Consider the following 57,671-nt stretch of genomic DNA (forward strand, 5'->3'; position numbering starts at 1 on the left):
TATATCATAAAAACATGAATGATGTCAAATATTATTTTACGGCATTGTTAATGAGGGGAGGCTGCATGAGATGCTCATACAGCCAACCTTCTATCTTACTTGATAACTTCTAGACCACCCATATAAGGTACAAGCACTTTCGGCACGATGACAGAGCCGTCTTCTTGCTGATTATTTTCTAAAATCGCTGCAACTGTTCGCCCAATCGCGAGACCTGAACCATTTAAAGTATGCACAAATTCTGGTTTTGCATTCGCTTCACGACGGAAACGGATGCCTGCACGTCTTGCCTGGAAATCTTCAAAGTTAGAGCAAGAAGAAATTTCCCGGTACATGCTTTGGCTAGGAATCCAAACTTCAATGTCATACTTTTTCGCTGCAGTAAAGCCTAGGTCACCTGTACACATGCTCATCACACGATATGGCAATTCAAGTTCCTGCAAAATCTTTTCCGCATGACCTGTTAACGTTTCTAGAGTTTCATAAGAATCTTCAGGCTTAACGAAGTGTACTAACTCTACTTTGTTAAACTGATGCTGACGAATCAAGCCTCTTGTGTCACGTCCTGCAGAACCCGCTTCAGAACGGAAGTTAGCGCTGTACGCAACGTACTTTTTCGGTAAATCAAGTAAAATTTCATCACGGTGATAGTTCGTGACAGGCACCTCTGCCGTCGGGATTAAGAAGTAGTCCCATTCCTCTAACTTAAAGGCATCCTCTTCAAACTTCGGAAGTTGCCCAGTTCCAGTCATGCTCGCACGATTTACAATCTGTGGAGGGAGCACTTCTGTATAACCATGTTGATCCGCATGGTAATCCATCATGAAGTTGATTAGTGCACGTTCAAGTCTTGCTCCAAGCCCTGTATAGAAGACAAATCGGCTTCCTGTCACCTTAGCTGCACGTTCAAAATCTACAATAGATAAGTTTGTTGCAATATCCCAATGGGCTTGAATTTCAAATCCAAACTTAGGAAGTTCACCCCATTCACGGGCAACAACGTTATCGTCTTCGTCTTCCCCGATCGGCACACTTTCATGTGGGATATTCGGAATGGAATACATGACCTGTTCCAGTCTTTCTTCCACTTCTTTCAACTCTTTATCCAGCTTGCCGATTTCTTCTCCAACCTGACGCATCTCTTTGATTGCCGGTTCAGCATCCTGCTTTTCTTTCTTCAACTTTGCGATTTCTTGTGTCGCAGCATTTCTTTTAGCTTTTAACTGCTCGGTTTCAGCGATTAATTTACGACGCTTTTCATCCAATTCACCAAACGTATCAAGTTCGGATAAATCTTCACCCCGGTGCTGCAATTTTGCTTTTACTTCTTCGTAATTATTACGTAAAAACTTCATGTCTAACATAATATTTTTCCTCCTTTTATTTTAAATAACAAAAAACTCCCGTCCCAAAAATAGGGACGAGAGTTTAAATTCCCGCGTTGCCACCCTTGTTGAAGAGGAAATCCTCTTCCGGCTCAGCTGCTTTAACGGTGCAGGGACCCGGGTTTATTTACTCTAGAATATATCTATTTCCATAAACCAGTTCAAGGATGGATTCACAAGCATTCTACATCGATTTGCACCAACCATCGACTCTCTAAGTGAAGAATAACTTGCTACTACTTCCTGTCAGTACTATTAGTTATTAATATTTTCTATCATCATAGCCGATTTATTTTAAAAATGCAAGTGTACATTGTCTACAAGCCGATCAATTAAAATAATCCTTTAATCCAATCGACAGCTGTCGTGAAGACATTACCGAAAAAGTCACCGATTGCTCCAAGAGTGAGCATGAACCAGTTAGCTTTTTCAACGGCTTCGTCACTGACTAGGTCAACAGATACTGCTTCTTGTTCAAAAATATAACCGTGATCGGTTGCTTCGCCTTGATAGACGAGTGTAGCAGTTCCAACCTTTTCACCTTTTTCAATCGGTGCGACGAGTTCGCCTTCTTCATTCAACTTCTCTTCATCAATATGATATTCTAAGCTGTACAGTTCTGCTTCATCTGCTTTAATTGGCATAGAAACTGGATCACTAATAGAAACACTCACTTCTTTTTCCTTACCTTTAGCGACTGGCAGGGTAGATTCATCCTCTAATTGATAGCCAGCTGCGAATAATTCCTCACTCTGGAAGTTATTATATCCATAATCAAGAAGTTTTGCCGTTTCACGGAAACGTTCCTCTTTCGAGTTGGTTTTCATTACAACGGTGATAAGACGCTTGCCATCTCTCTCTGCTGTACCTGTGAAAGTGTATCCAGCAAGATCAGTATTTCCTGTTTTTAATCCATCCATTCCTTCATAATGGAATTGTTGTAAGAAGGTTGCTTCATGAGGGAGCATCCAGTTCAAGTTTTCAATCGTATAACCTTCGAAATCCACTTCCGTCTGGCTTGAAATATCTAATGCATGCGGAAAATCATTTACCAAATGATAAGCTAATTGAGCTGCAGATCTTGCGGATAATAAGTTACTCGCATTTGGATCAGTTCCTTCAGGGACATCATCACCTAAACTAGAGTTATCAAGACCAGTACTATTTACAAATAAATATTCGGAGAGGCCCAATTCCTCAGCCTTATCATTCATCATTTTTACAAATTCAGTTTCAGAACCTGCAATCAACTCTGCAAGTGCAATGGTTGTTGCATTATCAGAGAATACGGCCATTGCATTATATAAATCTTTTACAGTATAATCTTTATTTTGTGTTAAACCTACTCCAGAAAAATAAATGTTCGCGGAGATTTTATATGCATAATCACTTATTTGAGTTGTCGTATCCCAACTAATTTGTCCATTTTCAATTGCTTCCAGGACAAGATATTCGGTCATCATTTTAGTCATACTTGCTGGAGGAAGGGCAACATCTGCGTTTTTCGCATAGAGGACTTTTCCGGTACCTGCATCAACTAAGATGGCAGACTCTGCATTTAAATCAAGGGTGCTTTCTGCATTTGCGGTTAGCGGTTGTATCGTAAACGTCGTGAACAACAATACAAGAGCGAGTATCATTGATACACTTTTTCTAGTAACTTGAATCAACTTTCTTACCTCCAACATAATTAAAGATTTTAATATGTAACACCTAGTTATTCTATCATATTTCGACTTAAAAAAATAGATGGACATTAAACAATACGAAGCTCCTTACCTGATTCATAGGGTTGAAATCTAGCTATGTTATTTCTCACAAAAAGAAACGCCTATCTTCATAGTTGAATAATAGGCGTTCTTATTATGTCTTAAAAGATTATTGTATCGAGTAGTTCGGAGCTTCTTTCGTAATTTGCACATCATGTGGATGGCTCTCACGAAGGCCAGCATTAGTGATTCGTACAAACTGACCATTGAGACGCAAATCTTCAATTGTCGCTGAACCACAATAACCCATACCAGCACGTAAACCACCAACTAATTGATGGAACGTATCCGTTAATGCCCCTTTATAAGGGACTCGTCCTTCTATTCCTTCTGGTACGAGCTTCTTCGTATCCTCTGTCTCAGATTGGAAGTAACGATCTTTCGATCCTGCTTTCATCGCACCAAGTGAACCCATACCACGATAAACTTTATATTTTCTACCTTGATATATCTCTGTTTCACCTGGGCTTTCAGTTGTACCTGCAAATAACGTTCCGAGCATGACCGCGTGAGCACCCGCTGCAATAGCTTTTACAATATCACCAGAATATTTGATTCCTCCGTCGGCAATGACAGGAACTCCATATTCTGCTGCAGCTTTAGCACAATCGTAAACAGCGGTAATTTGTGGAACACCGACACCTGCGACAACACGTGTTGTACAAATCGAGCCAGGGCCGATTCCGACTTTAACAACAGATGCACCTGCTTCGATTAAAGCAACGGTTGCTTCTGCTGTTGCCACGTTTCCTGCGATGATATCTAAGTCAGGGAAAGCGGCTCTTACTTTTTTCAGTTGGTTAAGTACACCAGCTGAATGACCATGGGCCGTATCGATAACAACTGCATCCACACCGGCTTCCACCAATTTTTCAATACGATTCAGAGAATCCCCAGTCACACCAACTGCAGCTGCAACGAGCAATCTTCCTTGGGAATCTTTTGCAGAGTTAGGGAACTCAATTACTTTCTCAATATCTTTTATGGTAATTAAACCTTTTAGAATATTATTGTCATCAACGAGTGGAAGCTTTTCAATTTTATGCTGTTGTAGTAATTTCTCAGCTTCTTCTAACGTCGTACCGACTGGAGCAGTAACAAGGTTCTCGCTCGTCATCACTTCAGAAATTTGGATGGAATAATCTTGAATGAAGCGAAGATCACGGTTTGTCAAAATACCTACAAGTTTTTGTTCTTCAATATCATTCACAATCGGTACTCCGGAGATACGGAATTTACCCATAAGATGTTCAGCATCATAAACTTGGTGTTCAGGTGTTAAGAAAAATGGGTTGGTAATGACGCCACTTTCTGAACGTTTTACACGGTCCACCATTTCTGCTTGCTCTTCAATCGTCATATTCTTATGGATTACCCCTAAACCACCTTGACGGGCCATCGCAATCGCCATCTCAGCTTCTGTTACGGTATCCATCCCAGCACTAATAAAAGGGGATTTTAATTTCAATTTTTCCGATAGTTGAGTATCGAGCTTCACATCCCTAGGCAGTACATTTGATTCTGCAGGTACTAATAATACGTCATCAAACGTTAAGCCTTCTTTGCCAAATTTATCTTCACGCATGTTCTAGCCTCCTAATTATTTATAAATCTTTATCCCGTTGATTAGCTATAAGTTATAAGTTATTTTTATTTACTTTACGCTAAATATCGCGGTTTTTCAACCACTTCGAACTTAATGGGAATAGTAAATAGATTCACAATTTTTACGAACAGTCAGGAAATGACTTTCCCTTTTATCTATTGCTTAAAAAGAAAAATCATTTCCCATTTATTTGCTATCCATCTTAAATAATCAGGTTCAAATAGTTACTGCTACCACTGGTTATTTTTATATTTTCGATAATAATTGAACTGGCGCAGCAACATATAAAATTTACGCTTCAGACTCTTATCTTTTTTATAGAAGAGGGGATTACCCCATTTCTTAGCCTTGATGAGTCGCTTAACATCTTTCTTAACGGTCTCATCCTCCACAAAGTTATTCAACACAATACGTGGCACAACGGTGAACAGAAATTCTTCATTCAGATAAGTCACTGGTTTATCTTTCCCAAAAATGACATCATCTACAATGTATTTCGCCATATTATGTCCAAGGGCTGTCACATAATAACTGGAGCGTCCTTGTCGGATGTTCACTTCAAATATCTTAAACTTCCCGTCCCGCTCATCGTATTTCATATCAAAATTGGCAAAACCAACATAACCAAGCTCTTCTAAAAATCGCTGCAGCTTCTTCATCATATCCTCATTGTATCTGGTAAGGACAGACGTGTAATTGCCAATTGCGGTAGCCGTATGCTCCTGAAGGACAACTTGTCCAAATGTCACTAGCTGAGTCTTACTTTCCGAATTCAAATAAAGGACAGAATCCCACATATACGTGTCCTCGCCCGGAATATAATCTTGGATAATCAATTCATCGCGGTAGCCACTTGCCTTAATCATGGAAATGACTTTATCTCGTTCCTCATCCGAGTTCACCCGGTACACTTTTTCCTGACCGGTAAAGGGATGTTTGTAATATTCAATTCCATTACTTGGTTTTATGATGATCGGATAAATCATTTCCTCTTGGAAAGGAGCTTCATCCTTACAGTCATAAAAATGGGTCGTTGGAGTGTCGATTCCATACTGTTCACAAAGCTTATAGAAGTTTGCTTTCTTTTGAAGCTTATTCATAAGCTCTTCGGAAATATAGTTGAAATGATAATATTCTTTCAGTGCTGCTTCATTTTCTATAATTAAACGCACATATGCATCATTTGTACCGACAAGAACTAATTTTTTATTACGGCTGCTTAATTCCTTAGCCAACTCCCCCAATATAGGAACGAATCTTCCTTCATCGGTTAAATCTGGATGAATATCAATTCGTTCCGGGATTGTACTAAAACTAGTGAATCCCATTTCTTGCTTCCCAACTAGGATGGGGTGAATATGATAAGCTTCATGGAAGGATATTGCCATATTGTAGGCATTAATATCTGTTCCGATGATTATTGGTATAAAAGGTTGATTACTCATATTGCCTCCTGTTTCTACTTACAATTGATTTTAATCTAACATTACTTCTTCGATATGTAGCCCGGGGTTCATCTGCAAGCTGATTATCTCTTCTGTATCATGCAGTTTCACAATCGGCCTTGTTAAATGACTCTTGTCGATAAAAACAATTTCCCCTTTTTTATTATTCGTTAAGGAGACTGTTTTTCCGACCGCCCGTGCTGTTAAGCTCTCAATAAATTTTCGGACGATGAGCGGATCCAGCTTCGTGAACCGTTCATGTGCAATTTCATCAATGACTTTAAATATTGGCTGTTGTGCTTTATATAAACGTTCACTCGTCATTGCATGATAAGTGTCACTTACTGCAAGAATCCGAGCATATGTATTGATTTTATCCTTCATTAGTCCAAGTGGATAGCCGCTCCCGTCTATCCGTTCATGGTGTTGAAGGATTGCTATTTTTGCCGCTTTTGACAGACCTGTTATATTTTCCACCATCCGATAAGAGTACGTGGAATGGTTACGAATTTCTTGGTGCTGGCTTTCGGTGAGCGGGTCACCTTTTGAAATAATTTCAGAATCCACTCTCGTCATTCCTGCATCGCATAAATAACCAGCAAGTCCAAGTTGAATCCATTCTCCTTTACGATACCCCAATTCCTTGCCTAAAAACGCGGAAATAAGACTGATAGCGACACTATGATGGTAATTATAATCTTTTGCCGTTCCAAATTGATGCAACGTAAATATTTCCATATCGAGCTCTTCTATTCGTTCAAGTAATGGAATGATTGATCTTCTGATTTTGGACATATCGATAGGAATGCCGTTATTCCATTCTGTATAGAACCGTTTGTATTCTTCCACCGCTTGTAAATAATGAGTAGAGAAGGGAGGGAGCTCCTCCTGCTCTGAGTAAATCTCAGATTCCTTAATTTGTGGCTGTATTTTCTCTATAACTTCAACTTCTTTCGGCATATACGTTTTTCCATCCTCAAGCTTGGAAGAAACTTCAACTGAATCAATTAAAAATTTATGTAAAACGGTAATATGGTTATCCGTCAAAACAGTTTTTGCCGGCATGATCGGACGACCTGATTTTCCTAGGACATTCTGCATTAGTATACAACCTTCAATTAATTGTGACGGATGTACGCGCATGCCTTCACCTCCAACATAGAAATGGGAAAAGTGACTCAAGTCAAACGAGTTACGTTAAACATGAGTCACTTGAAAGCTTGATTATTCCTCTATATTTTCATCTGTTTCTTGGACGTCAAGTTCCTCTGCTTCTACTTCTTCGTCCAACTCTTTATCCTCTTCCACTTTGGCAACAGTTGCTACCGACTCTTCATCCTGTAGACGGATGAGTCGAACACCCATTGCACTTCTTCCAGTTTGAGAAATTTCTGCTACTGGGATACGAATCAATACACCAGCAATCGTGATCAACATCAAATCTTCTTCTCCAGAAACAGCTTTAACAGTAACAACTTCTCCTGTTTTATCCGTCACTCGACAAGTAAGTACACCTTTACCGCCTCGATTGATTCTACGGTATTCAGATTCTGGTGTTTGTTTACCATAGCCTTTCTCCGTAACATGAAGAATATTTGAACCTGGTTCAATAATTTCCATCGATACTACTTCATCGTCATCACGTAAGGAAATACCTTTCACACCTGCAGCAGTTCTTCCCATCGGACGAATTTGCTCTTCCTCAAAGCGGATGAGGGATCCTTGTTTTGTAGCTATCATCATATCTTTCGTTCCATCAGTTAAACGAACAGAAATAAGCTCGTCATCATCCCGTAAATGAACGGCAATGAGACCACCTTTACGTATGTTGGCAAACAGGGACAAGGAAGTACGCTTAGCAATTCCGTATTTCGTCGTGAAGAATAAGTAAGCATCTTCGTCGAATTCTTTCACCGCAATAAGGGCATTGATCCATTCATCATTTTCCACTTGCAGTAGATTGATGATCGGAATTCCTTTTGCCGTTCTGCTGAATTCTGGAATTTCATAGCCTTTAAGCTTATATACCTTACCTTTATTCGTAAAGAATAACAGTGTATCATGGGTCGAACAGGAACCTAAATGTTCAACGAAGTCATCTTCATTCGTACCCATCCCCTGAATACCCCGGCCACCGCGACGTTGTGTACGGTAAGTTGAAGCTGGCAAACGTTTAATATAGCCTTGGTGGGTGAGGGTGATTACAATATTCTCCTCTGGGATTAAATCTTCATCCTCGAAGAAGCCAATCCCACCTGCAACAATTTCCGTACGACGGTCGTTGCTGAAGCGCTCTTTAATTTCCGTCAACTCTTCACGGATAATCTCCAATACCTTTTCTTCATCCGCTAAGATAGCTTTTAATTCAGCAATCAGAGCCATCAATTCACTATATTCATTTTCAATTTTCTCCCGCTCCAAACCGGTCAAACGCTGGAGTCGCATATCGAGAATTGCTTGGGCTTGTTTTTCCGATAACTTAAATCGTGTCATTAATCCTTCACGAGCAATTTCCGTTGTTTTGGAATTACGGATCAAGCTGATCACTTCATCCAAGTTATCCAGTGCAATCCGCAAGCCTTCTAGAATATGGGCACGGGCTTCTGCTTTTTTCAATTCAAAAGCAGTACGTCGTTTGATTACAACTACTTGGTGATCAAGATAGTGTTCGAGACATTGTTTAATATTTAAAATCTTTGGCTGTCCATCTACAAGGGCTAGCGTATTTACACCAAAGTTCGTTTGGAGGGCTGTAAATTTATATAAATTATTTAAAATCACATTCGCATTTGCATCTCGACGGACTTCCATCACGATACGCATACCTTCACGACCGGATTCATCCCTTAAGTCGGTAATACCTTCAATTCTTTTATCACGGACAAGTTCAGCAATTTTTTCTACAAGTCTTGCTTTATTCACTTGATACGGCAACTCTTTAACAAGGATTGTCGATTTACCGTTGGCATGTTCTTCAATTTCCACTTTTGCCCGCATCGTAATGGAGCCTCTTCCAGTTTCATAGGCTTTCCGGATTCCACTCCGGCCAATGATAATTCCGGCAGTAGGGAAGTCTGGACCTGGAAGATATTCCATAATTTCCTCAATTGTAATATCTGGGTCTTTTGACAAAGCAAGTACCGCGTCAATCGTTTCCCCAAGATTATGAGGAGGAATATTCGTCGCCATTCCGACCGCAATTCCTGACGTTCCGTTTACAAGCAGGTTTGGAAAACGGGCAGGGAAGACTTCTGGCTCCCGTTCAGAACCATCATAGTTATCACGGAAATCAACCGTATCTTTATTCAGATCACGGACGAGCTCCATTGAAATTTTTGAAAGCCTTGCCTCTGTATAACGCATTGCTGCCGCTTGGTCTCCATCGACAGATCCGAAGTTTCCATGACCGTCTACAAGCATATGGCGGTAGCTGAAATCTTGCGCCATCCGTACCATCGTTTCGTAAACTGCAGTGTCACCGTGTGGGTGATACTTACCGATTACTTCCCCAACAATACGGGCAGACTTTTTATATGCTTTATCCGGATGCATTCCTAAATCATTCATCGCATGGATAATTCTGCGGTGTACCGGCTTCATGCCATCACGAACATCCGGTAAAGCCCTTGATACGATAACACTCATTGAATAATCAAGGAAAGATGTTCGCATTTCATTACTAATATTCACTTCTTGAACATTTTTACGTTCTTCGGCCATTCTGTTACCTCCTAGTCGGGAAAAAACAAAACTCCCTATACAGACGAAATGAAAAGAGGGGAATGACCCCGCTCCTCATTTACAAATAAATTAAAATTTGTTTTTCAAAACATACAATCTCATATTCAACGATATTTAGAACTAAATATCTAAGTTTTGTACGTATCTTGCATTTTCTTCAATATAGTTACGACGTGGTTCAACTTTATCTCCCATCAGCATATCAAATACTTGATCCGCTTCGATGGCATCAGTTAACTGGACTTGAAGCAATGTCCGGGTTTCCGGGTCCATCGTCGTATCCCAAAGTTGTTCCGCATCCATTTCACCAAGCCCTTTATAACGCTGAATCGCTGGCTTTGGTGTGTCCGACATATTAGAAAGAGCCTGTTGCAATTCCTCATCACTATACACATATTGCAACGATTTACCTTGTTTGATTTGGTAAAGCGGCGGTTGTGCGATATAAATATAACCATTGTCAATAAGCGGTCGCATGTAACGGAAGAAGAACGTGAGCAATAATGTACGAATATGGGCACCATCAACATCCGCATCTGTCATAATGATGATTTTATGGTAGCGCGCATTTTCTATATTAAAATCTTCACCGATTCCAGTACCAATCGCTGTAATCATCGAACGGATTTCAGCATTGGAGAGAATGCGGTCAAGCCTTGCCTTTTCAACGTTTAATATTTTACCTCGAAGCGGCAAAATTGCTTGGAAATGTCTGTCCCTTCCAGCTTTTGCAGAACCACCGGCAGAGTTACCTTCAACGATGTATAGCTCACTGATAGCAGCATCTTTAGAAGAACAATCCGCAAGCTTACCAGGAAGGTTGGAGATTTCCAACGCACCTTTTCTTCTCGTCAGTTCTCTTGCTTTTTTCGCTGCAACACGAGCACGGGATGCCATCATCCCTTTATCTACAATCGTTCTTCCGATACTTGGATTTTCCAGTAGAAATTTTTGAAAAGCTTCACTGAATATTTGATCCGTAACGGTACGGACCTCACTGTTTCCTAATTTGGTTTTCGTTTGACCCTCAAATTGCGGGTCTGGGTGTTTTACAGAAACGATTGCTGTCATACCTTCACGGACGTCATCACCCGTTAAATTATCATCATTATCTTTTAAAATATTGCTTTTACGTGCATATTCATTAACGACACGAGTCAATGCTGTACGAAAACCGACTTCATGAGTACCGCCTTCGTACGTATGGATATTGTTCGCGAAGGAATATAAATTCGAAGCAAATCCATCATTGTATTGAATCGATACTTCGACTTCAATACCTTGATTGCTTCCTTGGGCATAAAACGGCTCATGAAGCACTTCTTTATTTTGGTTAATATATTCTACGTAGGATTTAATCCCACCTTCGTAATAATAACTGATAGGTTCTCGGTCATCTCGTTTATCTTCCAACGTAATCGTCAAGCCTTTATTTAAAAATGCCAGCTCTCTAATACGCTGTTCCAATATGTCAAAATCATATACGGTAGTTTCAGTGAAAATTTCTGGATCTGGTTTGAAGTGAATTTCTGTTCCTTGGCGGTCTGTTTCACCGATCACTTGAAGTTCATCCACTACTTTTCCACGTTCAAATGCGATGTAGTGGATTTTTTCATCGAGATGCACTTTTACATCAAGTTGAGATGATAAGGCGTTAACGACCGATGCCCCAACCCCATGTAGTCCACCTGAAACTTTATATCCGCCACCACCGAATTTTCCACCGGCATGGAGGACTGTCATGATGACTTCTACCGCAGGACGACCTGTTTTCTTTTGAATACCAACAGGAATTCCCCGCCCATTATCTCTTACGGTGATACTATTGTCTTCTTCAATGATGACTTGGATATGGTCACAGTATCCAGCTAAGGCTTCGTCAATACTGTTATCGACAATTTCCCAGACAAGATGGTGAAGACCTTTTCCACTCGTTGAACCGATGTACATTCCTGGACGTTTCCGTACAGCCTCCAAGCCCTCAAGAACCTGTATTTGTTCCGCATCATAGGATTGGTTGTTTGTTACTTTTTCTTCCATATTTCTTTCACACTCATTTCTTTTATTAAAGAATCATTCTCGATAAACAAATTAGCTTTCTCTTCCATCTGTATGTCCATTCTTGTCCTGTTGCATGAAAACTACATTCACTTGAGAAACTAATTAAAGAGTATTAATATAGTCGATCAGCATACATATTTATAAAAACAATTTATATTAAACATCATAAAGATGGGAATCATATTCCGAGTAGTCGTCGATATGTTTGATTACTGATTTGATGCTCGTGCGTTTTTTCAGTGTTGCGATGGATAGGGTGCTGAAATAGGTTTCTTCTGTTGTAACGACCATGGATTTTACATATCTCCGCGGACCTTTGATATTTTCTTCTTCTTTTTCTTGGTTCACCATCTCTTGTAAAAGTCCTGAAGATGATATTAATTCATAATCGATCATAGCAACAATGGTGGAGGTTTGAATGACATTTCCATTACCAATATCAATAAACATGTAAAGACTCAACCCCCTTTGGTTTTCTCTGTGGTGACCGTTCCCTTTGTGACTCGAAAAATTTCAGCTTTGTTCAGTGTTTCATGATGTATGCCATCTACACTGGTCGTCGAAACAAAGGTCTGGACTTTTCCTTGAATCGTATTCAATAAGTGGGATTGGCGAAAATCATCCAGCTCACTTAACACGTCATCCAATAGCAATATCGGGTATTCTCCAATCTCACTTTGAATCAATTCAATTTCTGCAAGTTTCAAAGATAAAGCAGTTGTACGCTGCTGACCTTGCGAACCATAAGTTTGCACATTGATTCCATTCACGTAAAAAATCAAATCATCACGGTGGGGGCCAGCTAAACTTGTACCACGATCGATTTCCTTGTCTTGGATGCTTGCGAATTTTTCCTGAAAGCGCAGCATGATTTGTTCCGTTGTGTCCTGCTCATCCACATCAATACTCGCATCATACTTTATTTCAAGCTCTTCCAATTCTTGGCTGATTTGGTGGTGGATGGGGGCTGCCCATTTCCGTAATAATTTTAAAAAATGGAATCGTTTATGAAGAATAATGACAGCATGTTGGATCAATTGTTCGGTAAGGATTTCCAGCATGGTGACATCTGTAATTTCCCTGCGTTGTAATTGTTTCAAAAGAGAATTTCGTTGCTTTAATATTTTTTGATATTGTGCTAAATGATAAATATAGGTTGCTTGAATTTGACCAAGCTCCATATCGATAAATCGTCTACGTGTTTGGGGAGGACCTTTTACTAAAGTTAAATCCTCGGGGGCAAACATAACCACATTAAGTGCACCAATAAAATCACTTAGTCTGCGTTGTTCTAAATGATTTAATTTTGCCTTTTTCCCTTTGGATGAGATGGTCATTTCAAGTGGAACGGTTTGATTTCGTTTTTTTACTCTACCTTCTATTTTAGCATACTCTCGGTCCCATTGAATAAGTTCTTTCTCTTTTGGAGTACGATGGGATTTTGTGAAAGCTAAACAATAAATTGCTTCCATGAGGTTTGTTTTACCTTGAGCATTTTCGCCGATAATGACGTTCACCTTATCGTCAAACGTGATGTTGAGCTCGTCATAGTTTCTAAAGTTGGTCAGGATTAACTGTTCAATATGCATGCAGTTAATCCTCGGAACCAACGATATAGGCATTACCTTCTAATTCAACGGTATCTCCGGGGTAAAGTTTGCGCCCGCGGCGATGCTCAAGCTCCCCGTTAACAACAGCACCTTGCTCTTGTAGATATGCTTTTACCATTCCACCCGATTCCAGTACATTCAGAACCTTGATAAATTGACCTAATGTAATATATTCCGTCGATATTTTTACTTCTTCTTGCATGTCATCACCAGTTTTCTTAATGAAAATATTTTATTATTTTGTCTCATGACTGCTTAATAACAGTATTTACCGATAAAAACTCTATAAACCTATTTTACTAAAGTTTTTGCAATTATGAAAGGTAAGACCCTAAAAGTATCGAAAAACTTCTCTCAGGGGCTTATTTTTGTTTATTTCAGCATTCGAGATTCCATTTCCCCTTTGACCAAAAAAATAATGAGAAAGAAAAAACAAGTTTTGATGTTCTTTTTGGATGTAATCCACAGCGGAAAACTTAATTTTCATATAATCAATACAGAAAAACTCTTATCCACATGTGGACAAGAGTTTTCTTGCGTGTATCCAGGAAATTAAATTAATAAGTTCTTACAGGCAGGATTAATTGCAATATGGAATCATCTTCTTTTGGAACAAGTACGAATGGACGCATTGCTCCAGTAAAATCAATCGTAATTTCATCATACTCTATGGATTTTAATGCATCCATCATGTATTTCGAGCTGAAAGAGATTTTCAAATCTTCACCTTCAACGGATTCCACAACAATTTCTTCATGGACATTTCCAACTTCTGGTGAATTACTTGTAATTTCAACAACTGAATTTCCTTCTGTCGTTAATTTGACCACGTTATTTCTTTCTTCTCTAGCAAGTAATGAAGCACGATCGATTGTATTTAATAATTCTTTTGTATTTACAGTGATACTAGTTTTCTTTTCTTCCGGAATCAAACGAGATGTTTCCGGATAATTACCATCAAGTAAGCGTGAGAGGAAGCTTAAATGTTTGGTACGGAATAAGATTTGGTTATTCGTTACACTGATTTCAACTGTTTCTTCTGCATCATCTAAGATTTTACTCAATTCATTCAAACTTTTACCTGGGACAACAACATTATGAAACTCTACTTCAGTTGCTTCGATCGTTGTTTTGCGCATTGCCAATCTATGGCTGTCCGTTGCTGTAAAGTTAAGGACATTATTTTCCAAATGCATATTCACTCCGGTTAAAATTGGACGTGTTTCCATAGTCGATACAGCAAAGACAGTTTGTTTAATCATATTTTTAATTAATGGTATCGGCATTTCGAAACTTTGATCCGCTTCAATTCGTGGAAGGTGAGGGTACTCTTCTGCACTTTGGCCCACAAGTGTGAATTCAGCTTTTCCTGAACTGATTTGAACTTGATGATTGTCATCAACTATAAATTCCACGGTATCTTGCGGAAGTTTACGTACAATATCTGGAAAATATTTTGCTTGAAGAACGATGCTTCCAGGCTCAATATTTTCTACGTTCACATTTCCATTTTCTTCACTAGGAATAAATGATTCGATAGAAATATCAGAGTCACTTCCTGTTAATTTTATTCCATGTATACTTGCTTCAATTTTCATTCCAGAAAGAATAGGGATGACTGCTCGTGATGAGATAGCTTTCATTACATTTTGTACAGCTGCCATCAATAAATCTCGTTTGATTGTGAATTTCATAAAATATCCTCCTAATGGAAGTTCTATATATATTATTTATTATAAAAAGATAGTAATAATAGTAATAGTGCTTGTTGATATGTGGATAAGTTCCTTGATATCTTTTTCAGTATGGTTTTACACATGTTAACAATATGTTTATATGTGTAATTTGTTATGAACAGTTTACACAAGGAAAATATCACATCGATTTGATTGTTTCGATCAATTCATCAATTTCTTGACTAAATGTTGTATCATCTGCAATCATTTTTGATATTTTTTCATGAGCATGTATAACAGTTGTATGATCCCTTCCTCCAAATTCATCACCAATCTTTGGAAGAGACAAATCTGTAAGCTCCCTTGATAAGTACATTGCTATTTGTCTAGGGAAGGCAATTGATTTGGTCCGCTTTTTCGCGGCAAAATCCTGCATGCGAATATTATATTTCCGAGAAACTACTTCTTGAATTCCTTCCACTGTAATTTCCTTTGGCTTATTGCTAGGAATGATATCTTTCAAAGCCTCGGCAGCCAGGGCTGCATCAATATCTTGGTTTACTAAGGAAGAATAGGCAACAACACGAATCAACGCGCCCTCGAGTTCCCTAATATTTGTATTGATTTGATTGGCGATATAGAGCATGACTTCATTCGGAATTTCGAGACCTTCCGCTTTTGCTTTTTTATTTAATATCGCAATTCTTGTTTCAAGATCTGGCGGGGTGATATCGGTTATTAGGCCCCATTCAAATCTGGATCGCAATCTGTCTTCTAATGTCGGAATTTCCTTTGGAGGGCGATCACTAGAGATAATAATCTGTTTACTTTCCTCATGTAATGCATTAAAAGTATGGAAAAATTCTTCCTGCGTAGATTCTTTTCCGGCGATGAATTGAATATCATCTATTAATAGAACATCTATATTTCGATATTTATTGCGGAAAGCATTCGATTTATTATCCATGATTGCATTAATGAATTCGTTTGTGAATTTCTCTGAAGTTACATAAGCGACTTTGGCATCTGGGTTATGTTCTCTGACATAATGGCCGATTGCATGCATTAAATGTGTTTTCCCTAAACCAACTCCCCCGTAAATAAATAAGGGATTATACGCTTTGGCAGGCGCTTCTGCTACAGCAAGGGAAGCTGCATGAGCAAAACGGTTTCCAGCTCCGATAACAAATGTATCAAATGTATATTTTTCATTTAACATTGATTTTGGGAAGTCATTGTAAGTTCCTTGAGGTTGTATTTCCTTTGTAACTTCTTTTGTTTCCTCCAGCTCTTTGGAAGAATCAGGAATGATGAATTTCGTTTCTAGTTTTGAGCCAGTTACTTCTTCAACTACTTCATTGATGACTTTTGTATATTGGTTTTCCAACCAGTCTCTCGCAAATTCATTAGGTGCAGAAATGATTAATGTATTTTTACTTAAATCTACAGCCTTTGTATTTTTTAACCATGTATCATAACTAGGTTTACTCACTTTTTCTTCAATCTTTTCTAAAGCAGCTTGCCAAAGCTCATCAATATTTTCCAAACGGGAAGTCACTCCTTTCTAATGGGATGATTATTACACATAGTGTTGTATTGTAGGGTTATTTGTTTTCCACGCTTTATGTTTAATGAAAGACAGAAAAAAGCCTCCCTCGATCAGTCGAATGGAAAAGGCGTTTAAAGTAAATTCCATAATAGGCTGTGGATGAAATGTATGGAGTCTTTCAAGTTTAACATGATTTATAAACTCTATCCACAAATCTGTGGAAATTTTAATAAAGAAGCTGTGAATTGATATCCACAAAACTATCCACAGGCTGTGAGTAATTTTTAAACTGAATTAGTTTTCCACAAGCGAAACACTATAATAATAACAAAGATAAGCTTATGATGCAACGTGTTTATTTTAGTTATCCACATTACTATCCGTTTGTTTACAAAAAAATATTCACACCCGTTTATGATGTGAGTAAGTTGTCGATAGATGTCGAATAAGTGACAACGGTAAAAAGTGCTACTGTGAATAAGTATATGATAACTTGCTTTCAGGATTTTCTGTTATAGAACAGAGTTAAGGTGAGTTTGGATGATTGGTTATAAAATTTTCATTTCTAATAAAGTGGAGACTAAAAAACTGGGTTGACAGGAGGGTGGAGTTTTACGTATAATTATTGAGACTGTCTACTGGATAAGTTAAAAAATGATATTATATATTAGATCCCATAGGGAGGTGCAATAAATGAAAAGAACATTTCAACCAAGTAACCGTAAGCGTAAAAAAGTACATGGCTTCCGTGCACGTATGGCTACTAAAAACGGTCGTAAAGTATTAGCTCGTCGTCGTCAAAAAGGAAGAAAAGTACTATCAGCATAAGCCACTGAACAATCAGTGGTTTTTTTTCTATTCTAAATACGAAAAGCTGAAGCACGTATAGGGATGACTAAACTGGACTGCGGTGAAAGAAGATAAAGGAAACACGGTGAGTAACGAACCGATGTTGATTTACCGATTGGAGGAGCAGGAAGTTTTTAGTGTTCCTGGTCAATTGAGCTAGATAATACGAAAAGCTGAAGCGTTCGGTTAGGGACAATCAAACTGGATGTTGGTCCAGGGGGATAATGTTCCAACAAGAAAGATCCCATAGACGATAAGCAGTAAAGGTGAAAGTAATGAAAAAAGCTAATCGAATTAAAAAGAACGAAGAATTTCAATACATATTCAAGCACGGAAAATCGTTTGCAAACCGGCAGCTTGTTATTTACTATGCGGAAAAACCGGGACAAGAACATTTTCGGATTGGATTATCTGTTGGCAAAAAAATAGGTAATGCCGTAAAAAGGAATCAAATTAAACGGTATTTGCGCCAAGCTTTTCATGAGATGCAATCTGACATCAGACCGGACATTGATATAATTATTATTGCTAGACAACCGACAAAAAGTATGGGCTTTCATGAAATGAAAAAGAGCTTAAGCCATTTACTATATAAACAGCAATTGCTTGTTAAAAAATAAAACAAGTTAAATATAGAATCTTATCTGCAATTAGGATAAAATAGCTAATAGAGTTTCAAGGTTGACGCTAAGGAGGAAAAATTTTGCGTAAAAAATATGTACTGCTATTTGCGCTAATCGGTTTAGCTCTACTACTCGCTGGTTGTACGGAAATTAACGAACCGATTACCGCAGAGAGTGAAGGAATTTGGAATACAATCTTTGTTTACCCGCTTTCTTGGGTAATTACAAAAATAGCCGTGTTTTTAAATAATAGTTATGGTCTTTCAATTATCATTGTAACGGTACTTATTCGCCTTGCAATTTTACCATTAAGTGTTAAACAAATTAAAAGCTCAAGAGCGATGCAGGAAATTCAACCAAAGCTTCAAGAGCTTCAAAAGAAATATAGTTCCAAAGATGCGAATACACAACAAAAACTGCAACAGGAAACAATGGAACTTTTCCAACGTAATGGAGTTAACCCATTAGCAGGTTGTCTACCGATTTTTGTCCAAATGCCAATTTTAATTGCAATGTATCACGCGATCATGCGTACGACAGAAATTAGTAATTATCAATTCTTATGGTTCGAGCTTGGTTCGCCGGATTACATCTTACCGTTTTTAGTTGGTGGTTTTACATTCTTACAACAAAAACTGATGATGTCATTCCAAAATACATCAACACAGAACCCGCAACTTGCAATGCAGATGAATTTAATGCTTTACATGATGCCGATCATGATCGGTGTTATGACGTTCTTCTTCCCAGCAGCTCTAGGGCTATACTGGGCAACTGGTAATATCTTTATGATTTTCCAAACGTTATTGATCAATAAACCGATGATGACGAAAACCAATACTGGGGGAGACAAAAAGTGAGAGAAATAACTGCTAGCGGTTCGACAGTTGAAGAAGCTGTACAATCAGCTTTACAGCAGTTAAACACGACTGAGGACCGGGTTGATATCGAGATAATTGATGAAGGTAAAAAAGGAATTCTCGGCTTAATCGGAGCTAAACGTGCAATTGTGAGAGTGAAGAAAAAGAAGGATCCGGTTAAAGAAACGGAGAAATTCCTCCGTTCAGTTGTAAATCAAATGAATGTCGAAGTTGATATTAAAACAACCGTTGAAGAAAACCATGTGACATATGAAATGGATGGAGAGAATATTGCCATCCTCATCGGAAAACGTGGCCAAACACTCAATGCCTTACAGTATTTAGCTCATCTAGCAATAAACAAACAAAAAGGAACGTACTATACGGTGACTCTTGATGCAGAAGGTTACAGAGAACGCCGCAGAGAAACACTCGAATCTCTCGCGCATAAAATGGCAGATAAAGCTAAACGTATCAACAAAAAGGTAGCACTTGAACCTATGCCAGCTTATGAAAGAAAAATAATCCATAGTGCGTTGCAAGATGTAAGTGGCGTATCAACTTATTCTGATGGACAAGAGCCCCATCGTCATATTGTTATCAAACCTTAATAAAAAAATCACTCCTTTCTTTTTAAGGAGTGATTTTTTTATGTTTAATTAGGATTAAATATTTTGTTCAAAAGTAATGTATCTTTTAAAATCATACTATCCACATGTGGATAATCTAGTTAAAATGCAATAGAGAAAAAGCGTGTGGATAACTTTATTTTTACGGTAAAATATGTTATTCTTTTTTGTTAGTGACGTTTTAATTATAACATATGAAGAAGATATAAAAGTTGGAGGTGTAGCAATGACAACAGATACAATTACTGCGATCTCAACACCGATTGGTGAAGGTGCAATTGCAATTGTTCGTTTGAGCGGACCTGACGCAATCAGCATCACTAATGAACTATTTACAGGAAAAAACCTTCACGATGTACCATCACATACGATAAACTACGGAAAAATCATCGATCCCGAAACAAACGACATTGCAGATGAAGTAATGGTTTCTGTTATGCGGGCACCGAAGACATTTACTCGTGAAGATATCATTGAAATAAATTGTCATGGTGGCATGGTAGCAGTAAAAAGAGTGTTGGATATTATCTTGTCAAAAGGAGCACGTCTGGCAGAGCCTGGAGAATTTACAAAACGTGCTTTTCTTAATGGGAGAATAGATCTATCGCAAGCTGAAGCGGTAATGGACCTTATCCGAGCCAAAACAGATAAAGCAATGTCAGTTGCAGTGAAGCAAATGGATGGTCGATTATCTAAACTCATTACTGAATTGCGTCAAGAACTTTTGGAAACAGTAGCACATGTAGAAGTAAATATAGATTATCCGGAATATGATGACGTAGAAGAAATGAGTCATGAGATGATGCGGACAAAAACTAGAGAGGTTCACCAACGTATCGTTGAATTACTTGAAGTTGCCAAACAGGGGAAAATACTCCGTGAAGGAATCGCAACTGCAATCATCGGACGTCCAAACGTTGGTAAGTCTTCGTTGATGAATACCTTAGTGCAGGAGAATAAAGCGATTGTCACTGATATTCCAGGTACAACCCGGGATATTATCGAGGAATACGTCAATGTGCGTGGTGTGCCGCTTCGATTAGTTGATACTGCAGGAATCAGGGAAACGGAAGACCTTGTTGAGAAAATTGGTGTGGAGCGTTCACGTCAAGTCCTTAAGGAATCGGATTTAATCCTTTTTGTTTTAAATTATAATGAAGAGTTGACGGAAGAGGATAAAAAGCTCTTCGAAACGATTGAAGGTTTGGATTATATAGTCATCGTCAATAAGACGGATTTAGAACAAAAAATAAATCTTGAAGAAATAAATGAGCTTGCAGCAGGCCGTCCTGTCATTACAACATCCCTAGTGGAAGAAGAAGGGGTGGATGAATTGGAAAAAGCCATTGCAGCTACGTTTTTTGAAGGAGAAATCGATACAGGGGATTTGACTTATGTTTCAAACATTCGTCATATTCAACTGCTTAAGAAAGCGAAGCAGGCCCTTGAAGATGCAATGAATGGAATTGAACTCGGTATGCCGCTTGATATCGTGCAGATAGATGTTACGAGAACGTGGGAATTTCTAGGAGAGATAATAGGGGATACAGCGAGCGACAGCCTCATTGATCAACTGTTTTCTCAATTCTGTTTAGGAAAATAATCGTGTGTATAGCTCTAGTAAATGATTCAATTGTCAATATAGGGATTGGTTATCTCCAGTTCCTATATTGAGCATAGAAAGGGTGAAAATGATGAACTTTAACGCAGGAAACTATGATTTAATCGTTGTTGGTGCTGGGCATGCGGGAATAGAAGCGGCGGTGGCTGCTGCCAAAATGGGTGTTAAAACGCTTATGTTAACACTAAACATCGATATGTTAGCTTTTATGCCTTGTAATCCTTCTGTCGGCGGACCTGCAAAGGGTATTGTAGTCCGTGAAGTCGACGCACTTGGAGGCGTTATGGGCAAGATTATAGATAAATCAGCGATTCAAATGCGTATGTTAAATACAAGAAAAGGACCTGCTGTACAAGCATTGCGTGCACAGGCCGATAAAACTGTTTATATGAAAGAAGCAAAAAGGGTTGTAGAGAACCAAGAAAATCTTACCCTTCGTCAAGGGATGGTCAATTCCTTGATTATTGAAGATGGAGTATGTAAAGGGGTAGTCACTGAAACGAATGCGGAGTATCATGCAAAAGCAGTGATCATTACAACTGGTACATTTATGCGCGGGAAAATTTTAATGGGTCACCTAGAATACGAAAGTGGTCCAAATAACCAGCGTGTTTCTGTTGAACTGTCGAAGAACTTAGAGGAAATCGGTTTTGAACTGAAACGTTTTAAAACTGGTACACCTCCTCGAGTAAATAGCCATACAATTGATTACTCGAAAACAGAAATTCAACCAGGGGATGAAAATCCACGTTATTTCTCTTATGAAACGACAGAAGAACTCGTTGAACAGCTTCCATGCTGGTTGACGTATACGAATGATAGAACACACGGTATCATTAATAATAATTTAACATTATCTTCAATGTATTCAGGTGCGAAGCGAGGAACCGGTGCTCGTTATTGTCCATCGATTGAAGATAAAATTGTTCGATTTGATGATAAACCACGTCACCAAATCTTCTTAGAGCCAGAAGGAAGAGATACGGAAGAGGTATATGTTCAAGGTTTATCTACATCTTTACCGGAAAATATCCAATATGAAATGATTAAAACGATACCAGGCTTGGAAAATGCTGAAATCATGCGTCCAGGTTATGCGATTGAGTACGATGTAGTCACTCCAACACAACTTTGGCCGACTTTAGAGACGAAGAAAATCTCAGGTCTTTACACTGCTGGACAAATCAATGGAACTTCGGGTTATGAAGAGGCAGCAGCTCAAGGAATTATGGCAGGAATTAATGCTGCAGCGAAAATACTGGGCAAGGAACCGATTATTTTGGATCGCTCACAAGGCTATATCGGTGTTCTTATTGATGACCTCGTGACAAAGGGGACCAATGAGCCATACCGTTTATTAACTTCCCGTGCGGAGTATCGTCTACTTCTCCGTCATGATAATGCAGACATGAGATTGACAGAAGTCGGCTATAAAGCAGGCCTCATTTCTGAAGAGCGGTATACGAAATTGGTGGAAAAAATCCGTCTCGTAGAAGAAGAGAAAAAACGTCTTGAAAAAATTATCATCAAACCTGATCAAGTAAACCACTTATTGGAGGAAATTAATTCGACTCCATTAAAAGAAGCGATTAAAGCTTATGATTTATTAAAACGACCGGAAATCGATTATGATTTCATTGATCAAGTGATTGAAACAAATGAAGCGCTAGATAAAGAGGCCCGTGAACAAGTTTATATCCAAGTTAAATATCAAGGTTACATTAAAAAAGCGAATGAACAAGTAGAGCGAATGATTAAAATGGAAGATAAGAAAGTCCCTGAGGATATTGATTATGATCAAATCAATGGTTTAGCTTCTGAGGCAAAAGAAAAGTTGAAGAAGATTCGTCCGTTATCCGTTGGGCAGGCATCCAGAATCTCAGGAGTAAATCCAGCAGATATCTCTATCCTGCTTGTTTATATTGAACAAGGCAATATTGCAAGAGTTGCTAACTAAATGATTTGAACATGTGTTAAAGGAGCCTATTTATATGAATCCAGAACAGTTTCGACTCGCTCTAAAGGAAAAGGGGTTCGAGTTGACGGATGTACAAATGAACCAATTTGACACTTATTATAAGACTTTGGTGGAATGGAATGAAAAAGTGAATCTTACTGCAATCACAGAAGAGAACGAAGTATACTTAAAACATTTCTATGATTCCATCACACCAGCTTTTCACCAAGATCTTACAGGTGAACTAATGGTTTGTGATGTAGGTGCAGGAGCAGGTTTTCCAAGTATTCCTTTAAAAATTGTATTTCCAAACTTGAAAGTTACCATCGTAGACTCCTTACAAAAGCGGATTGTATTCTTGAATCACCTTGCAACAGCTTTAGGTTTGGATGGCGTATCCTTTTATCATGATAGAGCAGAAACCTTTGGAAAAAACGCCAACTTCCGAGAATCATTTGATATCGTTACAGCACGTGCTGTAGCAAGAATGTCAGTCTTAAGTGAGTTATGTCTGCCTTTAGTAAAGAAAGACGGTATGTTTATAGCTCTGAAAGGTGCTCAAGCAGCAGAGGAGTTAGAGAAAGCTAAAGACGCCATTGAATTATTCGGTGGTGAGATAACAGGGGAAGAAACTTTTACACTTCCACAAGAAGATAGTGAACGTACAATCTATTGGATTAGAAAACGCAGAAAGACACCTAAAAAATATCCACGAAAACCAGGTGTCCCGAACAAAAATCCTATTGAATAATGTTATAGCCCGCTATTATCGATGTAGCGGGCAATTTTTTTTGTTGCGGTCTATAAGAGTTTTAAAAGTAATGAGGAACAAGGATTTTATAAATTGCTTGTTTGTCTTTTTAGAAATATAATAAGGATAAATTATTTTTCATTGCACGACCTGAAATATCTGGGTAATTAGCTACTTTTATTATGTAAATATGGTAGAATATTATAAGATAGAGAGAGAATAGAGACTCATAGAGAGAGAAAACTTAAAATGTTCCACGTGAAACATTTTTTATTATGAAGCTAGAAATGCGTAAAAGTTACTAAGGTGGTGTCAACTAGTGGTGAGTCCTTTTAATCGGTTTTTTGGAATAGGGGATAAGTCGAATTCAGAGGCTGAGGAGCCAGAATACCATCCAAATGAAGTTGTTGAAATAGAAGTAAGTAAAATTGAGCCGAATCGATTTCAACCAAGAACCATATTCGATGATGAGAAAATCGAAGAGTTAGCGCAAACCATTCATACCCATGGGATGATTCAGCCTATTATCGTTCGTAAACTGGAAGACGATCGTTACGAGTTGATAGCAGGTGAACGGAGATGGCGCGCTGTAACATCATTGGAGTGGGAACATGTTCCAGCTATTATTCGAGAGATGAACGATAAAGAAACTGCTTCTGTCGCTTTGATAGAAAATCTTCAAAGAGAAGAATTGACCGTCATTGAAGAAGCGAAAGCATATGCCCGCTTACTTGAATTACATTCCTTGACTCAAGAGGCATTAGCGCAACGTTTAGGTAAAAACCAATCAACGATTGCCAATAAATTGAGGTTGTTAAAGCTACCAGAGCCTGTGCAAGAGGCTTTGCTACAAAAGATTATTACGGAACGACATGCAAGAGCACTAATTAAGTTAAAAGATGAAATGAAGCAACTGGAGATTCTTCAACTTATTATAGATCAAGATCTGAACGTTAAACAAACTGAAGAAAAAATTGCTTCACTCGATGCGAAAAATGAAACTCCAAAGAAAAAAAGAGCACAGTTAAAAGGAATCAATAAGGATATTCGTATTGCAATGAACACTATCCGTCAATCTCTATCCATGGTTTCTGATACTGGTGTCAAGGTAGAATCTGACGAAAAAGAGCTCGATGATTACTATCAAATCACTATTAAAATACCAAAAAATAATAAATAAATACGTTCTTATCATTATGTTTATCATTTTATTATGCCCATCTTTGCTATAAGAGATGGGTATTTTTCACAATGGTTTTTTAATGGATACGTTTGGATGTAGTTAGTATTCAATTATTTTTGTTATTACTAGTAAGTTCGAATCAATTTAATATAGATTACAAATTTCATAGTCTATCACATGAAATTAATGATAAAATAAAAAGTATAATTGTTAGGTAGGTGTCAACATGGGAAAAGTAATGTCCATCGCAAATCAAAAAGGTGGCGTCGGAAAAACTACATCTTCAGTTAATTTAAGCGCGGGACTAGCTTCATTAGGGAATAAGGTCCTTCTTATCGATACAGATCCTCAAGGTAACGCAACAAGTGGTTTAGGTATAAATAAAGCGGATGTAACTTATTGTATTTATAATATGCTTGTTGAAGAGGTAGAAGCAGAAGATGTTGTAGTTTCCACTGATACAGTCAACTTAGATATAATACCTGCAACCATTCAATTAGCTGGTGCGGAAATTGAACTTGTGCAAATAATGTCCAGAGAAATGCGGCTGCGCAAGGCATTAGAAAATCTTCAGGATGAGTATGATTATATTATCATCGATTGTCCACCATCATTAGGTCTTCTTACACTTAACGCTTTAACCGCCTCAGATTCCGTCATTATTCCAGTGCAATGTGAGTATTACGCTTTAGAAGGTCTAAGTCAGCTTTTAAACACTATTCGACTTGTTCAAAAGCACCTGAATAAGCAACTCATGATTGAAGGAGTATTATTGACGATGCTTGATGCAAGAACGAATCTAGGGATTGAGGTAGTGGAAGAAGTGAAGAAGTACTTCCAAGATAAAGTTTATAAATCAATTATTCCACGTAATATTAGGTTAAGTGAAGCACCAAGTCATGGACAACCTATTATTAATTACGATCCAAAGTCTAAGGGAGCAGAAGTGTATCTTGAATTAGCAAAGGAAGTGATGCAGAGTGGCGAAAGGGTTGGGTAGAGGTCTCGAAGTTTACTTTCCTGATATGGGTGAACAAGAGGAACAAGCTATTGAAGAAATTTCTATTGATGAGCTTAGACCAAATCCATATCAACCAAGAAAGACATTTCATGCGGATGCTATTGAAGAATTAAAAGATAGTATATTAGAATACGGTATTATACAGCCGTTAGTTGCACGGAAAAGTATCAAAGGCTATGAAATTGTAGTGGGGGAGAGAAGATTCCGCGCTGCAAAAGAAGCTGGATTAAGAAGCGTCCCCGTTGTCGTACAAGAACTTTCTGATGAACGGATGATGGAGCTGGCTTTACTGGAGAATCTGCAACGTGAAGACCTCACTCCAATTGAAGAGGCTCAAGCATATCGTAATTTAATGGACGAATTAAAGATTACTCAAGAGGAATTGTCTAAGCGATTAGGTAAAAGCAGGTCACATATCGCTAATACTGTTCGCTTACTTTCTTTACCTGATCAAGTGGTAGCTTATATAAACAACGGTGAACTCACCATGGGGCATGGGAAAGCACTTATTGGGTTGAAGGATAAAGAAAATATAATTCCACTCGTGAACAAAATTAGAAAAGAAAAGTTAAACGTAAGACAGGTAGAAAGTCTTGTAATGCAATTAAATGATAAAAAACCTAAGCAAAAGGAACAAACGAAAAAAGATATCTTTATTCAAGAACGAGAAGCGATACTTCGAGATCGACTAGGGACTGCAGTTTCAATTAAACGTGGTAAGAAAAAGGGGAAAATTGAAATTGAGTTTTATAATGATGATGACCTGCAACGTCTCATTGAATTTCTTGATAAATAATAGGAAGGACTAACATTGAAATGTTAGTCCTTCCTTGTACATTTACTAAATGTTCCACGTGAAACATTTCAAAAAAGTTCCATGTGGAACAATATAACAATTACATATAACGAAGAAGTTGCTGAAGGAGAAGGCTATGGTATTATTCGGAACAATTGTTAATGCTCTATTAATCTTATTAGGAAGTCTGATTGGTTTATTTTTCACGAAGATACCAGAACGTTATAAGGAAACAGTTATGCACGGAATAGGATTAGCAGTTGTGTTGATTGGATTACAAATGGCTTTCTCAACAAACAATATGGTGCTAGTTCTTGTTTCTTTAATGTTCGGTGCAATAGTAGGGGAGTTTTTGCGTATTGAAGATTTCCTAAATGATTTAGGGAACTGGCTCGGTAGCAAGTTTACAAATACAGACGATTCGACAAGTGTATCCCAAGGATTCATTACGGCGACAATGATATTTTGTATTGGTGCAATGGCTATCATTGGTTCATTGGATAGTGGGATCAGAGGAGACCATGAAGTTCTGATTACGAAGGGAATAATTGATGGTTTTACAGCACTTGTTTTAACGACAACGTTAGGGTTTGGTGTGATGCTTTCTGTTGTACCCCTAGTCTTATATCAAGGACTCATCACTTTGTTTGCAACTCAAATTGAAAATTGGATACCAGAATCTATATTAAATGGACTAATTCTTGAAATTACTGCGGTAGGTGGCTTACTCATTGTAGCGATAGGAATGAATCTATTAAAAATCAAAACTATCAGGATTGCTAATTTAATGCCCGCTTTGCTATTAGTAGTTTTATTTTATTATATAAGTGATTTAATACTATAAAGTAAAATCTAAATCCAAACCCTTAAAGGTTTGGATTTTTTTATTATTTGAATAGGCGATGTGTGAACTCCTAGATAGTCTTTTTCTTGTGCGGATAGTCTCTCAGTATAGCAGGGCGGATAAAACTTGGACTTAGTTGCTGATCCAGTAAATCAAGCGACTCTGAGATCTTTTCTGCCATATCCATCACAATAGATAATCTTGTGCTCTGCAATACAGCGTGATCCATAAAACCGCTTGTATTGACGACTCCAGTGATATGAATATCACCAACCTCCGGAAGCGACTTTTTTAACGCTGCTCCAGGTTTAACTGGACCAACTCCAGCGATTAAATGGCCAATGGATGTATTCCTTCCTAAACAAGCATCAACAGCAATGACAAATGGCTGCCTGTATTTTTTGCTTATCTCATCCATATAGTCTGTTAAATTTGTAGCATGGACTGGGTTATGGAGGGTGCCATAAATGTTCAGGTGCCTTGGTTTCTTTGTTGTTAGTAGTGTACCGACTAATGGGCCGAGGGCATCGCCGGTAGAACGGTCCGTTCCGATACATACTACAACATATTCTCGAGGAAGCCTTGGAAACCAAGATATAATATGCTCACTAAGATTATTAACAGCTTGTTCATCCTGATACTGTACCCGAAAAGTTGTTAAATCTTGCTCAGAAAAATTATTATGATTCATAGCTTATCCTCCAAAAACATATTGGTATAGTATATGGCATTTTTCTGAAAACTATACATGCCAAGTGGAGGAATCGAGATGTTTCGAGCGGGTATGAAAAACATGTTTCTCATCACTGGTGCGGTGATGGGGGCAGGCTATGCTTCTGGAAGAGAAATATGGCAATTCTTTGGTGCTGGAAGTGGACTAGCTATTGTATTGTTTACCATCTTATTCACGATCTGCACCACAACCATATTAAAAATTAGTTATCGGCTCAGTAGTACAAATTATTTACCAATCTTGCATCAGCTGACAGGTAAGCGAATAGCTGCTATCTATGATTATATGATCCTCATCTATCTGTTTTGTGTGACAGTGGTGATGATTGCCGGTAGTGGAGCAACGTTCGAGACAATTGGGATGCCTTTTTGGTGGGGAATCATTTTTATTTTTATTGGGCTCATTATTATCTTTAGTAAGGGAATTGGTGAATTATTAAATGTAAACCAAGTATTGATGCCTATGTTGATTATTGCACTTTTTTTTATTCTCGTTTTATTTATTAAGGATGATTCTGTATCACTCGTAATGGATTGGGACAACCATACTAATTGGATGGCGGCATTTCCATTTACCGCACTGAATATTCTTCCATTAATCGCTGTATTAGGTGCTGTTGGTAATCGAATTAAATCAAATGGCGAGATATATATTACCTCAATCTCAAGTGGCTTGATCCTTGGTATCATCACTTTACTATATAATTCAAGCTTATTACATATTGGAGCTGAGGCAGAGTTACCGCCGATCCCTCTATTTGCAATTATAAATAATTATAATGCTGTAGTTATGGTTATTATGATGGTTATGCTATGGATAGCGATTTATACGACTGCTGCAGCGACATTGTTAGGGATGGTAACGAGAATTAATAAGAAATACGAGATGCCCTTAATAAAGATAGTTATCATTTCGTTATTCATTATGGTTCCATTTAGTGGAATAGGTTTTAGTCAATTAGTTGCTTTTCTATATCCTCTGTATGGCATATTAAATTTATATATATTAGTTAAGTTAATCATTTATCCAATTTATAATAAAACGTAAATATATTAAGAATATTTGATGTATTACTCTGTGAATGATGCTTAAATAGATTGTCTTTTAACATAAATCGCAGGTATAATAATGATAGAACTTATTTTTTATTCTTATATTAATTTTAATAAGGAGGATCGTAATGGTTGATAAAGAATTCGCTTTACATGATGTAGTAGAAATGAAGAAACCTCACCCTTGTGGAGAAAACCGCTGGAAGATCATTCGGATGGGCATGGATATAAGAATCAAATGCCAAGGGTGTGACCATAGTGTCATGATCCCCCGCCGAGAGTTTACGAAGAAGTTGAAAAAGGTACTGGAAAAGGCAGAATAACTTGGGACAAGTGATAAAGTTACTTGTCCCTAAATTTTTGTTTAAAAATTCTCTGATTTGATAAACTAACCGTATAAATAGTATGATAATAGTAGAGTGTAGCCAAGGAATATAATAATAAACTCAAAAACATCAAAAATAGGTCCATTTACAATACCTATTTTATTTTTTTATGCCTTTGTCTTTTTACAATCATATATACTATAATTGGAATAACGAACGCGTTCAGATGAATGTAATCCTTAAGGAGTGGAACAATAATGGCTTTAACAGCAGGAATCGTAGGACTTCCCAACGTCGGAAAGTCTACTCTTTTTAATGCAATTACCCAAGCAGGAGTTGAAGCTGCGAACTATCCTTTCGCAACCATCGACCCAAACGTTGGAGTTGTGGAAGTACCTGATACACGCTTAAATAAATTGACAGAACTAGTAAAACCAAAGAAGACAGTACCAACAGCATTTGAATTCACTGATATTGCAGGTATCGTGAAAGGTGCGAGTAAAGGAGAAGGGTTAGGAAACCAATTTCTTTCCCATATCCGTCAGGTGGATGCCATCTGTCAAGTGGTACGTTGTTTTGAGGACGAAAACATTACCCACGTCTCTGGGAAGGTCGATCCAATTGATGATATCGAAGTCATTAATCTGGAACTGATCCTCGCTGACCTGGAAACGGTTGAAAAGCGTTTTACCCGTGTACAAAAACTTGCCAAGCAAAAGGATAAGGATTCACTTCAAGAATTTGAGGTATTATCCAAAATCAAAGATGCATTGGAAAGTGATAAACCAGCTCGTGCTGTCGAGTTTAATGAAGAACAAGAGAAAATTGTAAAAGGATTGCATTTGCTTACTAGTAAGCCGATGCTATATGTTGCCAATGTAAGCGAAGACGAAATTGCTGATCCTGATTCCAATGAAAATGTCCTTAAAGTAAAAGAATATGCTGCTGCGGAAAATGCAGAAGTAATCGTTGTTTGTGCAAAAATAGAAGAGGAAATCTCGGAGCTTGAACCAGACGAAAAAGAAGAGTTCCTAGAAGATTTAGGTATCACAGAGTCAGGTTTGGACAAGCTCATTAAAGCGTCCTATAACTTACTAGGTTTAGCAACATATTTTACTGCCGGTGAACAGGAAGTGCGTGCATGGACGTTCCGCCAAGGGATTAAAGCACCACAGGCAGCAGGAATTATTCATACAGACTTTGAACGTGGATTTATCCGTGCAGAAACGGTATCTTATGATGATTTACTGGAAGCAGGATCCATGGCTGCTGCAAGGGATAAAGGAAAGGTTCGTTTGGAAGGGAAAGAATATATCGTCCAAGACGGTGATGTCATCCATTTCCGCTTTAATGTTTAAACGTAAAAAAAGGATCTCGAAGACTTGTTAAATGTAGAAAAGTTTGCTATAATGTCTTATCGTGAGTAATTACATTTTATGAAATTGCTCCTTGCTTCTAGTTCTTAACTGGAAGCCGCTAAGACCAAAAGGAGGTGTAACGGATGAGAAAATACGAAATCATGTATATCATCCGCCCAGACATGGAGGAAGAAGCGCAAAAGAGCTTAATTGAGCGTTTCAACAAAATTCTTACTGATAATGGTGCGGAAATCGCTAAAGTTGATGAAAAAGGCAAGAAACGTCTTGCTTATGAAATCAATGACTACCGTGATGGATACTATGTTGTTCTTAACTTCACAAGCGGCGAAGAAGCTGTTAACGAGTTCGATCGTCAAGCGAAGTTCTCTGATGACATTATTCGTCACATGGCAATTCGAGATGAACAATAATAAGGAGTGGTTCTGATGTTAAATCGTGTCGTATTAGTTGGCAGGTTAACAAGGGATCCTGATTTACGTTATACACCAAACGGAGTAGCAGTGGCTAATTTCAATATCGCGGTGAACCGTCCTTTTTCAAATCAACAAGGTGAACGTGAGGCTGATTTTATCAATGGTGTTGTATGGCGCCGCCAAGCGGAAAACCTTGCAAACTTTATGAAAAAGGGTAGCCTCATCGGTGTGGATGGCCGTTTGCAAACACGTAGTTATGAAGGTCAGGATGGTAAGACCGTCTATGTAACAGAAGTTGTTGCTGATAGTATTCAATTCCTGGAAACAAAAGGTTCTTCCGGAGGAGGATCCGGTTCATCAGGATACCAACAAAACCAGAACCAATATCAAAATCCTAATCAAAATCAAAACCAATTTGGTGGACAAGGACAGTTCCAACAAAGTCCAAATCAGAACCAAGGCCAATATCAAAATCAAGGATCTCAATCGGAAGATCCATTCCGAAATAATGGAGAACCAATTGATATCTCGGATGATGATTTGCCATTCTAACTTTTAATCATTTAGTTCATACAAATGAACATCGAATATAATACATTTCAGAAAAGGAGGTAATTGTTATGGCAGCTCGTCGTGGACGTGGTGGTAGACGCCGTAAAGTATGTTACTTCACAGCTAACGGCATTACCCATATCGACTATAAAGATGTTGATCTTCTAAGACGTTTCATTTCTGAGCGTGGAAAAATTCTTCCTCGTCGTGTAACTGGAACTTCTGCAAAATATCAACGTAAACTTACAATTGCAATCAAACGTGCTCGTCAAATGGCACTTCTACCATTTGTTGCTGAGTAAGAAGAAAACTCTCTCCAGAGCTGGAGGGAGTTTTTTCATGTTGTAGTAAAGATATAGAAAGAATATAATGTTGTGTTGAACTATTCGTTTTTACAGTGATACAATCATCTAACATAATGGAAAGAAGTTTAAAAAACAATATTGATGACAAAAATGCCCGTACAGGAAACTGTACGGGTACTTAATTAAATCATTTTCTTTTCACTTTGATTAAGGAAATCTCCATGTCCTATCCTTATCAAGATTCCTGTTTTTTTACTTTTCGCTTTGGATACTTCAATATCATGGATACTAGAAGAATTAGAGAATAAATGATTGCTAGAAATAGATAGCGATCACTAATCGGAAAATAAGATGAAAGCAACATATAAATAAGGAAAGGTACCGTTGTAGTAAATGCAATCAGCTTCCAAACAATTTGGTAGCGTAACTTCCTTTCCATCAGTTTAGCAAATCCAATTCCGATATAAGCTAGAATGGAAATAAATATGAACACGGCTATCGTGAGTGGCAGATAGTAAAACATAAAGAAATAAATAAGTTTTAGGATAAAGGGCAATCCTCCTGCCAGTCCCTCGGATATTCGTAATTGGATTATTAGTTGTGGTAGTGTGACGATAAATAATAAAATAAATAAGTAAACAACGACAATATCCATACCTATCCGATTCAATTTGAACATGGCAGTTTTATTCGGTAGTTTTAAACTATTTATGAATGCTTCTATGAAGATCATTTATTTCATCCTTCATCATTTAATATTCTATTTCATTATAGATGAAATATGGAAGAAATGCTTTATTTGAAGATAATAACCATCAAAATTCGACTTAATTATTGATAGGAAGCTTGATTACACATTTTTCTGAATCATAAACCCTTGAAAATATTACCCGGGAAATATAATTATCGCAAATATCGACAAATTCGAGAGTACGAAAGGTTTATTTTTGATTAACAAGTGGAATATTAATTATTAGCTCCTTTTGTATGTTATTGATGTCATACGAAAGGAGCAATTTTTTGCTGTTCATTCCATTGAAAAACTATGGAATAACAACGTTATTCGCGGTAAGTTCATACGTTTCATGTTATGATAATAGGACAACAGAATTCGAAATAAATTGAGGTGCAACGAATGAATCAATCTAAAACGCTAAAAGAAGGGGCGATATTTACTGCAATCTACTTGGTGCTCATACTGGTTACATTTTTTCTACCAATATTAGCTCCGATTGCAAGCTTTCTACTCCCCATTCCATTTGTCATCTATACATCCAGGCAAGGAATGAAGCCAGGCGTATTCATGATAGTTGTGACAGCTATCTTATCAACAATTTTATTCACCCTTATCTCACTGCCATTTACACTGCTGATGGGAATCGGTGGTTTACTAATAGGTCATGCTATTTTCAGAAAACGTTCAGCTTATGAAACTTTAGGCTATGGTATATTAGGGTTCGTTGGAGGGCTATTAATTTCGATTGCATGTACACAGCTTATATTTGATGTGAATTTCCAACAAGAGTTTGAGGCAATTGCAACGGAACAAATGCAAACTTATACATCCTTTATGGAGGGAATGGGTTTAGAGTCTGACGAAGATGGAGGACTGGAAACAATCCTGAGAGAACAAATCCAGCTCTTTCTTAATTTAATACCGGCATTCATTGCCATTTCAGCTGTGATTTTGGCTTTCCTCGTGCAATGGATCAGTTATAAGATTTTAAATAGAAAGGGAAAAAATAACTATCGTTTTCCGCCATTCCGTAACTTGAAATTACCAGCATCGATCATATGGCTATATTTAATCGTGATCATCGTCTCCTTTATAAACCTTGATCCTAATGGAACGATGTTTATTGCAATACAAAATGCACTCATCATTTTGGAAATGCTCCTAGTTATTCAAGGGTTTTCCTTTATCTTTTACTTTACCCATTACAAGAAATGGTCAAAAGCAGTACCAATCATTAGTATTGTGTTGACAATCGTGTTTCCAATATTTCTCCTTTATTTCGTAAGGATCTTAGGTATAATTGATATAGGATTAAATTTACGCGAGCGGCTGCAAAAAAATAAATAGCCTTATTTGTAAGCAAAATTGGAGTGAACGTTATGCCGGAACTGCAAAGGAAGCGATTATTAGAGAGTCATCTATGGACCATCTACATATTAGCTGCTATTTTGCTTGCCATCTTATTTTATTACGAATGGAGAATAGGGATTGCAGGGAGCTTCATTTACCTTATTTCCTTGTTTTATAGTATTCGTTATGAAATTAGACGACGGGAAAAAATACAAAATGAAATAAAAATGATTTCGACTCGTGTCAAGATGGTAGGGAAAGAAGCTTTAAGTGAGCTTCCTTTTGGAATTGTCCTCTACGATGAAGATTATAAAATCGAGTGGGCAAATTCTTATATGCGCCAATTTGATACGGATGAAACGGAACTCATCGGTTCTCACCTCAACATTTTGTCAGAGGAATTGGTCACTGATATTAAAGAAAATAAACAAGATACTGGCCTTGAGTTAGAGGATTATTATTTCAGGACGTTGATTAATAGGGATGAACGGTTAATCTATTTCATTAATGAAACAGATTATGCTCGGTTAAAGACGAACTATGAAAATGACCAGACCGTATTATTCATGATCTTCCTTGATAACTATGAAGATATCACGCTCCCGATGGATGATACTTCAAAAAGTCAGCTTAACTCTGAAGTAACAGCAATAATTAATGACTGGGCCAAGAGGAATGGGCTTTATGTGAAGCGTACTTCCCAAGAACGTTTCTTGGCAATTGGTACGAGGGAGATTTTAAGACAGATAGAAAAAGTGAAATTCGATATTCTTGATGAAGTACGAGAGATTACTGGGGACCAAAGCACGAATGTCACGTTAAGTATTGGTGTTGGTCATGGGAACGTACCACTGCCGAAGCTTGGTGAGTTGGCGCAGTCGAGTCTTGACCTTGCGCTTGGACGAGGCGGTGACCAAGTGGCTATCCGTGATGAATCAGGAAAGGTGCGTTTTTATGGCGGAAAAACCAATCCTATGGAAAAGCGGACCCGGGTAAGAGCACGAGTGATTTCCCATGCAATGGTTGACCTTGTGAAAGCAAGTGACAATGTCATTATTATGGGGCATAAAGCACCGGATATGGATTCTGTTGGTTCAGCCATCGGAATATTAAATATCGCGAAGACAAATGGTGTGGAAGGATATATAGTTTTTGACCCGAATGATGTGGATACAGGGGTATACCGCTTAATCGAAGCAATCCGGGCAGATGAAGAGCTGTGGGAACGTTTTATAGAACCAAGTGTTGCGGAGGATATCATTACGAATCAAAGTCTAGTCGTAATTGTGGACACCCATCGCCCGGCCATGGTTGTACAGCCTGAATTGCTTGAGATGACGGATTACAAAGTGGTCATTGACCACCATCGTCGTGGTGAAGAGTTTATTGATAATCCAACACTTGTATATATGGAGCCCTATGCCTCATCTACTGCAGAACTAGTGACGGAGCTTTTGGAATACCAGCCAAAATCAACCAAATTAAAAATGCTTGAGGCAACAGCCTTATTATCTGGTATTATAGTAGATACGAAAAGTTTTACACTTAGAACGGGTTCTAGAACATTTGATGCAGCATCATACTTGCGGGCTAAGGGCGCGGATACCGTATTAGTCCAGCAATTCTTGAAAGAAGATCTCAATCTCTATTTAACACGTAGTAGATTAATTGAGCGGACAGAAATATATCGGGACTCTATAGCAATTGTTGCAGCCGAACCTGGTGTAGCCTATGGATCTGTACTTATCGCTCAGACCGCAGATACATTACTCGCCATGACTGGAGTTACAGCTTCCTTTGTGATTTCGGAGCGGGACGATGGAAGGGTCGGTGTAAGTGCGCGCTCTCTAGGCAAGATTAATGTCCAAGTCATTATGGAACGGATGAATGGCGGTGGGCATCTAACTAATGCTGCTACTCAAATTGCAGATACGACAGTAGAAGAAGTTGAATTGCTGCTGAAAAATATTATAGATGAATATTTTGAAGGGAGAGAAACGGAATGAAGGTAATTTTTCTGAAAGATGTTAAAGGAAAAGGAAAACAAGGTGAAGTGAAAGATGTTTCAGAGGGGTACGCAAGAAACTATCTCTTGAAAAATAAATTGGCAATTGAAGCAACACCGGGGAACTTAAAAGCATTGGAAGCTAAGAAACGTAAAAATGCACAGCAAGAACAAGAAGAAAAAGAAGAAGCAATTGCATTAAAAGATAAATTAGCTGATCTTACCGTAGAAATGAAAGCTAAATCTGGAGAAGGTGGCCGTTTATTTGGATCCATTACAAGCAAGCAAATAGCCGATAAACTAGCTAAGGATCACGGATACAAAATCGATAAAAGAAAAATCGAACTCGCCGATCCAATCCGCTCTCTAGGCTATACTACCGTACCAATCAAACTACATCCGGAAGTATCCGGCTCTGTTAAAGTCCATGTGACGGAACAAAAATAAAAAGACATGCATATCTAGCAGGTCTTAAACATGTGGGAATGAAAGGATCAATGTCCCAGTGGCTCACGACTTCTGTGAGTCCTTTTTTACTTCATTAGTTGTATACATCCTAAGAAAGGGGGAGGCATCTTGAGCCAAGTATTGAACGATCGTGTACCACCACATAATATTGAAGCGGAACAGTCGGTGATTGGAGCCATCTTTCTAGATCCGGAGTCTTTCTCCAGTGCTGCAGAAATATTAATGCCTGATGATTTCTACCGTGCGAGCCACCAGCGGATTTTTGCTGCGATGATGCATCTTTCAGATCGTGGTGAGCCAATTGATATTGTTACCGTAACAACATATTTAAATGACCGTAAACAGCTCGAAGAAGCAGGTGGGGTAACTTATCTGACGCAGGTTGCTGAAAGTGTACCGACTGCTGCGAACATTGAGTACTACAGTCGAATTGTGGAAGAAAAAGCATTGCTAAGACGCTTGATTCGTGCCGCCACCGATATCGTAACCTCAGGATTCGAACGGGAAGACGAGGTTGAGGATGTTTTAAATGAAGCGGAGAAAACAATCCTAGAAGTTTCCAGCAGACAAAATAGTGATGGCTTTAAAAATATAAAAGATGTCTTGATTGATGTTTATGATAAAATTGAGCAACTTCATGAACATCAAGGCGATGTTACTGGAGTACCAACTGGTTTCAAGGAACTTGATCGGATTACGAGTGGCTTCCAGCGAAATGATTTAATCATCATCGCCGCCCGTCCTTCCGTTGGTAAGACGGCATTTGCTCTGAACGTTGCACAAAATGTTGCTGTAAAAACAGATGAAAATGTTGCCATCTTCAGTTTGGAGATGGGAGCCGACCAGCTTGTTCAACGTATGCTTTGTGCTGAGGGAAATATCGATGCTCAGCGATTGCGGAGCGGACAACTCCAAGCGGACGATTGGGGCAAGCTGACGATGGCTATGGGGTCTTTATCCAATGCAGGAATATTTATTGATGATACTCCAGGGATTCGTGTCAGCGAAATTCGTTCCAAATGCCGTCGTTTAAAACAAGAACATGGTCTCGGTATGATTATGATCGACTACCTGCAACTCATTCAAGGTAGTGCGGGATCAGGGGAAAACAGACAACAGGAAGTATCAGAAATCTCCCGTTCCTTAAAAGGATTAGCGAGGGAATTGGAAGTGCCGTTAATAGCACTGTCCCAGCTGTCCCGTGGGGTGGAATCCCGTCAAGATAAGCGTCCGATGATGTCCGACTTGCGTGAGTCAGGAAGTATCGAGCAGGACGCCGATATTGTAGGATTCCTTTACCGTGATGATTATTATGATAAAGAATCAGAAAAACAGAATATCATCGAAATCATTATATCCAAACAACGTAACGGTCCTACTGGAACCGTAGAGTTGGCCTTTGTTAAGGAGTATAATAAATTCGTGGATCTCGAATATCGTTATTCAGATTCAGATATTCCACAAACAGTGCAAGCATAAGCACGAGCATTAGTCTCGTGCTTTTTTTGATAGAGTTTTTATCGTGGGGAATAGGGGGCATAGAACAGTGCGAGATAAATTCCCATATTCTATCAAAGTTCCATAAATGGGATTAGGATCATATGTCCGACCTACGACCTACACTGTTGAAAAACCTTTATAGCTACAGACATATTACCGAAAATACGTTAAAATAGAATAAAGTTCTACTTGAAAAGGATGTGCCAAAAAATGAACTATAAAATACTAGTTGTAGATGATGAACAACCTATTGCAGATATATTAAAATTCAACTTAGAAAAAGAAGGTTACCAAGTTGTAGTAGCAAATGATGGGGATGAGGCAATTAATTTGGCTGAACAGGAAGATCCCGATCTAATTCTATTAGATATTATGTTGCCGAATAAAGACGGTAATGAAGTGCTCCGGGAAATCAGAAAAACGAAGAATATGCCAATTATTATGCTTACCGCAAAGGATTCAGAAATAGATAAAGTGCTTGGTCTGGAACTTGGTGCGGATGACTATGTAACGAAACCATTCAGTAATCGTGAGCTGATTGCCCGCGTGAAAGCGAATCTTAGAAGACAACAAGTTCCTGAAGAAACGGAAAAGCCGACGAAAAATATCGTTATCGGCAATCTTACTGTCTTTCCAGATGCGTATGTCGTCTCTCGTGACGGTGAACAAATTGAACTAACTCATCGGGAATTTGAGCTGTTGCATTATCTGGCCCGTCATATTGGACAGGTCATGACCCGTGAACATTTATTAGAAACCGTATGGGGTTATGATTACTTTGGAGATGTGAGAACCGTTGACGTTACCGTAAGAAGATTACGGGAAAAAATAGAGGAGAACCCAAGTAATCCAACATGGATTGTTACACGCCGTGGAGTTGGTTATTATTTACGTAATCCTGAGCAGGAGTAGTTGTGATGCATAAAATCGGATTTTTTCGTTCGATTCAACTAAAGTTCATAATTATATATATTCTGTTGTTGCTTCTGGCCGTTCAATTGATTGGAACATTTTTTACAGGACAGCTGGAAAAGAATCTAAAGGAAAACTTTGACGATACGATCTCCAGTCGAATGGAGCTGCTGACCTACAATATTGAGCTTGTATACAACAATGATCGCAGTGAAGGTGATGAAGGACAGACTCGCGAATCTGAAGTCGCTGAAATTGTAACTGATCTCAGTACGGATGATCTTACTAATGTCATAGTTGTAAACAGTCAAAGTAGGATTATTGGAACCAACAGCAACGCGGTGCAGATTGGCCAGCGGATGGCAAGAGATATTGTACAGCAGGTACTATCGTTTGGGATGTCAAAGGATGGTAAGTTTGTGAATCAAGATACGGACGAGCATGTCTATGTCCGTGTCGATCCTGTTATTAATAACAGTGGAGTGATAGTTGGTGCCATCTATTTAGAATCATCCCTAGAGAGTCTGTATGATCAACTGGATGAGATCAATAAGATCTTTTTACAAGGTGCACTTCTTGCCATCACCATATCGGCTATTATTGGTGTACTTGTTGCCCGAACAATAACCAAGCCAATCCAGGAAATGACGAAGCAGGCACAAGTGATGGCGAAAGGTGACTTTACACAAAAAGTTAACGTATATGGAAAAGACGAAATCGGTCAACTCTCGGAAGCTTTCAACGACTTGAATAGTCGTCTGAAACATTCCTATGCAACGATTGAGGAAGAACGTTTTAAGCTGAGTTCCGTACTTTCCAATATGTCCGATGGCGTTATCGCAACCGACCAAGAAGGTTCAGTTACGCTGATGAATGAGGCGGCAGGAATTCTGCTCGGAGAAAATCCTGATGATATGATTGGCGATGATTTGATAGATGTCCTTCAGCTTGAGGAAAAACTGACCGATATATCTGAGCTTAGGGAAAACAGCTCGATGATTATCGATTTCAGTGATGATAATCAGCCATTCCTTATCCGGGCAACATTTTCCACTGTAAAAGATGATGAAGATGTCATTACTGGTTTTATTACTGTTTTGAATGACGTTACAGAAGATGAAAAGGTCGAACAAGAACGCAGGGATTTTGTATCCAATGTTTCTCATGAACTTCGGACGCCGTTAACAACGATGAAGAGCTATCTGGAAGCATTGGCAGAGGGTGCCTGGGAAGATAAAGAAATCGCACCACGTTTCCTTGAAGTGACACAAAATGAAACAGAGCGGATGATACGCATGGTAAACGACTTGCTGCAACTTTCGAAAATGGATTCGGATGAATATCCAATTCATAAAGAGGAAGTTGAATTCGTTGACTATTTCCATCATGTGATCGAACGTTTTGAAATGCATCTCCCAGAAACGACCACGATTAAACGGGAGTTGCCTAATAAGAAATATATGGTCTGGATTGATAAAGATAAGATGACTCAAGTACTTGATAATATCATCTCGAATGCAATCAAATATTCTCCAGAGGGTGGAAGAATCATCACCAGGGTAGAAAACAAACGCCATTATCTTCTCATTACCGTTCAAGATGAAGGTATGGGAATTGCCTATGATAAACTGGAAAAGATATTTGAACGTTTTTACCGTGCTGACCGGGCGAGAACGAGAAAGCTTGGTGGTACAGGTCTAGGGCTTGCTATTACAAAAGAATTGGTCGAAGCTCACCATGGTCGAATTTGGGCAAAAAGTAGAGAAGGCCATGGGACGTCCATTTACTTTACACTCCCGCTTATTAAAAGGAAGCGGAGGGATACGAAATGAAATTAGAGACCGTGAAATCGTTTATCCTCATTGTTTTGATCGGTATCAGTATTATCCTCTCCTACACGTTATGGAGCTATCAGCCGAACTCCAATCAGACGATCGGTGGAGAGATCGCCGACAATGAAATGAATGCTGGAGGCCGTGATGATCTAAAGAAGCGGGAACTCATTAAACCTAGCGATATCATTTTCCATATGGAACAGGACCATTATGGTTTTAGCGATGCAAGAGATCGAGATAGCTTGTTTGCAGAGATGCAGAACTGGATCATATCTGATTTTGAAATGTACAGCGATGTATCAGTATCAATCGAGCGCTCTCCGCAGGCGATTGAATTAATCTTTCCAGAGGAAATTCCACTGGAAGTATTGGATAGTATATTTACATTTAGTCTCAATGACGATGATATGGAGCCAAGTGGCTCCATGGAGCGGGTGATGATTAGTTTCATTGCTGACAGTAAATCATTACAGTTGGAATTTATCTCGCCTGAAATGGATCAGTTAGCGGTAGCTTTAGTTAATGATGCAAAAACTTATGAATATATGGTGGAGAAAATCGCTGATTTACAAAAGAGCGAATTAACGGAGTACCTCGTGATTAACGAGGATATAAATCCGGTATATTTTCCAGCAGGTAAGATGGATTTGCAAAAATACTCGATAACACCAACTGAAATTAATCCTTCATTATTTGTCAATATCTTGTTTACCAATCCGTCTGTTGTAAGAGAAACAAGATCGCAGACAATTGGGCAAACATATTTCACGGATAACCGGCAGATGAATGTCTATCAAGACGGAATGCGAATGGAGTATATAAGCCATGTTACGCCAACAACTGACGGATTTAACCGGATATCAGAAGAAGGATTGCTGGATCAAAGCATTGCAAATATTAATAGTCATAGTGGTTGGACACAGGCAGAACGATTGAATCAGGAATACCGTCTGGAAGAGATTGACTCGGATTCAAACAAGGTTTCCTTCCAAATGTACTATCATGGTTATCCGGTCTTTAATAATCTTGGCTTGGATACGATTGAACAGGTTTGGGGAGTAAATCAAAATAATTTACAGCTGATAGAATACAACCGTCCGCTCTTCAAATTCGATAATCAATTCTTTCCTAGGACAGTGGATGACTTTCAGTCTGGAGAATTCATCCTATCCTACCTGGAGTCAAACGAGGATATTTCCATGGAAGACATTCAAGATGTTACAATTGGGTATGAGTTGAAATATCAGCGAGATGATGAAGCGAGTGAATACATTGAGATGGTTCCAGCTTGGTATAAAAAAGAAAATAATATATGGCAAAAGTTGTATATCACGGATGAAAAAATTCCAAGAGGAGGGAACTAAGGATGCAATGGGGACATATTAAAACGTTATTTATCCTTAGCTTCCTGATCTTAAATATATACTTAATCTCTGCTTTTATTGATCGCCAGCAAGATGTAGGTTACCTTGATAACCAAGAATTGCCGATCGAGGACCAGCTTGCTTCTGAAAATATAACCTATGAAAACATCGATGAAAATGTGAGTCAACTACCATATATCTCGGTCATTCAACATGAATTGTCTGAAGATGAATTGGAAGAACTCGAAAATGTTGAGGGTCAGACAACGGAAGTTTTTAATAATAATCTGGTCGTATCTGAACTTGAAACAGCAGTTCAAATATCACCGGATATGACTCCGGAAGCACTTGAAGCTGCAGTTCAACCTCTCGTCCTTTACGGTGAAGATTATTCTTTTTGGGAATGGAATGAAGAATTGAATGTATTGGTCTTCTTCCAAGAAAAAGAAGGCCGTACGATTTACTATAATGAAAATGGATTATTGCTCGTATTCTTAAATAAAGATAATGAGATGACGCATTATGCCCAAACCATTTTAGGTGAGTCGGAGGTACAAGGTGATCTCGTCCAACTCAATCAACCTCCTCAAGTTATCGGCCAACTTTTTAATGCCAACTACTTCAATCGTGGTGATGAAGTGACCGATGCTAAGGTCGGCTATTACTCCCGCATAGCAGCGGATGGTGTTCAAGTGTTTGCCCCGACATGGAAAATAGAGGTTAATGAAGAGCGAAATCATTTTGTCAATGCGATTGAAGGAATCATTTACGACAATGATCCAGAAGAGATGTTGTTGAATTTTATTAGTGAGCACTTGTTGTTGCGGATAAACGCATTAGAGGAAGATAACGGGCTTAGAGAAACATTGTTGCCAATTTTGGAGAGAAGACTAGAGTTAGAAAATCGGAGTGAAACGGAATGAGTTTACGTTTTAGTGTACTCGCATCAGGGAGTACAGGAAATGCTTTTTATATAGAGTCGAATAAAGAAAAAATATTGGTGGATGCAGGGCTCAGTGGAAAGCAGATTGATCTTCTATTTGAAAAGGCCAATCTGGACCCACGACAGCTTTCTCGTATTTTAGTGACCCATGAGCATAGTGATCATATTAAAGGATTGGGTATCATTGCGAGAAAGTATAATTTGCCTATTTACGCGAACGAAAAGACATGGAAAGCGATGGAGAAATCATTAGGTAAACTTACCACGGACCAGAAATTTATTTTCAACTTGGAAGAAGTGAAAACGTTTGGCGATATGGATGTACAGTCTTTTGGAGTCTCCCATGATGCAGCTGAGCCCCAGTTTTACACTTTTTACAGCGGTGGAAAAAAAGTTGCCCTCGTCACGGATTTAGGTTATGTGTCCGAGCGGATTAAGAAAACTGTCGAAGATGCGGATGCGTATATTTTTGAGGCTAATCATGATGTTAATATGCTACGGATGGGAAGGTATCCGTGGAGCGTGAAACAGCGGATATTAGGTGATTCCGGCCACGTGTCCAATGAAGATTCTGGCCTTGCCCTTGCTGATGTCATCAACAATAATACGAAGCGTGTCTATCTCGCGCACTTGAGTCTTGATAATAATATGAAAGATCTCGCCCGTATGTCGGTTTCTCGTATCCTGGAAGAACGCGGAATCAACTTGGAAATTTGTGACACCGATCCGAAAGAACCTACACCGCTTTATGAAGTCGTATAGAAAAGAGTAGTATATTTTTTTCAAATTACAGGGTGGACGACGGAGTGTCCAAGCTCCGTCTCTAACCTGGAAATAACCCATCCCCCTCATTTAACACCTCACATAGAATTGCTATCGAGTTCACCTCTGTTCTGCTTTTCCATTTTTAGTTTATGTTGCTTTTATTTTTGGTAATACTATTTAATAAGAGCAGAAATCTAGGAGGCAATGTCATGGGCTATTACAGACGAAGAACACACAGAAGGTTTTATTGGCTTACCCCCCTGCTTTTAGGTGTGATTATTGGTATTTTAATTGTCTCCCTTGTCATCCCTGAACTGATGAAGGCAGGACTTATCCCTCAGGCGACTAGTGAAACCCCAAGGCAACAGCAAGAAACGAGCCAACTTCAAGACAGAAATATAACGAATACTTCTGTCAGTGTAGATGTTTCCACACAAGTTACCGAGGTGGTAGAGACAGTTACCCCGACCGTTGTTGGAGTAACAAATATTCAACGGCAAAACGACTATTGGCGTGAGCAGGGTTCTATTGAAGCTGGAACTGGTTCAGGAGTGATCTATAAAATTACAGATGGAACGGCCTATATCGTTACAAACCACCATGTTATTGAAGGCGCTGATCAAGTGGAAGTCGTTCTTTACGATGATACCCATGTCGAAGCAGAAGTAATCGGCAGTGATTTATTTTCCGATTTAGCTGTACTTCGTATGTCTGATGATTCCGTTGATCAGGCAATAGAGATTGGAATATCTCAAAATGTAAAAGTAGGTGAGCCGGCAATAGCTATCGGAAATCCTCTTGGTCTTATGTTTTCCAGTTCAGTTACACAAGGTGTCATCAGTGGTACAGAACGGACCATTCCCCAGGATTTTGATATGGATGGCAGACCTGACTGGCAAGCAGAAGTCATTCAGACCGATGCTGCCATAAATCCCGGAAATAGTGGCGGAGCACTTATCAACATTTATGGTCAACTGATAGGCATCAATTCCATGAAGATTAATGAAGCTGCAGTAGAAGGTCTTGGTTTTGCGATTCCAATCGATTATGCGATTCCGATCATGGAGGAGCTAGAAACAAAAGGAAATGTAGAGCGACCATTCCTAGGAGTGGAAGTATATTCTCTGGATGAAATTCCACATAGGGAATGGGAAAAAACATTATCTTTACCGAATGACGTAACAGGTGGTGTTTACATTTGGAGTGTGCAGCCAATGTCCCCTGCAGATCAAAGTGGATTACAGCGCTTGGATGTCATCATTGAATTGGATGGCGAACCGATTGGCAATATTATAGACTTAAGAAAAGTTCTATTTCATGAAAAGGAAATTGGCGATCAGCTAGAGATAACGTACTATCGTAATGGTGAAATCCAACAAACGGAAGTAACCCTTACCGCTCAAGAATAGGGTATAACATGCCATCTCCCGCTTTACTGGAAGATGGCATATTACATTATCCACAAAAAATTAAAGTTATTCACATTCCGTGGATAAATAATTTATTAAAATCAATATATAGTATTGTGAATTAGTTGGAGCACAAAATAAATACGAACATTTGTGCATATGTGGATAACTTTGGGGATAATCACAGAGTTTCCACTATATTTTTCCGCTTATCCACGATTTATCCACTATAATCTCCTTTAAATCGTGAATAACTTCTAATTTATCCTCTACATTCTATAACAAGTCGTTGAAGCGACTTTCACTTATACACAGTTCGGAATTTATATCTTGAAACTCCCATCAACTAAGCCTATACTTTTTACGGAGACAAAAAAATAGGAAAAGGAAGTGCATTACGTTGATTCGTCGCTTTTTTTCATATTATAAGCCACATAAACGGCTATTTATTGTGGACTTTACTGCCGCAATCATTGTGGCTATTTTAGAACTTGCTTTTCCATTGGCCGTACAATGGTTTATTGATGATTTACTTATGGGGGATGACTGGGGAATTATTCTTACAGTAGGTATCCTGCTTTTAACGGTGTATATTATCAGCACCCTCCTTCAGTATGTAGTTACTTATTTCGGCCATAAGCTTGGTGTAAATATAGAGACAGACATGCGTAATGAATTGTTCCACCACGTACAGAAGCAGTCTTTCCGCTTTTTCGATAATACGAAAACAGGACATATGATGAGCAGAATCACTACAGATTTATTTGACCTTGGTGAACTCGCCCACCATGGTCCAGAGGATTTCTTCATTGCAATCATGACTTTCTTTGGTGCCTTCTTCATTATGTTCATGATCAATCCACTGTTGGCATTGGTAGTATTAATCGCAATTCCTGTACTCATTTTCCTGATTTCTTACGGAAATATGCGTATGAATCGTTCGTGGAAGAGAATGTACGAAGATATTGCAGACGTGAATGCGAGGGTGGAGGATGCCGTATCGGGAGTACGTGTTGTCCAAGCTTTTACGAATGAGAAGTTTGAAATGGAGCGTTTCATTGAGAATAATAAAAAGTTCCGCCTGGCGAAATTGGGTGCATACAAAGTAATGGCTACGGTACATTCCAATATTTATTTACTCATGCGCTTAATGACTTTATTCGTACTCGTGTTCGGTGCTTGGCTTACCTTCCATAATCGTTTGTCATATGGTGAACTAGTGAGTTTTATCCTCTTAATGAACGTGCTCACAAGTCCAATCAATAAGATTACTGCCCTGCTTGAAATGTATCCAAAAGGAATGGCCGGATTCAAACGATTTACGGAGATGCTGGATGTCGATCCGGATGTGAAGGATAGGCCAGATGCGATACATGTGAACACCCTCGAAGGGAATATTGAATTTAAAAATGTCACCTTTGGTTATGAAGAAAATAAAGCTCCAGTTTTAAATAATATTAGTTTTAACATTCACTCTGGAGAAACGGTGGCCTTTGTTGGACCTTCTGGTGCTGGGAAGACAACGATTTCTTCATTGATTCCAAGATTTTATGATGTGAATGACGGTAGTATCTTTATTGACGGGCTTGATATCCGTGATATGACGAAAGAATCGTTAAGAAAAAATATCGGTGTCGTCCAGCAAGACGTCTTCCTTTTCACTGGAACGTTAAAAGAAAATATTGCTTATGGAAAATTGGATGCAACAGATGAGGAGATATATGAAGCTGCTCGACGTGCTCATATGGAAGAGTTCATCAACGAACTCCCAGATGGATATGAGACACAAATCGGAGAACGAGGATTGAAGCTGTCTGGTGGACAGAAACAGCGGATTGCAATTGCCCGGATGTTCTTAAAGAATCCTCCTATTCTCATTCTGGACGAGGCTACATCAGCGCTTGATACGGAAACAGAGCGGATTATACAAGAATCCCTTGACGAGTTGGCGAAGAACCGTACGACTCTTGTGATTGCCCATCGCCTTGCAACTATAAAAAATGCAGATCGTATTATGGTTGTGACAAAGAAAGGTATCGAGGAGCAAGGTACCCATCAAGAATTAATTGCCCAAAATGGGATTTTCGCAAGGCTTCATAATATCCAAATGAGTTAATAAAAAGGATATCCATCTTCATTGAAGTTGGATATCCTTTTATTATTCTATAAGCATAAATATTCCTGTGGAACACAACCTATAAAAAAGGAGTTGATTGCCATGTGGAAGTTTATTCTCATTGCTTCTCTAAGTCTTTTTCCAATCCTATCTTATATTACGCCGCAAATAAGTACTGAAATCTTTCAAGATAATGTACCACCCTACGCAAAGTGGGGCCAAGTAGCTATGCAAGTGACAAAGGAAAAATACCCTGATGCCGAGATCATCGATTACTTGCATATAGGAGCAGTTGATAATAACGGTACCACAACAGAAAGGTTCAAGCTTTGGTTACGTGGCGATACTCGAGAATTCGGTGTTTTTATAGATATTCATTTTAAGACAGAGACTGAGGAAGTCATCGAAATCAATTTTCAGGAAACAGATCGATAGTTGTTGGTTATTACCTGTTCCCAATGGCCTGAGATCCTTAAGTATCAGCATTTTTGGTGGTGGAAAGAATGTTTTTTATCTCCACTCGGATCGTAATAACCCATATACGGCATGGTCGACAAAATGGTCATATAACCACTCGGCTTGACGAACAACCCCCTCATGTTTAAAATTCAAGCGCTCAGGGATTGCACGGCTTTTGGAATTTTCGACCGCTGCCCTAATTTCAATCCGATTCAATTCCAACTCGTAAAACGCGTATTCAATAAGGCCACTAACAGATCTCGTCATAATGCCACGACCGACAAAATCCGTTGCCAGCCAGTAACCAACTTGTGCATTCAAGTTTTGCCAATCTATGCTATTAAAACCTGCCATGCCACAAAGCTTTCCCCTGTAGAAAATCCCGCAATTCAATGCTTTTTTAGCTTCATATGAATTTAATGTCAATCGAATAAACGTCAATGAATCCCGTTTCGATTTTGTTCCATCTACCCAAGGTAACCATTCCCTCAATTCCTTCCTCGATTTATCTGTAAGCCGGAACAGTTCCTCGGCATGGGATTCCTGTATTTGAATCAATGTAATTTCTTCATCAATATCCAATCTGAACAACTCTCATCCCCCCCTACTTTATTTATATATTCTTCATCATACAAAGTTACAGCTTAAAAAGATAGCCCAAATTGCGGGTAGTCAGGATAAAAAAACACATTTTATTTTATTTTCATGCAATGCTAGTTTATTATGGAAGTAATAAGCATTTTTAGCTAAAGGAAGGAATCTGAAATCGTGGACAATGATAATATTACGCGGTTGGAAATAAATGGAAAAGAAATCATCCTGATTGGAACGGCACACGTTTCGAAGCAAAGTGCCGAACAGGTAAAGGAAGTCATAGAACAAGAAAGACCTGACTCGGTGTGTATTGAACTGGATGAACAGCGTTATCAGTCAATCACGGACGGAAATAAGTGGCAAGAAATGGACATTTTTAAAGTTATCAAGCAAAAGAAGGCCTCTTTGTTACTGATGAATCTTGCCATATCTTCTTTCCAAAAACGAATGGCGAAACAATTTGGCATCAATGCTGGCCAAGAGATGATTCAAGGGATTGAGTCTGCAAAAGATGTAGGAGCGGAATTGGTTCTTGCTGACCGGAATATCCAGATAACGTTTGCAAGAATCTGGGGAAATATCGGTCTAAAGGGGAAAGCGATGCTCCTTACTCAAGTTGTTTATGGCATATTCAGTAAGGAAACGATCACAGAGGAAGAATTAGAGAAGATGAAGCAAAAAGATATGATTAATGCGATGCTTCAAGAAATAACAGAGAGCTTCCCAAGATTGAAAAAGCCACTCATTGATGAACGAGATCAATATTTGGCACAAAAAATCAAAGATGCACCAGGAGAAAAAATAGTTGCCATACTAGGAGCGGCTCATGTACCTGGAATCACGAGAGAAATACATAAAGAACAGAATTTAGAAGCACTGACGAAAAGACCACCGAAGTCAAAAGCACCGAAGGTCATCGGCTGGGCTATTCCAATTGTAATCATCGCCCTCATTGCCATGACATTTTTTCAAAATCCAGACGCGGGTGTTCAGCAAATTTGGAGCTGGCTATTATGGAATGGCTCGCTTGCTGGAATCGGGACAATTATAGCTCTCGGACATCCACTCGCCGTACTCACTGCAGTTGTCGCAGCACCGTTTACATCATTGAATCCATTTCTTGCAGCAGGCTGGTTTGCTGGGTTCGTACAAGCTTATATGAAAAAGCCAGTAGTACGGGATTTTGAAAACCTTGCTGATGATGTCACTAGTGTAAAAGGTTTTTGGGATAATAAAGTGACCCGAGTGCTGCTCGTTATGGTTCTTGCCAATCTCGGCAGTTCTCTTGGTACGTTTATAGCCGGTGCTGATGTCGTTCGACTATTTATTCAAAACTTGTTCTAAAACTCAAAGAAAGCACCTTCCCTGAGGGAACCGTGTTTTCTTTTCTTTACCTACTGAAACCATGTATTCCATGAAGGAGGAACCGTTTGTGATCATTGCGATCATTGTAATCCTATTCTGTCTATCCATCTTTTTCTCCGCAAGTGAGACTGCGCTTACATCCCTGAATCAAGTGAAGCTGCAAACACAAGCAAAATCTGATGATAAACAAGCAAAGAAACTTCTCAAATTAACTGAGAATCCGAGTGAACTATATACAGTTGCCGTAATCGGCAATAATATCGTTGACCTGAGCCTTGTTGCTCTTATTGTTTATTATACTTTGGATACCAGTTTTGACACGATCCTTGCAGTAGCATTGACAATTACTGCCATCATCATTTTTGCAGAAATCATACCTAAGGCGGTTGCCCGGTCAATGCCGATGGAGATTGCCTCTATTGTGTCACCTCTTATTCAAGGGATGATTAAAATTTTAAAACCAATCATTTGGTTACTAAATAAGCTCGTCACCTTTATAACGAGTATATTCAATAAAGATGGAGAAGAGGAGCTGTCTGTGTCAAAGGATGAGCTACGTACCCTCGTTGAGCTTGCTGGAATTGAGGGGACGTTTCAGGCAGATGAATCACATCGAATTAAAGGTGTGCTTGATTTTTATAATTTAAATGTCCGTGATGTTATGAAAACGCCACGTGTGGATATCGTTGCTTTACCAATTGATTCCACTTATGAAGAGGTTAGAGATTTTGCGATTGATAACCGATTTACCCGTTATCCGATTTATGATGAGGATATTGATCATATCGTTGGGATCATGCATACAAAATATCTCCTCTCCTGGTCGGTAAATCCGGAGAAAAAGTTAGAAGAATTCATGGATGACGATCCACTCGTCGTTTATGAATTCCAGCCAATTGAAGAAATATTCCACAAAATGACGAAGGAACGAAGGCACTTGGCTATCGTTCTTGATGAATATGGTGGTACAGAGGGGATCATCAGTCATGAGGATATTATTGAAGGTATGATTGGTCTGGAGATCCACGATGAAATGGACGAGGAAACGGAAGTCCTCATCGAAAAATTGACCCCGACTCAAGTGATTTGTGACGGAAAGGTCACCCTCCATCGTTTAAACACGATTTTTCAAACGGAAATACCCGAAGATGAAGATGTGTTGGCTGCTTATCTATTGAGTGAGTTTAAAGACTTTCCAAAAGCCGGTGACGTGTTAGAGAGGGATAATTTAACATTTAAAATTTTATCTGTGGAAGATCGATATATTCGGAGAGTACAGATAGTAAAATAAGAAACTGATGAATTTAAAACCCGAACAAGCTAAATGGCCTGTTCGGGTCTTTTATTTTATTCACGATTGATGGAGAACGAAATGGTATGGAGCCACTTAACTTTAATAATGTTTATTCTGGGTGACTGTAGCTAGTTGATTAAGCAGCTTATCGAGCTCTTGGGAGATTTGTATTAATTCATCATTATCTACTTTATTTTCATATGCTTGATACATCATCGCTCGCATCTTTTCAATTTCGCCCCTCAACCCTTCTTTACAGGTCTTAATACAATCACCACTCCTTCACAATGATACATTTATATATTATCCTAATTTTCTTCATTTTAAACTAAAATGACAATTTTTAGGTGCAATATACACCTTAATATTATCCTTTTTTCCTTAAAAGCTAGTTAATAGTAAAAGATTTCTATTTATTTATTTGCCGGAATGTTTTATAATGACCATATCAATGTTCGTGATTTTGTTGTTTTTAAGTATAAATAATAGTTATAAGTTGTATTTTATAACTGATTTACGAACATAATTATTGTGTTAAGGAAAAACATACGTAATTATACGAGTCGCAAGTCTATTAGAAACTTGGAGGGTGTAAAATGAATAATAAGTGGATTCGTGCGGTACTTCCAGCATTGCTCATTCATTGCAGTATTGGTACAGTTTATTGTTGGTCATTATTTAAAGCGGATATTGCCAATTATATTGGGAGTTCTCTTGGTGAAGTGGAATGGGCGTTCAGCTTGGCTATATTTGTTCTAGGAATGTCTGCAGCGTTTGGTGGAAGACTGGTAGAAAAAGATATCCATAAGTCCTCTTTACTTGCTATGATTTTTTTTGTCGTTGGTATGGCAGGGACAGGATTTTTCATTTATCAGAAGTCATTGCTCGGTATTTATGTTTCCTACGGGATCGTAATGGGGATTGGCTTAGGGATCGGCTATTTGACACCGGTGAAAACATTAATGTTATGGTTTAAAGAACAAAAAGGACTAGCGACTGGCCTGGCGGTTGCAGGCTTTGGTTTAGCAAAAGTAATTGCAAGTCCCTTGATGGAAAGTCTGATGGGTGCAAGGGATAATACTGGTATGTTGGTTGACCCGACCAGTATATATACGATGTTTTATATTTTAGCAGCTATCTATTTTGTCATGATGTTTATTGGACATCTAACATTGAAGAAACCGTTCGGATCAGAAGAAGAAAATATGGAAGGCCAACATTTCAGTTATATAAAAGTGTTGAAAAACAAAACTTTCATCGGTATCTGGCTCATGTTTTATATTAATATCACATGTGGCCTTGCCTTAATTTCACAAGAAAAGGGCATGCTCGCATTTATCGGTTTTAGAGCAATTGGTTTGGTCAGCTCTTTGACTGCCATATTCAATGCAGGTGGAAGAGTAGCATTCTCTTCATTAGGAGATCGATTAAGCGATCGAAATTCAATATATAAAATCATCTTCTTTTCATCCATCGCTGCAATCTTGGCGACAATCGTGTTCGATGGCATGAATAATGCATACGCAATTTTAATCATTGCACTGCTCTGTATTGTTAATGCAGGATATGGTGGAGGATTTTCATCACTGCCCCCTCTCTTATCCGATCGTTTTGGATTAGACAGTATTTCCACCGTTCATGGATTGACACTTTCTGCATGGGCGTTTGCAGGGTTATCTGGCAACCAGCTGAGTACATTCATTCTCGAGCAGACCGGGTCTTATGACATTATGCTGTATGTCATTCTTGCTATGTTTGCTGTTGCTGCTTTAATTAGTATATTTGTTGTTAAGCCTGGCATCGTTAATTTAGAGAATGAGGTAAGTAATGGAAAAAAAGAAGTAATAGCAAGCTGACTCAAAGAAGGATGTCTCATAGAGACATCCTTTTCTATTATAGTCGTGATTTATTTATCTTATCAGATTATTTTACCAATATATTCTACTTTTAAATCTAGATAATTCGACCGATAAATATATAGACTAGTTCTTTAGTTGAGTATATGAATTGGCTATATTTCTGAAGGAATATGAAAAGTGCGATAGATAGAGTGGGAAAACTGAGTTAGGGGGACCATCTTGATTTTCTATAAAGAAGGATGTGATTAGATTCACGATGTTCGGTTGATATATAAAGCACCTTTCATCAAAATAGCAACGATGATACACCTTAAGGCTAGTAAATTAGTAATTTATCTTATCGGTTAAAGGAGAAAAGAGTGAAAATGAGTTTTTTGAACTTCAAAAGCATTAAGCATAAAATAATATTTGCATTTTCGATTGTGATTTTATTAGTATTGATCACTAATATTTATAATTACATTACAGTCAACCAAAACAATAATACAGTGGAGGAGATTGTGGAAGAGGATCTTCAACGGTTAATTGCCTATAAAGGGTTGGAAACAACGATGGCCAACCGGATTTCCACTGCACGTGGTTATGCCTTAAGTGGGGAAAGTGATTTTAAGGATCGTTTTGACGCATACACACAACAGGGAATAGAATTTGAAACTCTAGCTAGAAGTGTCGGAGTGAGCGAGGAATTTGAAGATGTGTTGAAACGGACCGTAGAATGGCGGACTGCTATTAGTGAGGATGTATTTGCTGTCTACGATCGTGGCGATGTCGACCGAGCGATGGATAATCTGAATGAATTAACTCCGGTTGTTCGAGAAATCATGGATGGTTATGAGGAATTAGCGCAGGGTGCTACAGATGAAATCAATCAAAGTGGTGAACAAATTGTTTCAGATGGAGCGCGTTCTCTATTAATCATTAGTATCGTATCAGTGGTCATCGTCGTATTGAGTATTGGGGCAGCACTCTTTACAGCACAAATTATTTCTAAGCCAATCAAAATGGTGATGGAACGAATGAAAAGTATCGCAAGTGGTGATTTAAGCCAAGAAGACCTGACAATCAATTCGAAAGATGAAGTTGGTCAGTTAGTTGGAGCGACCAACCAAATGACTGCTAAAATTCGTGAAATACTTTCGGATATTAATGTTGTTTCTGAAACAGTTACAAGTCATAGTGAAGAGTTGACTCAATCAGCTAATGAAGTAAAAGCTGGTTCTGAACAGATAGCAACGACTATGCAAGAATTGGCTTCAGGTTCAGAAACACAGGCAGAAAGTGCAGGAGATCTAGCTTCCATTATGGGTACATTTGCAGAAAATGTACAAGAAGTAAATGAAAACAGTGAACGTGTACAAGAGTATACAAAAGATGTAATTGGCTTGACTACTAAGGGTAGTGAGTTGATGACATCTTCAACAAAACAAATGGCGAAAATTGACCAAATCGTTCAAGAAGCGGTTACAAAGGTGGAAGGATTGGACCAACAAACACAACAAATCTCACAACTTGTCGCTGTTATTGAAGGGATTGCAGATCAAACGAATTTACTTGCATTAAATGCTGCAATTGAAGCGGCTCGAGCGGGTGAGCAAGGAAAAGGATTTGCAGTAGTAGCGGATGAAGTAAGGAAGCTTGCAGAGCAAGTGGCAGTTTCGGTTAAGGACATTACAGGAATCGTAGGAACGATCCAGAATGAATCTAGTGTTGTTGCTGAATCATTGAAGGATGGTTATAAAGAAGTAGAAGCAGGAACAAGCCAAATCATCACTACTGGAGAAACATTTGATGAAATTAGCCAATCGATATCAAATATGGTGCATACGATTGATCAAGTATCCGATCATATAGCTGATATCGCATCGAAAAGTCAGGAGATGAATGGCAACGTTGAAGAAATAGCTTCTATCTCCGAAGAGGCGGCAGCTGGAGTGGAAGAGACCTCTGCTGCTACAGAACAAACGAGCAGTTCCATGGAAGAAGTTGCAGCAAGCTCCGAGCAATTAGCAAGACTTGCTGAAGAACTAAACGGTTTAGTAAGACGATTTAAACTTTAAAATGAAAATAATAGAGAGCTGGTTAAGACATTTTAGATGTTTTCTTAATCAGCTTTTTTTGTTTGAAAGCAAAGACTACAGCTTTCTCTTCTTCAATCCGTAAATGAATTTAATACATGTTTTCTTTACAACTCAGTTGCCATGTGTTATATTGACAAATATTTTGATTGATTTAATGGAGGTGACAAAATGGAACATGGAACAGCTTCCATTGTCTCTTTAATGATTGTAACGGGTGTTGCTTTTTTCATTCCAATCATGCTTCAACGATTGAAATTAAAAGCAATACCGATTGTCGTAGCAGAAATAATAGCCGGGATTATTATTGGGAAAAGTGGATTGGACCTTGTAGACGTAGATAATGCATGGCTTACGCTATTATCCAGTTTAGGCTTGATTTACTTGATGTTTTTAAGTGGTTTAGAAATTGATTTCTCATCTTTTAAGTTGAAAAAAGAAAAGAAACCAGGGAAAACGAAACAAATCAATCCTTTTCTCATATCCATAGTTATTTTTCTGTTTATGCTCATTTTGGCTTACGGTTTTTCTATGATACTAGTATATTTCGGAATGATCGATGATCCATTTTTCATGACGATTATTCTTTCAACCATATCTTTAGGCGTTGTTGTACCGGTATTGAAGGAGAGAAAAGTGATTAATACCGAACTGGGACAAACGGTATTGCTTATCGCAGTTATTTCCGACTTTGTCACGATGATATTATTTGCTTATTATTTGGCATTGAAAAATGGCGATACGACGATTGTATGGTGGATAGTTCTACTTTTGGCACTAGTATTTTTACTGTATTATGTATTGAATTATTACAAGAAGAAAAGCGATATGCAATTATTGGAGACGTTGAAAAGAGGAACAGCACAGATTGGTACACGGGGAATTTTTGCACTCATTCTTCTCTTCGTAGCCTTATCGGAAACAATGGGAGTGGAAAATATCCTTGGTGCGTTTTTAGCAGGTGTGGTTGTTTCCTTACTTAGCCCAGGCAGAGACTTTGTCCATCAGCTGGACAGTTTTGGGTATGGATTTTTAATACCGATTTTCTTTGTAATGGTAGGAGTAGGTTTTGACTTTGCATCTTTATTTGAAAATCCTGGAATTCTTGCGCTGATACCGATTGTTTTAATCTTCCTCTTTTTAACAAGAAGTTTACCGACCGTGTTGATGAAACGGTGGTTCTCTTGGAATGAAGTAGTAGGTTCGGGGATGTTGCTTACATCGACCTTGAGTCTTGCGATTGTTGCTGCTACCGTGTCCTTGCAAATGGGGATAATTTCGGAGGGTATGAATAGCGCAATCGTACTTGTATCGATCTTGACGTGTTTCATTTCACCGATTTTATATGCTAGAATCTCCCCTAAAGTGGAAGAAAAGAAGCATAGTTTAGCTATTATTGGTGCCAACCGTGCAGCGCTTCGTGCGAGCATCAACTTTCAAAAGAGTAATTATCAAGTGACGATCTTTTCAGGGAAACAAGCAAAGATTGAATCTGAAAATGATAATGAATTCCCGATTGTTGAATTAGAGGAATTATCACTGGAGAGACTGATTGAAAGGCAAATTTTTGAAACCTTTGATCGAGTAATCGTTACAACTAGTGATGATAACTTCAACATCGAATTAGCTAATTATTCAAGGGAAATTGGATATGAAAATATGATTGTTCGTATTGAAGATCCTAAATTGAATAAAAAGTATAGCGACATGGGAATTACAGTATACTCTGATGTCTATGCTAGTGAAATGATTCTAAAAGCGATGGTCCACAGCCCAAGTCTTGTACGATTCTTAACAGATGAGGATGAGGCAATCAGGGAGTTTGTTCTAGAGGATGTCAGATATGATAACCTACCACTGCGCAAGCTGCCATTCTTAGGCGATAC

Annotated in this window: 50 protein-coding genes and 1 other annotated feature (1 of these 51 only partly in view); of the genes, 34 read left to right on the forward strand and 16 right to left on the reverse strand. The window is 38.5% G+C overall.

The features are described from left to right. Positions 1-95: 95 nt before the first annotated feature. The 12 genes from serS to dnaA all read right to left on the reverse strand — a co-directional run bounded on the left by serS (position 96) and on the right by dnaA (position 16,839). The gene (gene serS, locus M3210_RS07495; protein WP_251512889.1) at positions 96-1,364 is read right to left on the reverse strand and encodes a serine--tRNA ligase; all 1,269 of its coding nucleotides are present in this window, start codon (positions 1,362-1,364) and stop codon (positions 96-98) included. A gap of 49 nt (positions 1,365-1,413) precedes the next feature. Continuing rightward, positions 1,414-1,644 (reverse strand) — a binding site (T-box leader). A 73-nt stretch (positions 1,645-1,717) separates the two neighbouring features. Beyond that, complete coding sequence (locus M3210_RS07500; RefSeq protein ID WP_379595960.1) at positions 1,718-3,055, reverse strand: serine hydrolase; 1,338 nt, start codon at positions 3,053-3,055, stop codon at positions 1,718-1,720. Positions 3,056-3,263: 208 nt separating this feature from the next. Next, positions 3,264-4,739, reverse strand: a complete 1,476-nt coding sequence (guaB, locus tag M3210_RS07505) for an IMP dehydrogenase (protein ID WP_251512890.1) — start codon at positions 4,737-4,739, stop codon at positions 3,264-3,266. A 251-nt stretch (positions 4,740-4,990) separates the two neighbouring features. Continuing rightward, positions 4,991-6,205: a carboxylate--amine ligase gene (locus M3210_RS07510; protein WP_251512891.1), complete on the reverse strand. Its 1,215-nt coding sequence runs from the start codon at positions 6,203-6,205 to the stop codon at positions 4,991-4,993. A gap of 30 nt (positions 6,206-6,235) precedes the next feature. Continuing rightward, complete coding sequence (locus tag M3210_RS07515; protein ID WP_251512892.1) at positions 6,236-7,348, reverse strand: HD-GYP domain-containing protein; 1,113 nt, start codon at positions 7,346-7,348, stop codon at positions 6,236-6,238. Between the two features lie 81 nt (positions 7,349-7,429). Continuing rightward, positions 7,430-9,925, reverse strand: coding sequence for a DNA gyrase subunit A (gene gyrA / locus M3210_RS07520; protein WP_251512893.1), 2,496 nt, complete (start codon positions 9,923-9,925; stop codon positions 7,430-7,432). Between the two features lie 141 nt (positions 9,926-10,066). Beyond that, positions 10,067-11,986, reverse strand: coding sequence for a DNA topoisomerase (ATP-hydrolyzing) subunit B (gyrB, locus tag M3210_RS07525; RefSeq protein WP_251512894.1), 1,920 nt, complete (start codon positions 11,984-11,986; stop codon positions 10,067-10,069). A gap of 177 nt (positions 11,987-12,163) precedes the next feature. Beyond that, a complete protein-coding gene (gene remB, locus M3210_RS07530) occupies positions 12,164-12,457 on the reverse strand; it encodes an extracellular matrix regulator RemB (RefSeq protein WP_251512895.1) in 294 nt (97 codons plus the stop codon). 8 nt (positions 12,458-12,465) lie between these two features. Beyond that, positions 12,466-13,596 (reverse strand): DNA replication/repair protein RecF, encoded by a 1,131-nt coding sequence (recF, locus tag M3210_RS07535; protein ID WP_251512896.1) that lies wholly within the window; start codon positions 13,594-13,596, stop codon positions 12,466-12,468. 4 nt (positions 13,597-13,600) lie between these two features. Further along, positions 13,601-13,819, reverse strand: a complete 219-nt coding sequence (gene yaaA / locus M3210_RS07540) for a S4 domain-containing protein YaaA (protein ID WP_251512897.1) — start codon at positions 13,817-13,819, stop codon at positions 13,601-13,603. 355 nt (positions 13,820-14,174) lie between these two features. Next, complete coding sequence (gene dnaN, locus M3210_RS07545) at positions 14,175-15,311, reverse strand: DNA polymerase III subunit beta (RefSeq protein WP_251512898.1); 1,137 nt, start codon at positions 15,309-15,311, stop codon at positions 14,175-14,177. Positions 15,312-15,492: 181 nt separating this feature from the next. Beyond that, the gene (dnaA, locus tag M3210_RS07550; RefSeq protein ID WP_251512899.1) at positions 15,493-16,839 is read right to left on the reverse strand and encodes a chromosomal replication initiator protein DnaA; all 1,347 of its coding nucleotides are present in this window, start codon (positions 16,837-16,839) and stop codon (positions 15,493-15,495) included. Between the two features lie 696 nt (positions 16,840-17,535). On the opposite strand from dnaA, the gene rpmH reads away from it, so the two are divergent. From rpmH to M3210_RS07605, 11 genes are all read left to right on the forward strand, one after another. After that, complete coding sequence (rpmH, locus tag M3210_RS07555) at positions 17,536-17,670, forward strand: 50S ribosomal protein L34 (protein WP_251512900.1); 135 nt, start codon at positions 17,536-17,538, stop codon at positions 17,668-17,670. A 296-nt stretch (positions 17,671-17,966) separates the two neighbouring features. Further along, the gene (gene rnpA, locus M3210_RS07560; RefSeq protein ID WP_251512901.1) at positions 17,967-18,311 is read left to right on the forward strand and encodes a ribonuclease P protein component; all 345 of its coding nucleotides are present in this window, start codon (positions 17,967-17,969) and stop codon (positions 18,309-18,311) included. Between the two features lie 83 nt (positions 18,312-18,394). Further along, a complete protein-coding gene (gene yidC, locus M3210_RS07565) occupies positions 18,395-19,174 on the forward strand; it encodes a membrane protein insertase YidC (RefSeq protein ID WP_251512902.1) in 780 nt (259 codons plus the stop codon). Then, entirely contained in the window at positions 19,171-19,785 is a 615-nt protein-coding gene (gene jag, locus M3210_RS07570) for an RNA-binding cell elongation regulator Jag/EloR (protein ID WP_251512903.1), read from the forward strand. The genes yidC and jag overlap by 4 nt, the downstream gene beginning before the upstream one ends. Before the next feature lie 244 nt (positions 19,786-20,029). Then, positions 20,030-21,406, forward strand: coding sequence for a tRNA uridine-5-carboxymethylaminomethyl(34) synthesis GTPase MnmE (gene mnmE, locus M3210_RS07575; RefSeq protein WP_251512904.1), 1,377 nt, complete (start codon positions 20,030-20,032; stop codon positions 21,404-21,406). A 91-nt stretch (positions 21,407-21,497) separates the two neighbouring features. Further along, on the forward strand, positions 21,498-23,381 hold the full coding sequence (mnmG, locus tag M3210_RS07580) for a tRNA uridine-5-carboxymethylaminomethyl(34) synthesis enzyme MnmG (RefSeq protein WP_251512905.1): 1,884 nt from the start codon (positions 21,498-21,500) through the stop codon (positions 23,379-23,381). 34 nt (positions 23,382-23,415) lie between these two features. Then, positions 23,416-24,132 carry a 16S rRNA (guanine(527)-N(7))-methyltransferase RsmG gene (gene rsmG / locus M3210_RS07585; RefSeq protein WP_251512906.1) on the forward strand — a complete coding sequence of 239 codons (717 nt, stop codon included), beginning with the start codon at positions 23,416-23,418 and terminating at the stop codon, positions 24,130-24,132. A 319-nt stretch (positions 24,133-24,451) separates the two neighbouring features. Beyond that, entirely contained in the window at positions 24,452-25,312 is an 861-nt protein-coding gene (gene noc, locus M3210_RS07590) for a nucleoid occlusion protein (RefSeq protein WP_251512907.1), read from the forward strand. Between the two features lie 229 nt (positions 25,313-25,541). Then, entirely contained in the window at positions 25,542-26,315 is a 774-nt protein-coding gene (locus M3210_RS07595; RefSeq protein ID WP_251512908.1) for a ParA family protein, read from the forward strand. Further along, positions 26,296-27,132, forward strand: a complete 837-nt coding sequence (locus M3210_RS07600; protein WP_251512909.1) for a ParB/RepB/Spo0J family partition protein — start codon at positions 26,296-26,298, stop codon at positions 27,130-27,132. The genes M3210_RS07595 and M3210_RS07600 overlap by 20 nt, the downstream gene beginning before the upstream one ends. A gap of 136 nt (positions 27,133-27,268) precedes the next feature. After that, on the forward strand, positions 27,269-27,976 hold the full coding sequence (locus tag M3210_RS07605) for a DUF554 domain-containing protein (protein WP_251512911.1): 708 nt from the start codon (positions 27,269-27,271) through the stop codon (positions 27,974-27,976). Positions 27,977-28,046: 70 nt separating this feature from the next. Here the strand turns inward: M3210_RS07605 and yyaC are convergent, their stop codons facing one another. After that, complete coding sequence (gene yyaC / locus M3210_RS07610; RefSeq protein ID WP_251512912.1) at positions 28,047-28,667, reverse strand: spore protease YyaC; 621 nt, start codon at positions 28,665-28,667, stop codon at positions 28,047-28,049. A 78-nt stretch (positions 28,668-28,745) separates the two neighbouring features. On the opposite strand from yyaC, the gene M3210_RS07615 reads away from it, so the two are divergent. The 6 genes from M3210_RS07615 (at position 28,746) to rpsR (ending at position 32,733) form a co-directional block, all read left to right on the forward strand. Then, entirely contained in the window at positions 28,746-29,756 is a 1,011-nt protein-coding gene (locus M3210_RS07615; RefSeq protein WP_251512913.1) for a YkvI family membrane protein, read from the forward strand. A gap of 133 nt (positions 29,757-29,889) precedes the next feature. Beyond that, on the forward strand, positions 29,890-30,084 hold the full coding sequence (locus tag M3210_RS07620; protein WP_251512914.1) for a DUF951 domain-containing protein: 195 nt from the start codon (positions 29,890-29,892) through the stop codon (positions 30,082-30,084). 260 nt (positions 30,085-30,344) lie between these two features. Further along, positions 30,345-31,445: a redox-regulated ATPase YchF gene (gene ychF, locus M3210_RS07625; protein WP_251512915.1), complete on the forward strand. Its 1,101-nt coding sequence runs from the start codon at positions 30,345-30,347 to the stop codon at positions 31,443-31,445. Positions 31,446-31,588: 143 nt separating this feature from the next. Further along, positions 31,589-31,876: a 30S ribosomal protein S6 gene (gene rpsF / locus M3210_RS07630; RefSeq protein WP_251512916.1), complete on the forward strand. Its 288-nt coding sequence runs from the start codon at positions 31,589-31,591 to the stop codon at positions 31,874-31,876. A 15-nt stretch (positions 31,877-31,891) separates the two neighbouring features. Beyond that, positions 31,892-32,431, forward strand: a complete 540-nt coding sequence (gene ssb, locus M3210_RS07635; protein WP_251512917.1) for a single-stranded DNA-binding protein — start codon at positions 31,892-31,894, stop codon at positions 32,429-32,431. A gap of 68 nt (positions 32,432-32,499) precedes the next feature. Then, the gene (rpsR, locus tag M3210_RS07640; RefSeq protein ID WP_251512918.1) at positions 32,500-32,733 is read left to right on the forward strand and encodes a 30S ribosomal protein S18; all 234 of its coding nucleotides are present in this window, start codon (positions 32,500-32,502) and stop codon (positions 32,731-32,733) included. A 238-nt stretch (positions 32,734-32,971) separates the two neighbouring features. Here the strand turns inward: rpsR and M3210_RS07645 are convergent, their stop codons facing one another. Beyond that, complete coding sequence (locus M3210_RS07645; protein ID WP_251512919.1) at positions 32,972-33,469, reverse strand: DUF1189 family protein; 498 nt, start codon at positions 33,467-33,469, stop codon at positions 32,972-32,974. 402 nt (positions 33,470-33,871) lie between these two features. Here M3210_RS07645 and M3210_RS07650 point away from each other — a divergent pair, with 402 nt between their 5' ends. The 12 genes from M3210_RS07650 to M3210_RS07705 all read left to right on the forward strand — a co-directional run bounded on the left by M3210_RS07650 (position 33,872) and on the right by M3210_RS07705 (position 48,574). Continuing rightward, the gene (locus M3210_RS07650; protein ID WP_251512920.1) at positions 33,872-34,819 is read left to right on the forward strand and encodes a YybS family protein; all 948 of its coding nucleotides are present in this window, start codon (positions 33,872-33,874) and stop codon (positions 34,817-34,819) included. 32 nt (positions 34,820-34,851) lie between these two features. Beyond that, positions 34,852-36,828, forward strand: a complete 1,977-nt coding sequence (locus M3210_RS07655) for a DHH family phosphoesterase (protein ID WP_251512921.1) — start codon at positions 34,852-34,854, stop codon at positions 36,826-36,828. Then, a complete protein-coding gene (gene rplI, locus M3210_RS07660) occupies positions 36,825-37,274 on the forward strand; it encodes a 50S ribosomal protein L9 (protein ID WP_251512924.1) in 450 nt (149 codons plus the stop codon). The genes M3210_RS07655 and rplI overlap by 4 nt, the downstream gene beginning before the upstream one ends. A gap of 129 nt (positions 37,275-37,403) precedes the next feature. Continuing rightward, positions 37,404-38,774 carry a replicative DNA helicase gene (gene dnaB / locus M3210_RS07665; protein WP_251512926.1) on the forward strand — a complete coding sequence of 457 codons (1,371 nt, stop codon included), beginning with the start codon at positions 37,404-37,406 and terminating at the stop codon, positions 38,772-38,774. Between the two features lie 231 nt (positions 38,775-39,005). Further along, positions 39,006-39,707, forward strand: a complete 702-nt coding sequence (gene yycF, locus M3210_RS07670; protein WP_251512928.1) for a response regulator YycF — start codon at positions 39,006-39,008, stop codon at positions 39,705-39,707. Positions 39,708-39,712: 5 nt separating this feature from the next. Continuing rightward, entirely contained in the window at positions 39,713-41,539 is a 1,827-nt protein-coding gene (gene walK, locus M3210_RS07675) for a cell wall metabolism sensor histidine kinase WalK (RefSeq protein WP_251512931.1), read from the forward strand. After that, positions 41,536-42,906 (forward strand): YycH family regulatory protein, encoded by a 1,371-nt coding sequence (locus M3210_RS07680; RefSeq protein WP_251512933.1) that lies wholly within the window; start codon positions 41,536-41,538, stop codon positions 42,904-42,906. Before walK ends, M3210_RS07680 begins: the two co-directional genes overlap by 4 nt. Before the next feature lie 2 nt (positions 42,907-42,908). Beyond that, positions 42,909-43,829 (forward strand): two-component system regulatory protein YycI, encoded by a 921-nt coding sequence (locus M3210_RS07685; RefSeq protein WP_251512935.1) that lies wholly within the window; start codon positions 42,909-42,911, stop codon positions 43,827-43,829. Continuing rightward, complete coding sequence (locus M3210_RS07690) at positions 43,826-44,611, forward strand: MBL fold metallo-hydrolase (RefSeq protein ID WP_251512938.1); 786 nt, start codon at positions 43,826-43,828, stop codon at positions 44,609-44,611. The genes M3210_RS07685 and M3210_RS07690 overlap by 4 nt, the downstream gene beginning before the upstream one ends. 212 nt (positions 44,612-44,823) lie before the next feature. Next, the gene (locus M3210_RS07695; protein ID WP_251512940.1) at positions 44,824-46,023 is read left to right on the forward strand and encodes a S1C family serine protease; all 1,200 of its coding nucleotides are present in this window, start codon (positions 44,824-44,826) and stop codon (positions 46,021-46,023) included. A 400-nt stretch (positions 46,024-46,423) separates the two neighbouring features. Next, the gene (locus M3210_RS07700) at positions 46,424-48,139 is read left to right on the forward strand and encodes an ABC transporter ATP-binding protein (protein WP_251512942.1); all 1,716 of its coding nucleotides are present in this window, start codon (positions 46,424-46,426) and stop codon (positions 48,137-48,139) included. 102 nt (positions 48,140-48,241) lie between these two features. Then, positions 48,242-48,574 (forward strand): DUF3889 domain-containing protein, encoded by a 333-nt coding sequence (locus tag M3210_RS07705; RefSeq protein WP_251512945.1) that lies wholly within the window; start codon positions 48,242-48,244, stop codon positions 48,572-48,574. A 75-nt stretch (positions 48,575-48,649) separates the two neighbouring features. On the opposite strand, the gene M3210_RS07710 is transcribed toward M3210_RS07705, so the two are convergent. Further along, on the reverse strand, positions 48,650-49,189 hold the full coding sequence (locus tag M3210_RS07710) for a GNAT family N-acetyltransferase (RefSeq protein WP_251512947.1): 540 nt from the start codon (positions 49,187-49,189) through the stop codon (positions 48,650-48,652). Between the two features lie 177 nt (positions 49,190-49,366). Here M3210_RS07710 and M3210_RS07715 point away from each other — a divergent pair, with 177 nt between their 5' ends. Both M3210_RS07715 and M3210_RS07720 read left to right on the forward strand, forming a co-directional pair. Beyond that, positions 49,367-50,536, forward strand: coding sequence for a TraB/GumN family protein (locus M3210_RS07715; protein ID WP_251512949.1), 1,170 nt, complete (start codon positions 49,367-49,369; stop codon positions 50,534-50,536). A gap of 88 nt (positions 50,537-50,624) precedes the next feature. Then, complete coding sequence (locus M3210_RS07720) at positions 50,625-51,848, forward strand: hemolysin family protein (RefSeq protein ID WP_251512950.1); 1,224 nt, start codon at positions 50,625-50,627, stop codon at positions 51,846-51,848. A 102-nt stretch (positions 51,849-51,950) separates the two neighbouring features. Here the strand turns inward: M3210_RS07720 and M3210_RS07725 are convergent, their stop codons facing one another. After that, entirely contained in the window at positions 51,951-52,097 is a 147-nt protein-coding gene (locus tag M3210_RS07725; protein ID WP_285853621.1) for an aspartyl-phosphate phosphatase Spo0E family protein, read from the reverse strand. Positions 52,098-52,447: 350 nt separating this feature from the next. On the opposite strand from M3210_RS07725, the gene M3210_RS07730 reads away from it, so the two are divergent. The 3 genes from M3210_RS07730 to M3210_RS07740 all read left to right on the forward strand — a co-directional run. Further along, positions 52,448-53,707: an OFA family MFS transporter gene (locus tag M3210_RS07730; RefSeq protein WP_251512952.1), complete on the forward strand. Its 1,260-nt coding sequence runs from the start codon at positions 52,448-52,450 to the stop codon at positions 53,705-53,707. 368 nt (positions 53,708-54,075) lie between these two features. Next, entirely contained in the window at positions 54,076-55,767 is a 1,692-nt protein-coding gene (locus M3210_RS07735; protein ID WP_251512953.1) for a methyl-accepting chemotaxis protein, read from the forward strand. A gap of 189 nt (positions 55,768-55,956) precedes the next feature. Next, positions 55,957-57,671, forward strand: partial view of a monovalent cation:proton antiporter family protein gene (locus M3210_RS07740; protein ID WP_251512954.1) — the 5' portion only. It continues 130 nt past the right edge of the window; the window shows 1,715 of its 1,845 coding nt (coding positions 1-1,715); its start codon is at positions 55,957-55,959; the stop codon falls past the right edge of the window.

Origin of the sequence: Oceanobacillus luteolus, assembly GCF_023715655.1 — a bacterium.
GTDB classification, from domain to species: Bacteria; Bacillota; Bacilli; order Bacillales; family Amphibacillaceae; genus Oceanobacillus; species Oceanobacillus luteolus.

Excerpts from the sequence above, each read along its gene's own strand:
- serS (WP_251512889.1), bottom strand. The coding sequence starts at position 1,364 with ATGTTAGACATGAAGTTTTTACGTAATAATTACGAAGAAGTAAAAGCA.
- guaB (WP_251512890.1), bottom strand. The coding sequence starts at position 4,739 with ATGCGTGAAGATAAATTTGGCAAAGAAGGCTTAACGTTTGATGACGTA.
- M3210_RS07510 (WP_251512891.1), bottom strand. The coding sequence starts at position 6,205 with ATGAGTAATCAACCTTTTATACCAATAATCATCGGAACAGATATTAAT.
- M3210_RS07515 (WP_251512892.1), bottom strand. The coding sequence starts at position 7,348 with ATGCGCGTACATCCGTCACAATTAATTGAAGGTTGTATACTAATGCAG.
- gyrA (WP_251512893.1), bottom strand. The coding sequence starts at position 9,925 with ATGGCCGAAGAACGTAAAAATGTTCAAGAAGTGAATATTAGTAATGAA.
- gyrB (WP_251512894.1), bottom strand. The coding sequence starts at position 11,986 with ATGGAAGAAAAAGTAACAAACAACCAATCCTATGATGCGGAACAAATA.
- remB (WP_251512895.1), bottom strand. The coding sequence starts at position 12,457 with ATGTTTATTGATATTGGTAATGGAAATGTCATTCAAACCTCCACCATT.
- recF (WP_251512896.1), bottom strand. The coding sequence starts at position 13,596 with ATGCATATTGAACAGTTAATCCTGACCAACTTTAGAAACTATGACGAG.
- yaaA (WP_251512897.1), bottom strand. The coding sequence starts at position 13,819 with ATGCAAGAAGAAGTAAAAATATCGACGGAATATATTACATTAGGTCAA.
- dnaN (WP_251512898.1), bottom strand. The coding sequence starts at position 15,311 with ATGAAATTCACAATCAAACGAGATTTATTGATGGCAGCTGTACAAAAT.
- rpmH (WP_251512900.1), top strand. The coding sequence starts at position 17,536 with ATGAAAAGAACATTTCAACCAAGTAACCGTAAGCGTAAAAAAGTACAT.
- rnpA (WP_251512901.1), top strand. The coding sequence starts at position 17,967 with ATGAAAAAAGCTAATCGAATTAAAAAGAACGAAGAATTTCAATACATA.
- mnmE (WP_251512904.1), top strand. The coding sequence starts at position 20,030 with ATGACAACAGATACAATTACTGCGATCTCAACACCGATTGGTGAAGGT.
- mnmG (WP_251512905.1), top strand. The coding sequence starts at position 21,498 with ATGAACTTTAACGCAGGAAACTATGATTTAATCGTTGTTGGTGCTGGG.
- rsmG (WP_251512906.1), top strand. The coding sequence starts at position 23,416 with ATGAATCCAGAACAGTTTCGACTCGCTCTAAAGGAAAAGGGGTTCGAG.
- M3210_RS07595 (WP_251512908.1), top strand. The coding sequence starts at position 25,542 with ATGGGAAAAGTAATGTCCATCGCAAATCAAAAAGGTGGCGTCGGAAAA.
- M3210_RS07605 (WP_251512911.1), top strand. The coding sequence starts at position 27,269 with ATGGTATTATTCGGAACAATTGTTAATGCTCTATTAATCTTATTAGGA.
- yyaC (WP_251512912.1), bottom strand. The coding sequence starts at position 28,667 with ATGAATCATAATAATTTTTCTGAGCAAGATTTAACAACTTTTCGGGTA.
- M3210_RS07615 (WP_251512913.1), top strand. The coding sequence starts at position 28,746 with ATGTTTCGAGCGGGTATGAAAAACATGTTTCTCATCACTGGTGCGGTG.
- M3210_RS07620 (WP_251512914.1), top strand. The coding sequence starts at position 29,890 with ATGGTTGATAAAGAATTCGCTTTACATGATGTAGTAGAAATGAAGAAA.
- ychF (WP_251512915.1), top strand. The coding sequence starts at position 30,345 with ATGGCTTTAACAGCAGGAATCGTAGGACTTCCCAACGTCGGAAAGTCT.
- rpsF (WP_251512916.1), top strand. The coding sequence starts at position 31,589 with ATGAGAAAATACGAAATCATGTATATCATCCGCCCAGACATGGAGGAA.
- ssb (WP_251512917.1), top strand. The coding sequence starts at position 31,892 with ATGTTAAATCGTGTCGTATTAGTTGGCAGGTTAACAAGGGATCCTGAT.
- rpsR (WP_251512918.1), top strand. The coding sequence starts at position 32,500 with ATGGCAGCTCGTCGTGGACGTGGTGGTAGACGCCGTAAAGTATGTTAC.
- M3210_RS07645 (WP_251512919.1), bottom strand. The coding sequence starts at position 33,469 with ATGATCTTCATAGAAGCATTCATAAATAGTTTAAAACTACCGAATAAA.
- M3210_RS07650 (WP_251512920.1), top strand. The coding sequence starts at position 33,872 with ATGAATCAATCTAAAACGCTAAAAGAAGGGGCGATATTTACTGCAATC.
- M3210_RS07655 (WP_251512921.1), top strand. The coding sequence starts at position 34,852 with ATGCCGGAACTGCAAAGGAAGCGATTATTAGAGAGTCATCTATGGACC.
- rplI (WP_251512924.1), top strand. The coding sequence starts at position 36,825 with ATGAAGGTAATTTTTCTGAAAGATGTTAAAGGAAAAGGAAAACAAGGT.
- yycF (WP_251512928.1), top strand. The coding sequence starts at position 39,006 with ATGAACTATAAAATACTAGTTGTAGATGATGAACAACCTATTGCAGAT.
- walK (WP_251512931.1), top strand. The coding sequence starts at position 39,713 with ATGCATAAAATCGGATTTTTTCGTTCGATTCAACTAAAGTTCATAATT.
- M3210_RS07680 (WP_251512933.1), top strand. The coding sequence starts at position 41,536 with ATGAAATTAGAGACCGTGAAATCGTTTATCCTCATTGTTTTGATCGGT.
- M3210_RS07685 (WP_251512935.1), top strand. The coding sequence starts at position 42,909 with ATGCAATGGGGACATATTAAAACGTTATTTATCCTTAGCTTCCTGATC.
- M3210_RS07690 (WP_251512938.1), top strand. The coding sequence starts at position 43,826 with ATGAGTTTACGTTTTAGTGTACTCGCATCAGGGAGTACAGGAAATGCT.
- M3210_RS07695 (WP_251512940.1), top strand. The coding sequence starts at position 44,824 with ATGGGCTATTACAGACGAAGAACACACAGAAGGTTTTATTGGCTTACC.
- M3210_RS07705 (WP_251512945.1), top strand. The coding sequence starts at position 48,242 with ATGTGGAAGTTTATTCTCATTGCTTCTCTAAGTCTTTTTCCAATCCTA.
- M3210_RS07730 (WP_251512952.1), top strand. The coding sequence starts at position 52,448 with ATGAATAATAAGTGGATTCGTGCGGTACTTCCAGCATTGCTCATTCAT.
- M3210_RS07735 (WP_251512953.1), top strand. The coding sequence starts at position 54,076 with ATGAGTTTTTTGAACTTCAAAAGCATTAAGCATAAAATAATATTTGCA.